This is a genomic window from Klebsiella sp. Shm-1 (assembly GCF_040804525.1).
GTDB lineage: Bacteria > Pseudomonadota > Gammaproteobacteria > Enterobacterales > Enterobacteriaceae > Klebsiella > Klebsiella pneumoniae.
The window spans coordinates 1,135,493-1,193,163 of the sequence record NZ_CP161823.1 but is presented as its reverse complement, the minus strand read 5'-3'; the positions used below and the strand labels follow the sequence as shown (position 1 = coordinate 1,193,163).

General features: G+C 55.4%; 51 protein-coding genes, 1 other RNA gene and 4 pseudogenes (2 of these 56 running past the window's edge). 35 read left to right on the top strand and 21 right to left on the bottom strand.

What is annotated here, in order from left to right; genetic code table 11:
- Positions 1–157 carry the start of a signal recognition particle protein gene (gene ffh / locus AB1E37_RS05900; RefSeq protein WP_002914152.1) on the bottom strand. It extends 1,208 nt beyond the left edge of the window, so only the first 157 of its 1,365 coding nucleotides appear in the window; its start codon is at positions 155–157; the stop codon falls past the left edge of the window.
- Between the two features lie 163 nt (positions 158–320).
- Between ffh and AB1E37_RS05895 the strand changes: the two genes are divergently transcribed.
- Both AB1E37_RS05895 and AB1E37_RS05890 read left to right on the top strand, forming a co-directional pair.
- Positions 321–1,112 (top strand): inner membrane protein YpjD, encoded by a 792-nt coding sequence (locus tag AB1E37_RS05895; protein WP_002914153.1) that lies wholly within the window; start codon positions 321–323, stop codon positions 1,110–1,112.
- A gap of 19 nt (positions 1,113–1,131) precedes the next feature.
- A complete protein-coding gene (locus tag AB1E37_RS05890; protein WP_004149392.1) occupies positions 1,132–2,418 on the top strand; it encodes an HlyC/CorC family transporter in 1,287 nt (428 codons plus the stop codon).
- 119 nt (positions 2,419–2,537) lie between these two features.
- On the opposite strand, the gene grpE is transcribed toward AB1E37_RS05890, so the two are convergent.
- Positions 2,538–3,128: a nucleotide exchange factor GrpE gene (grpE, locus tag AB1E37_RS05885; protein WP_004174800.1), complete on the bottom strand. Its 591-nt coding sequence runs from the start codon at positions 3,126–3,128 to the stop codon at positions 2,538–2,540.
- A 124-nt stretch (positions 3,129–3,252) separates the two neighbouring features.
- Here grpE and nadK point away from each other — a divergent pair, with 124 nt between their 5' ends.
- From nadK to bamE, 3 genes are all read left to right on the top strand, one after another.
- Positions 3,253–4,131, top strand: a complete 879-nt coding sequence (gene nadK / locus AB1E37_RS05880) for an NAD(+) kinase (RefSeq protein WP_002914158.1) — start codon at positions 3,253–3,255, stop codon at positions 4,129–4,131.
- A gap of 86 nt (positions 4,132–4,217) precedes the next feature.
- On the top strand, positions 4,218–5,879 hold the full coding sequence (gene recN, locus AB1E37_RS05875; protein WP_004174799.1) for a DNA repair protein RecN: 1,662 nt from the start codon (positions 4,218–4,220) through the stop codon (positions 5,877–5,879).
- A 147-nt stretch (positions 5,880–6,026) separates the two neighbouring features.
- The gene (bamE, locus tag AB1E37_RS05870) at positions 6,027–6,368 is read left to right on the top strand and encodes an outer membrane protein assembly factor BamE (protein ID WP_002914160.1); all 342 of its coding nucleotides are present in this window, start codon (positions 6,027–6,029) and stop codon (positions 6,366–6,368) included.
- Between the two features lie 66 nt (positions 6,369–6,434).
- Here the strand turns inward: bamE and AB1E37_RS05865 are convergent, their stop codons facing one another.
- Both AB1E37_RS05865 and AB1E37_RS05860 read right to left on the bottom strand, forming a co-directional pair.
- On the bottom strand, positions 6,435–6,725 hold the full coding sequence (locus AB1E37_RS05865) for an RnfH family protein (protein WP_004145682.1): 291 nt from the start codon (positions 6,723–6,725) through the stop codon (positions 6,435–6,437).
- Positions 6,715–7,152 carry a type II toxin-antitoxin system RatA family toxin gene (locus AB1E37_RS05860; RefSeq protein ID WP_004174798.1) on the bottom strand — a complete coding sequence of 146 codons (438 nt, stop codon included), beginning with the start codon at positions 7,150–7,152 and terminating at the stop codon, positions 6,715–6,717. The genes AB1E37_RS05865 and AB1E37_RS05860 overlap by 11 nt, the downstream gene beginning before the upstream one ends.
- Positions 7,153–7,301: 149 nt before the next feature.
- Here AB1E37_RS05860 and smpB point away from each other — a divergent pair, with 149 nt between their 5' ends.
- The 4 genes and pseudogenes from smpB to AB1E37_RS05840 all read left to right on the top strand — a co-directional run bounded on the left by smpB (position 7,302) and on the right by AB1E37_RS05840 (position 11,557).
- Positions 7,302–7,784 carry an SsrA-binding protein SmpB gene (gene smpB, locus AB1E37_RS05855; RefSeq protein WP_002914164.1) on the top strand — a complete coding sequence of 161 codons (483 nt, stop codon included), beginning with the start codon at positions 7,302–7,304 and terminating at the stop codon, positions 7,782–7,784.
- A 144-nt stretch (positions 7,785–7,928) separates the two neighbouring features.
- Positions 7,929–8,291, top strand: a transfer-messenger RNA (tmRNA) gene (gene ssrA / locus AB1E37_RS05850).
- Positions 8,292–8,486: 195 nt separating this feature from the next.
- Positions 8,487–9,589: pseudogene (locus AB1E37_RS05845) on the top strand (integrase domain-containing protein).
- A gap of 9 nt (positions 9,590–9,598) precedes the next feature.
- Positions 9,599–11,557 carry an NACHT domain-containing NTPase gene (locus AB1E37_RS05840; RefSeq protein WP_004899960.1) on the top strand — a complete coding sequence of 653 codons (1,959 nt, stop codon included), beginning with the start codon at positions 9,599–9,601 and terminating at the stop codon, positions 11,555–11,557.
- A 47-nt stretch (positions 11,558–11,604) separates the two neighbouring features.
- Here AB1E37_RS05840 and AB1E37_RS05835 read toward each other — a convergent pair whose 3' ends face one another.
- Positions 11,605–12,666 carry a hypothetical protein gene (locus AB1E37_RS05835; RefSeq protein WP_004899963.1) on the bottom strand — a complete coding sequence of 354 codons (1,062 nt, stop codon included), beginning with the start codon at positions 12,664–12,666 and terminating at the stop codon, positions 11,605–11,607.
- A gap of 323 nt (positions 12,667–12,989) precedes the next feature.
- Positions 12,990–13,391: pseudogene (locus tag AB1E37_RS05830) on the bottom strand (phage polarity suppression protein); the annotation flags it as partial.
- Between AB1E37_RS05830 and AB1E37_RS05825 the strand changes: the two are divergent.
- From AB1E37_RS05825 to AB1E37_RS05815, 3 genes and pseudogenes are all read left to right on the top strand, one after another.
- Positions 13,388–13,531: pseudogene (locus AB1E37_RS05825) on the top strand (DUF5375 family protein); the annotation flags it as partial. The pseudogenes AB1E37_RS05830 and AB1E37_RS05825 overlap by 4 nt on opposite strands.
- 14 nt (positions 13,532–13,545) lie before the next feature.
- Positions 13,546–15,750: pseudogene (locus tag AB1E37_RS05820) on the top strand (primase-helicase zinc-binding domain-containing protein).
- A gap of 491 nt (positions 15,751–16,241) precedes the next feature.
- Complete coding sequence (locus AB1E37_RS05815) at positions 16,242–16,898, top strand: type I restriction enzyme HsdR N-terminal domain-containing protein (RefSeq protein ID WP_032448022.1); 657 nt, start codon at positions 16,242–16,244, stop codon at positions 16,896–16,898.
- Between the two features lie 499 nt (positions 16,899–17,397).
- On the opposite strand, the gene AB1E37_RS05810 is transcribed toward AB1E37_RS05815, so the two are convergent.
- Entirely contained in the window at positions 17,398–18,198 is an 801-nt protein-coding gene (locus tag AB1E37_RS05810) for a hypothetical protein (protein ID WP_004180956.1), read from the bottom strand.
- A 124-nt stretch (positions 18,199–18,322) separates the two neighbouring features.
- Positions 18,323–19,207 (bottom strand): LysR family transcriptional regulator, encoded by an 885-nt coding sequence (locus tag AB1E37_RS05805; RefSeq protein WP_002914178.1) that lies wholly within the window; start codon positions 19,205–19,207, stop codon positions 18,323–18,325.
- Positions 19,208–19,418: 211 nt separating this feature from the next.
- Between AB1E37_RS05805 and AB1E37_RS05800 the strand changes: the two genes are divergently transcribed.
- Complete coding sequence (locus AB1E37_RS05800; RefSeq protein WP_004174789.1) at positions 19,419–19,991, top strand: flavin reductase family protein; 573 nt, start codon at positions 19,419–19,421, stop codon at positions 19,989–19,991.
- 10 nt (positions 19,992–20,001) lie between these two features.
- Here AB1E37_RS05800 and AB1E37_RS05795 read toward each other — a convergent pair whose 3' ends face one another.
- On the bottom strand, positions 20,002–20,364 hold the full coding sequence (locus tag AB1E37_RS05795) for a helix-turn-helix domain-containing protein (RefSeq protein WP_002914181.1): 363 nt from the start codon (positions 20,362–20,364) through the stop codon (positions 20,002–20,004).
- 334 nt (positions 20,365–20,698) lie between these two features.
- Here AB1E37_RS05795 and oqxA point away from each other — a divergent pair, with 334 nt between their 5' ends.
- Together oqxA and AB1E37_RS05785 are read left to right on the top strand one after the other, a co-directional pair.
- Positions 20,699–21,874, top strand: a complete 1,176-nt coding sequence (gene oqxA, locus AB1E37_RS05790) for a multidrug efflux RND transporter periplasmic adaptor subunit OqxA (protein ID WP_002914189.1) — start codon at positions 20,699–20,701, stop codon at positions 21,872–21,874.
- Between the two features lie 23 nt (positions 21,875–21,897).
- A complete protein-coding gene (locus tag AB1E37_RS05785) occupies positions 21,898–25,050 on the top strand; it encodes a multidrug efflux RND transporter permease subunit OqxB19 (protein WP_004149399.1) in 3,153 nt (1,050 codons plus the stop codon).
- A gap of 69 nt (positions 25,051–25,119) precedes the next feature.
- Here the strand turns inward: AB1E37_RS05785 and AB1E37_RS05780 are convergent, their stop codons facing one another.
- Together AB1E37_RS05780 and AB1E37_RS05775 are read right to left on the bottom strand one after the other, a co-directional pair.
- Positions 25,120–25,599 carry an Rrf2 family transcriptional regulator gene (locus AB1E37_RS05780; RefSeq protein WP_000888203.1) on the bottom strand — a complete coding sequence of 160 codons (480 nt, stop codon included), beginning with the start codon at positions 25,597–25,599 and terminating at the stop codon, positions 25,120–25,122.
- Positions 25,600–26,012: 413 nt separating this feature from the next.
- Entirely contained in the window at positions 26,013–26,924 is a 912-nt protein-coding gene (locus AB1E37_RS05775; RefSeq protein WP_002914199.1) for a LysR family transcriptional regulator, read from the bottom strand.
- 115 nt (positions 26,925–27,039) lie between these two features.
- Here AB1E37_RS05775 and speB point away from each other — a divergent pair, with 115 nt between their 5' ends.
- From speB to AB1E37_RS05730, 9 genes are all read left to right on the top strand, one after another.
- Positions 27,040–27,990 carry an agmatinase gene (gene speB / locus AB1E37_RS05770; protein WP_004145693.1) on the top strand — a complete coding sequence of 317 codons (951 nt, stop codon included), beginning with the start codon at positions 27,040–27,042 and terminating at the stop codon, positions 27,988–27,990.
- A 10-nt stretch (positions 27,991–28,000) separates the two neighbouring features.
- Complete coding sequence (locus AB1E37_RS05765) at positions 28,001–28,864, top strand: sugar phosphate isomerase/epimerase (RefSeq protein ID WP_004174773.1); 864 nt, start codon at positions 28,001–28,003, stop codon at positions 28,862–28,864.
- Positions 28,861–29,928, top strand: coding sequence for an isopenicillin N synthase family oxygenase (locus AB1E37_RS05760; protein WP_023317208.1), 1,068 nt, complete (start codon positions 28,861–28,863; stop codon positions 29,926–29,928). Before AB1E37_RS05765 ends, AB1E37_RS05760 begins: the two co-directional genes overlap by 4 nt.
- Positions 29,929–29,947: 19 nt before the next feature.
- Positions 29,948–30,751, top strand: coding sequence for an ABC transporter substrate-binding protein (locus AB1E37_RS05755; RefSeq protein WP_019704833.1), 804 nt, complete (start codon positions 29,948–29,950; stop codon positions 30,749–30,751).
- A gap of 30 nt (positions 30,752–30,781) precedes the next feature.
- Entirely contained in the window at positions 30,782–32,302 is a 1,521-nt protein-coding gene (locus tag AB1E37_RS05750) for an amino acid ABC transporter permease/ATP-binding protein (protein WP_004212910.1), read from the top strand.
- Positions 32,303–33,031, top strand: coding sequence for a class II aldolase/adducin family protein (locus AB1E37_RS05745; protein ID WP_004174769.1), 729 nt, complete (start codon positions 32,303–32,305; stop codon positions 33,029–33,031).
- A 5-nt stretch (positions 33,032–33,036) separates the two neighbouring features.
- Positions 33,037–33,969, top strand: a complete 933-nt coding sequence (locus AB1E37_RS05740; protein ID WP_015958846.1) for a glyoxylate/hydroxypyruvate reductase A — start codon at positions 33,037–33,039, stop codon at positions 33,967–33,969.
- Positions 33,970–34,029: 60 nt separating this feature from the next.
- On the top strand, positions 34,030–34,824 hold the full coding sequence (locus AB1E37_RS05735; protein WP_014907068.1) for an SDR family NAD(P)-dependent oxidoreductase: 795 nt from the start codon (positions 34,030–34,032) through the stop codon (positions 34,822–34,824).
- A gap of 155 nt (positions 34,825–34,979) precedes the next feature.
- Positions 34,980–35,600: a hypothetical protein gene (locus tag AB1E37_RS05730; protein ID WP_004152937.1), complete on the top strand. Its 621-nt coding sequence runs from the start codon at positions 34,980–34,982 to the stop codon at positions 35,598–35,600.
- A gap of 55 nt (positions 35,601–35,655) precedes the next feature.
- On the opposite strand, the gene AB1E37_RS05725 is transcribed toward AB1E37_RS05730, so the two are convergent.
- Positions 35,656–36,504 (bottom strand): transporter substrate-binding domain-containing protein, encoded by an 849-nt coding sequence (locus AB1E37_RS05725; protein WP_002914253.1) that lies wholly within the window; start codon positions 36,502–36,504, stop codon positions 35,656–35,658.
- Between the two features lie 353 nt (positions 36,505–36,857).
- Here AB1E37_RS05725 and AB1E37_RS05720 point away from each other — a divergent pair, with 353 nt between their 5' ends.
- From AB1E37_RS05720 to AB1E37_RS05700, 5 genes are all read left to right on the top strand, one after another.
- Positions 36,858–37,475, top strand: coding sequence for a LuxR C-terminal-related transcriptional regulator (locus AB1E37_RS05720; RefSeq protein ID WP_004218900.1), 618 nt, complete (start codon positions 36,858–36,860; stop codon positions 37,473–37,475).
- 103 nt (positions 37,476–37,578) lie between these two features.
- Entirely contained in the window at positions 37,579–38,127 is a 549-nt protein-coding gene (locus AB1E37_RS05715) for a fimbrial protein (protein WP_032448023.1), read from the top strand.
- A gap of 41 nt (positions 38,128–38,168) precedes the next feature.
- Positions 38,169–38,837, top strand: a complete 669-nt coding sequence (locus tag AB1E37_RS05710) for a molecular chaperone (protein ID WP_020802024.1) — start codon at positions 38,169–38,171, stop codon at positions 38,835–38,837.
- A 29-nt stretch (positions 38,838–38,866) separates the two neighbouring features.
- Complete coding sequence (locus tag AB1E37_RS05705) at positions 38,867–41,404, top strand: fimbria/pilus outer membrane usher protein (RefSeq protein ID WP_021440590.1); 2,538 nt, start codon at positions 38,867–38,869, stop codon at positions 41,402–41,404.
- Positions 41,405–41,406: 2 nt separating this feature from the next.
- Positions 41,407–42,435: a fimbrial protein gene (locus AB1E37_RS05700; protein ID WP_032445574.1), complete on the top strand. Its 1,029-nt coding sequence runs from the start codon at positions 41,407–41,409 to the stop codon at positions 42,433–42,435.
- A gap of 12 nt (positions 42,436–42,447) precedes the next feature.
- On the opposite strand, the gene AB1E37_RS05695 is transcribed toward AB1E37_RS05700, so the two are convergent.
- The 5 genes from AB1E37_RS05695 to AB1E37_RS05675 form a co-directional block, all read right to left on the bottom strand.
- The gene (locus AB1E37_RS05695; RefSeq protein WP_004180974.1) at positions 42,448–43,542 is read right to left on the bottom strand and encodes a fimbrial protein; all 1,095 of its coding nucleotides are present in this window, start codon (positions 43,540–43,542) and stop codon (positions 42,448–42,450) included.
- Between the two features lie 7 nt (positions 43,543–43,549).
- Positions 43,550–46,105, bottom strand: coding sequence for a fimbria/pilus outer membrane usher protein (locus tag AB1E37_RS05690; protein WP_050485682.1), 2,556 nt, complete (start codon positions 46,103–46,105; stop codon positions 43,550–43,552).
- Positions 46,106–46,141: 36 nt separating this feature from the next.
- Positions 46,142–46,804: a molecular chaperone gene (locus tag AB1E37_RS05685; protein ID WP_004185341.1), complete on the bottom strand. Its 663-nt coding sequence runs from the start codon at positions 46,802–46,804 to the stop codon at positions 46,142–46,144.
- 194 nt (positions 46,805–46,998) lie between these two features.
- Positions 46,999–47,580: a fimbrial protein gene (locus AB1E37_RS05680; protein WP_004145710.1), complete on the bottom strand. Its 582-nt coding sequence runs from the start codon at positions 47,578–47,580 to the stop codon at positions 46,999–47,001.
- 701 nt (positions 47,581–48,281) lie between these two features.
- On the bottom strand, positions 48,282–49,802 hold the full coding sequence (locus AB1E37_RS05675) for an aldehyde dehydrogenase family protein (protein ID WP_004174747.1): 1,521 nt from the start codon (positions 49,800–49,802) through the stop codon (positions 48,282–48,284).
- 264 nt (positions 49,803–50,066) lie between these two features.
- On the opposite strand from AB1E37_RS05675, the gene AB1E37_RS05670 reads away from it, so the two are divergent.
- The gene (locus tag AB1E37_RS05670) at positions 50,067–51,854 is read left to right on the top strand and encodes a sigma-54-dependent Fis family transcriptional regulator (RefSeq protein ID WP_032448027.1); all 1,788 of its coding nucleotides are present in this window, start codon (positions 50,067–50,069) and stop codon (positions 51,852–51,854) included.
- A gap of 82 nt (positions 51,855–51,936) precedes the next feature.
- On the opposite strand, the gene AB1E37_RS05665 is transcribed toward AB1E37_RS05670, so the two are convergent.
- Complete coding sequence (locus AB1E37_RS05665) at positions 51,937–52,845, bottom strand: LysR family transcriptional regulator (protein ID WP_015958855.1); 909 nt, start codon at positions 52,843–52,845, stop codon at positions 51,937–51,939.
- Between the two features lie 103 nt (positions 52,846–52,948).
- On the opposite strand from AB1E37_RS05665, the gene AB1E37_RS05660 reads away from it, so the two are divergent.
- The 3 genes from AB1E37_RS05660 to AB1E37_RS05650 all read left to right on the top strand — a co-directional run bounded on the left by AB1E37_RS05660 (position 52,949) and on the right by AB1E37_RS05650 (position 54,482).
- Positions 52,949–53,554, top strand: a complete 606-nt coding sequence (locus tag AB1E37_RS05660) for an FMN-dependent NADH-azoreductase (RefSeq protein WP_004212889.1) — start codon at positions 52,949–52,951, stop codon at positions 53,552–53,554.
- Positions 53,555–53,629: 75 nt separating this feature from the next.
- A complete protein-coding gene (locus AB1E37_RS05655) occupies positions 53,630–53,929 on the top strand; it encodes a helix-turn-helix transcriptional regulator (protein ID WP_002914277.1) in 300 nt (99 codons plus the stop codon).
- 7 nt (positions 53,930–53,936) lie between these two features.
- Positions 53,937–54,482 carry a rhodanese family protein gene (locus AB1E37_RS05650; protein WP_023313555.1) on the top strand — a complete coding sequence of 182 codons (546 nt, stop codon included), beginning with the start codon at positions 53,937–53,939 and terminating at the stop codon, positions 54,480–54,482.
- On the opposite strand, the gene lpxO is transcribed toward AB1E37_RS05650, so the two are convergent.
- A complete protein-coding gene (gene lpxO / locus AB1E37_RS05645; RefSeq protein WP_002914281.1) occupies positions 54,463–55,365 on the bottom strand; it encodes a lipid A hydroxylase LpxO in 903 nt (300 codons plus the stop codon). The genes AB1E37_RS05650 and lpxO overlap by 20 nt on opposite strands.
- A 205-nt stretch (positions 55,366–55,570) precedes the next feature.
- On the opposite strand from lpxO, the gene AB1E37_RS05640 reads away from it, so the two are divergent.
- A complete protein-coding gene (locus AB1E37_RS05640) occupies positions 55,571–55,750 on the top strand; it encodes a hypothetical protein (protein WP_002914284.1) in 180 nt (59 codons plus the stop codon).
- A 72-nt stretch (positions 55,751–55,822) separates the two neighbouring features.
- Here the strand turns inward: AB1E37_RS05640 and stpA are convergent, their stop codons facing one another.
- Positions 55,823–56,224 (bottom strand): DNA-binding protein StpA, encoded by a 402-nt coding sequence (gene stpA / locus AB1E37_RS05635; RefSeq protein ID WP_002914287.1) that lies wholly within the window; start codon positions 56,222–56,224, stop codon positions 55,823–55,825.
- 728 nt (positions 56,225–56,952) lie between these two features.
- Here stpA and alaE point away from each other — a divergent pair.
- Positions 56,953–57,402, top strand: a complete 450-nt coding sequence (alaE, locus tag AB1E37_RS05630; RefSeq protein ID WP_002914289.1) for an L-alanine exporter AlaE — start codon at positions 56,953–56,955, stop codon at positions 57,400–57,402.
- A gap of 85 nt (positions 57,403–57,487) precedes the next feature.
- Here alaE and AB1E37_RS05625 read toward each other — a convergent pair whose 3' ends face one another.
- On the bottom strand, positions 57,488–57,671 hold the 3' portion of the coding sequence (locus AB1E37_RS05625; RefSeq protein WP_002914291.1) for a DUF2002 family protein. 179 nt of this gene lie beyond the right edge of the window; the window shows 184 of its 363 coding nt (coding positions 180–363); its start codon lies off the right edge, out of view; it ends in the stop codon at positions 57,488–57,490.

The following is a 57,671-nucleotide window of genomic DNA, read 5'->3' as shown; positions in this document are numbered from 1 at the left end:
TGATGAAATCACGGACCACCGGAAGCGCAACGTCCGCTTCCAGCAGCGCCATGCGCACTTCGCGCAGGGTGTCTTTAATATTGTCTTCTGTAAGGCGTCCGCGGCCGCTAATGTTGCGCAGCGTACGCGACAAACGATCGGTTAAATTATCAAACATTGTCTCTCGCCTGAGGTGGAAACGGTCGGTCGCCGCAGCGACACACAAAACGAATGTGGCGGAGTATAACACGACATCAATCTGAATGTGCTGCAACGGTTGGAGCAGAGGCCTGCTAACGTTATACTGCTTCTCTTTCTTATTTAGCCAACAGCCGACACCTATGCCTGTTTTTGCTCTACTCGCCCTTGTCGCCTATTCCGTCAGCCTCGCGCTGATTATCCCCGGCTTGCTGCAAAAAAACAGCAGCTGGCGGCGAATGGCGATTTTATCTGCGACTATCGCCTTGATCTGCCATGCTTTTGCGCTGGAAGCACGGATATTCCCCGGCGGCGAGAGCGGGCAAAATCTCAGCTTACTGAACGTCGGGTCGCTGGTCAGCCTGATGATCTGTACGGTGATGACTATCGTGGCCTCGCGCAATCGCGGCTGGCTGCTGCTGCCTATCGTCTATGCCTTCGCGCTGATCAACCTGGCCTTCGCCACATTCGTGCCTAACGAATATATCACTCACCTGGAAACCACCCCGGGGATGCTGGTGCATATCGGCCTGTCGCTCTTCTCGTACGCCACGCTGATCATTGCCGCGCTGTATGCGCTGCAGCTGGCGTGGATCGACTACCAGCTCAAGAATAAAAAGCTGGCCTTCAGCAGCGAAATGCCGCCGCTGATGAGCATTGAGCGCAAAATGTTCCACATCACCCAGGTCGGCGTGGTGCTGCTGACCCTGACGCTGTGCAGCGGCCTGTTCTACATGCACAATCTGTTCAGCAGCGAAAATATCGATAAAGCGGTGCTGTCGATTATTGCGTGGTTCGTCTATATCGTCCTGCTGTGGGGGCACTATCATGAAGGGTGGCGCGGACGTCGTGTGGTCTGGTTCAGCGTCGCTGGCGCCGGTCTGCTGACGCTGGCCTATTTTGGTAGCCGCGTGCTGCAGCAGTTCGTGAGCTAAGTCTTTTAAGGAATCCTACGTGGAACATATCTCCACCACCACGCTGATCATAACGCTGATCGTCATGGTGATTATCTCTGCCTATTTCTCCGGTTCCGAAACCGGCATGATGACGCTGAACCGCTACCGGTTGCGCCACATGGCGAAACAAGGCAACCGCCCCGCCAAGCGCGTGGAGAAGCTGCTGCGCAAGCCGGACCGCCTGATTAGCCTTGTGCTGATCGGCAATAACCTTGTCAACATTCTCGCCTCGGCGCTGGGCACCATCGTCGGCATGCGCCTGTACGGCGACGCCGGCGTCGCGATCGCCACCGGCGTACTTACCTTTGTGGTGCTGGTATTTGCCGAAGTGCTGCCGAAGACCATCGCCGCCCTCTATCCGGAAAAGGTCGCCTACCCCAGCAGCTTCCTGTTGGCGCCCCTGCAGGTGCTGATGATGCCGCTGGTGTGGCTGCTGAATACCATCACCCGCATACTGATGCGCATGATGGGCATCCGCACCGATACCGTCATCAGCAGCGCCCTGAGCAAAGATGAACTGCGCACGATTGTGAATGAATCCCGTTCACAAATCTCACGACGCAATCAGGATATGCTGCTGTCGGTGCTGGACCTGGAGAAGGTCAGCGTTAACGACATCATGGTGCCGCGCAATGAGATTGTCGGCATCGATATCAATGATGACTGGAAATCTATCGTCCGCCAGCTGACCCACTCCCCGCATGGCCGCATCGTGCTCTACCGCGATTCGCTGGACGATGCCATCAGCATGCTGCGCGTTCGCGAAGCCTACCGTCTGATGACGGAGAAGAAAGAGTTCACAAAAGAGATCATGCTGCGGGCGGCAGATGAGATCTACTTTGTGCCGGAAGGCACGCCGCTCAGCACCCAGCTGGTGAAATTTCAGCGCAATAAAAAGAAAGTCGGTCTGGTGGTCGATGAATACGGCGATATTCAGGGGCTGGTCACCGTCGAAGATATTCTTGAAGAGATTGTCGGCGACTTCACCACCTCCATGTCACCCACCCTGGCGGAGGAAGTGACCCCGCTTAACGACGGCACGGTGATTATCGACGGCAGCGCCAACGTTCGCGAAATCAACAAAGCGTTTAACTGGCACCTGCCGGAAGATGAAGCGCGCACCGTCAACGGTATTATCCTCGAAGCGCTGGAAGAGATCCCGGTCCCGGGCACCCGCGTGCGCATTGAGCAGTACGATATAGATATCCTCGACGTGCAGGACAACATGATCAAACAGGTGAAAGTGATGCCGGTGAAATCATTACGCGAGAGCGTCGCGGAGTAGCGCGAGCGAAGGAATTAATATCACGGTGGGCTGCGGCCCGCCGTTTTTTTATCTCGCGCCGGGAGCGATGACACAAAAAACGGCCGCCCGCAGGCAGCCGTTGAGCAAGGCAGCAAGCGTTATTTCGCTTTCGCTACCGTCACCATCGCGGCGCGAATAGTACGGCCGTTCAGGGTATAACCTTTCTGCATCACGGCCAGCACGTTGCCCGCCGCCACATCTTCAGACTCGACCATCGCAATGGCCTGGTGGACGTTCGGATCCAGCGGAACGTTGGTGTCGGCGATCACTTCCACGCCGAACTTACGCACCACGTCCAGCATAGATTTCAGGGTCAGTTCGATCCCCTCCACCATCGGCGCCAGCTCCGGGTTAGCCTTGTCAGCCACTTCCAGCGCGCGGTCCAGGCTGTCGATTACCGGCAGCAGTTCATTGACGAATTTTTCCAGCGCGAATTTGTGCGCTTTCTCGATATCCTGCTCGGTACGACGACGCAGGTTATCTTCGTCAGCTTTGGCACGCAGCATCACTTCACGTTCACGTTTCTGCGCTTCAGCCAGCTGGGCTTCCAGATTCGCAATTTTTTCATCGCGCGGATCCACCTGCTCAGCCGAAACTTCAGGCTCTACCGCCTCAACGTCGTCGTGCTGCTCCGTGATAATTTCTTCCGGGGCTTGCCCTTCAGGCGTTTTCTGTTCTTTACTACTCATGAATTTCTCCGCGTTTTTTTCGCATTCATCTCGCTAACTTCGCTTATTATGGGGATCAGTTTCCGGGTTTCAAGGGAAGCGGACAGATTGTCACTATTTCATTTAACGCAAGGACATCCAGATCATGAAGAACCATTTCAAGTGTATCGGCATTGTGGGACATCCTCGTCACCCCACCGCCCTGACCACACATGAAATGCTCTGGCGCTGGCTGTGCAGCAAAGGGTATGAAGTGCTGGTTGAACAGCAGATCGCCCATGAACTTCAGCTCAGCAACGTGAAAACCGGCACGCTGGCGGAGATTGGCCAACAGGCCGATCTCGCGGTGGTGGTGGGCGGCGACGGCAATATGCTCGGCGCGGCGCGGACCCTGGCCCGTTACGACATTAACGTCATCGGCATTAACCGCGGCAACCTCGGCTTTCTCACCGACCTTGACCCGGACAACGCCCTGCAGCAGCTCGCCGACGTGCTGGAAGGCCACTACATCGCCGAGAAACGCTTTCTGCTGGAGGCCCAGGTGTGTCAGCAGGATTGCCAGAAACGTATCAGCACCGCCATCAACGAAGTGGTGCTGCACCCCGGCAAAGTGGCGCATATGATTGAGTTCGAAGTCTATATCGACGAAGTCTTTGCGTTCTCTCAGCGATCCGATGGCCTGATTATCTCCACTCCGACCGGCTCCACCGCCTACTCGCTGTCGGCTGGCGGCCCAATCCTTACGCCGTCGCTGGACGCCATCACCCTGGTGCCGATGTTCCCGCACACCCTTTCAGCGCGACCGCTGGTGATCAACGGCGACAGCACCATCCGCCTACGCTTCTCTCACCGCTGCAGCGATCTGGAGATCAGCTGCGACAGCCAGATTGCCCTGCCGATCCAGGATGGCGAAGATGTCCTCATTCGCCGCTGTGATTATCACCTCAATCTGATTCACCCTAAAGATTACAGCTATTTCAATACATTAAGCACCAAGCTCGGCTGGTCGAAAAAATTGTTCTGATTTTCACGGCTGCCTCTTTACTGGATAAAAAACCAGTCTATACTGTACGAAAACACAGTATTGGTTTTTCATACAGGAAGGCAGCTATGTTGGCGCAACTCACCATCAGTAATTTTGCTATCGTTCGTGAACTGGAAATTGATTTCCACAGCGGCATGACCGCCATCACCGGGGAAACCGGCGCCGGGAAATCCATTGCCATCGACGCGCTGGGGCTGTGCCTCGGCGGCAGAGCGGAAGCCGACATGGTGCGTCGCGGCGCCACCCGTGCCGACCTGTGCGCGCGCTTCGCGCTGAAAGATACCCCTGCCGCCCAGCGCTGGCTGGAAGAGAATCAGCTGGAGAGCGGGCGTGAGTGTTTACTTCGCCGGGTGATCAGCGCCGACGGCCGCTCGCGCGGCTTCATCAACGGCACCGCCGTCCCGCTCTCGCAGCTGCGCGAGCTGGGCCAGCTGCTGATCCAGATCCACGGCCAGCATGCCCACCAGCTGCTGACCAAACCCGAACACCAAAAAACGCTGCTCGACGGCTATACCGGTGAGTATGCGCTTACTCAGCGTATGGCCGAGCACTATCGCCAGTGGCACCAGAGCTGCCGCGAGTTGGCCCAGCATCAGCAGCAGAGCCAGGAGCGCGCCGCCCGCGCCGATCTGCTGCAGTATCAGCTTAAAGAGCTGAACGAATTTAACCCGCTGCCGGGAGAATTCGAGCAGATTGACGAAGAGTACAAGCGCCTGGCCAACAGCGGCCAGCTGCTCAGCACCTGCCAGCACGCCCTTACGGTACTGGCGGACGGCGAAGAGGCCAATCTGCAGAGCCAGCTTTATACCGCGAAGCAGCTGGTCAGCGAGCTGGTGGGCATGGACAGCAAGCTTTCCGGCGTCCTGGATATGCTGGAAGAGGCGGCCATTCAGCTCAGCGAGGCCAGCGACGAGTTGCGCCACTACCATGACCGTCTGGATCTCGATCCGAACCGTCTGTTTGAACTTGAGCAACGGATTTCCCGACAAATCGCGCTGGCGCGTAAACATCAGGTGATGCCGGAAGAGCTGCCGGCGGTTTATCAGGCGATGCTGGAAGAGCAGCGCCTGCTGGACGACAGCGCCGGCTCGCTGGAATCCCTCAGCCAGCAGGTGGTCGAACATCATCAGCTGGCGCTGGAGACCGCGCGCCAGCTGCATGCCCTGCGTCAGGCCAGCGCCGACGAGCTGACCCAGCTTATCACTGAGAGTATGCACTCACTTTCGATGCCGCACGGGGTCTTCGCGATTGAGGTCGCGTTCGATGAACGCCATCTCACCGCCGACGGCGCCGACCATATTGAGTTCCGCGTCACCACTAACCCAGGTCAGCCGCTGCAGCCAATCGCCAAAGTGGCCTCCGGGGGCGAACTGTCGCGCATTGCGCTGGCGATTCAGGTGATCACCGCGCGTAAAATGGAAACCCCGGCGCTCATCTTCGACGAAGTGGACGTCGGCATCAGCGGCCCCACCGCCGCCGTGGTCGGCAAGCTGCTGCGCCAGCTGGGCGAGTCCACGCAGGTGATGTGCGTGACCCACCTGCCGCAGGTCGCAGGCTGCGGCCACCATCATTTCTTTGTCTGCAAAGAGACCGATGGCGAGATGACCGAAACCCATATGCAGCCGCTGGATAAACGTGCTCGCTTGCAGGAGCTGGCCCGTCTGCTGGGCGGCAGCGAAGTCACGCGCAACACCCTGGCGAACGCGAAAGAGTTGCTTGCGGCGTAAACTTTTTGATTTTCACAGGGTCATAGTGAACAGCAAATTGCCTGCTGACCTGCAGCCGGAGGTTTCCAACGGCGCGAAGGTCTATTATTATCGGCATATTACAGATGAGCCACGTACTGCTCGGGCCCAAAAAGGAATCAAATCACTATGCGCTGTAAAACGCTGACTGCTGCCGCAGCGGTTCTTCTTATGTTGACCGCAGGCTGTTCCACTCTGGAACGAGTGGTTTACCGTCCTGACATCAACCAGGGTAACTATCTGGCACCAAACGATGTAGCAAAAATTCGTGTCGGTATGACGCAACAGCAGGTAGCTTATGCTCTGGGGACGCCAATGATGACGGATCCGTTCGGCACCAATACCTGGTTCTATGTCTTCCGTCAGGAGCCGGGCCACCAGAAAGTGACTCAGCAGACCCTAACCCTGACCTTCAACAGCGGCGGTGTGTTGACTAACATTGATAACAAGCCTGCGCTGACCAGTCAGTAAGGCCCGGAAAAGCAAAAAGCGCTCGATGAGCGCTTTTTTTATGGCTGATAGCCGGTCTGCTGCAGGTTACTTTGCGGCGCTTTTCTCTGCCCGCTGGCGACGCAGCTCTTTCGGGTCTGCGATCAGCGGACGATAGATTTCCACCCGGTCGCCGTCGTGAACTTCGTCATGCAGCTTTACCGGACGACTGTAGATACCCAGCTTGTTTTTCGCCAGATCGATGTCATCACGCAGCGCCAGCAGACCGCTGGCGATAATCGCCTGCTCGACCGTCGCCCCCTCGTCCAGGGTGACCCGCTGCAGATACTGCTTTTCAGGCAGCGCGTAGGCGACTTCAACACGAATATTAGCCGGCACTGTAAACCTCTTTGGCGCGCGAAGTGAACGCCTGCACCATGTTAGCGGCCAGCTCTTTGAAGATCCGGCCAAAAGCCATCTCAATCAGTTTATTGGTAAACTCGAAATCGAGATGGAATTCGATTTTGCAGGCCTCGGGGCTCAGCGGAATAAACTTCCAGCCGCCAATCAGCTTCTTGAACGGGCCATCCACCAGGCTCATCAAAATGCTCTGGTTGCTGGTCAGTGTATTGCGTGTGGTGAAGGTCTTACTGATGCCGGCTTTGGACACATCAACCGCCGCCGTCATTTGCGTCGGCCCCAATTCCAGCACGCGGCTACCGGTGCAGCCTGGCAGAAAATCAGGATAGGACTTCACATCGTTTACCAGTTGATACATCTGTTCCGCGCTGAAAGGCACCAGCGCAGTACGGCTAATCTGAGGCATAGCAGGTTCCACATTTAAACACAGTGCAAATAATATCATTTATCTGCTGCTAAAAAAAACGCTGTGCCGCAACTCGTGCTAAGATGCGCAGTACACCTCGCAGGATGCGATCGAGGTAACTGTGTATAAGACGATGACTTCAGGACATTATGACTAAGAAAAAAGCCCACAAACCTGGATCAGCCACCATTGCGCTGAATAAACGCGCCCGTCACGAATACTTTATCGAAGATGAATACGAGGCTGGTCTCGCCCTGCAGGGCTGGGAAGTCAAATCCCTGCGTGCAGGCAAAGCCAACATCGGCGATAGCTATGTCATCCTGAAGGATGGCGAAGCCTTCCTGTTCGGCGCCAACTTTACGCCCATGGCCGTGGCTTCCACCCACTATGTCTGCGACCCGACGCGCACCCGTAAGCTGCTGCTCAACCAGCGTGAGCTGGACACGCTGTACGGCCGCATTAACCGCGAAGGTTACACCGTCGTCGCCCTGTCGCTGTACTGGAAGAACGCCTGGTGCAAAGTGAAAATCGGCGTCGCCAAAGGTAAGAAACAGCACGACAAGCGTACCGACCTGAAAGATCGTGAATGGGCGCTGGACAAGGCGCGTATTATGAAGCACGCCGGACGTTAATTTCCCCTCCCCGAGGGCCAGCTCTCGCTGGCCCTTACGCTATATCCTTGTTGATGCTGATTTTTCGTCCACCCTGCTGAAATAATCCTGCGTGATGGGGCTGGTAACGACATTCACAAATCTGTTATACTTGACCTACACATTGGGGCTGATTCTGGATTCGACGGGATTTGCGAAACCCAAGGTGCATGCCGAGGGGCGGTTGGCCTCGTAAAAAGCCGCAAAAAATAGTCGCAAACGACGAAAACTACGCTTTAGCAGCTTAATAACCTGCTCTGAGCCCTCTCTCCCTAGCTTCCGCTCTTAAGACGGGGATCAAAGAGAGGTCAAACCCAAAAGAGATCGCGTGGATGCCCTGCCTGGGGTTGAAGCGTTAAATCTAATCAGGCTAGTTTGTTAGTGGCGTGTCTGTCCGCAGCTGGCAAGCGAATGTAAAGACTGACTAAGCATGTAGTGCCGAGGATGTAGGAATTTCGGACGCGGGTTCAACTCCCGCCAGCTCCACCAAAATTCTCCATCGGTGATTACCAGAGTCATCCGATGAAGTCCTGAAAGCCCGCACGGCGCAAGCCCTGCGGGCTTTTTTGTGTCTGTTGTTGTCCGAGAACATCCATCAAAATCCGGTGATTATTGGTATACGTTTAGGTATACGGTAGGATGTATACCCAAAAGCGTATACCAATTCATGAAGAAGCGGCCACAGTGGCACGGACAACACGCCCCCTGACCAACACCGAAGTTCTGCGCGCGAAAGCGTTAGAGAAGGATCTAACGCTGCATGATGGCGATGGGCGTTTCCTGCCCTTTCTCTTGCTGATGCCCGAGGGTTAAGAGCAGATTACCTAACCCTATTAGCCAACGGAATCGACCCGCAAATTCAAGCTGAAGTTGCAGAGGAACAGCAGCGAATCGCTCTGGACAGTATTTTTTCGACGGTCGCCGCTAACTGGTTCCAGCTCAAAAGCAAAAGCGTTACCCATGATTACGCTAAAGATATATGGCGTTCACTGGAAAAAGACGTATTCCCCACCATCGGGGAGATCCCTGTCCAGCAAATCAAAGCCCGAACACTGGTTGAAGCCCTTGAACCGATCAAAGCTCGTGGGGCGCTGGAGACGGTGCGCCGGTTGGTGCAACGTGTTAACGAGATAATGATTTATGCCGTAAATACTGGTCTTATTGATGCCAATCCAGCATCAGGCATTGGAATGGCCTTTGAGAAGCCAAAAAAACAAAATATGCCTACGTTGCGCCCAGAAGAATTGCCTATGCTGATGCGTTCTCTCGTCATGTCAAATTTGCCTGTTCCGACTCGCTGCCTCATTGAGTGGCAACTCCTGACTCTAGTTCGTCCTTCTGAGGCTTCCGGTGCTAGGTGGGCTGAGCTCGATCTCGATGCAAAGCTCTGGACTATTCCAGCCGAACGGATGAAGGCTAAGCGTGAGCACATTGTACCGTTATCCCCCCAGGCAATAGAGATTCTGGAAGTCATGAAGCCAATCAGTGCTCACCGAGAATACGTTTTTCCGAGTAGAAATGATCCCAAAATGCCAATGAATAGCCAGACTGCGAATGCAGCTTTGAAACGTATTGGTTATAGTGGAAAATTAGTTGCTCATGGTTTACGTTCTATTGCAAGTACAGCAATGAATGAAGCTGGGTTAAATGCAGATGTGATAGAAGCTGCTCTAGCACATACTTACAAGAATGAAGTTCGTAAAGCTTATAACCGCTCAATCTATTTAGATGCGAGAATAGAATTAATGAATTGGTGGGGGCAAGCTGTCCACCAACAATACAAATAAGGATTGAATATGCAACCTGTAACTTTAGATGGAATGATCGCAGCATCACTTCCTTGGGCTAAAGAAGTCATCAAGAATAAAATAATCCCAATAATTTCATCACGAGTTAAAGATTATTTAGATGATGTTAGAGCCGCGAGATTTCTAAATGACAGCATGGAAAAATTCCTTTCTCGTGTCGGAGGACAATGTTCTTTAGTAAACACATTAGCTTTCCAAAACACCCCCATCGAACTAAAAAAAATATATGAACCAATTTCTGTATACCATGACAACGAGCAATCAAACTATGAGTGTTTAATTAATAACAAGATTGACATCTTAAATTCTTATAACCATATATTAATAACTGACTCCGCAGGTATGGGGAAGTCAACTTTAATGAAGCGAATTGCATTATATTGCATAGAAGAAACGAATCAAATACCAATTTATCTGGAGCTTCGTCGCATACAAGATTATAGCATTGCTGAACAAGTAAAGAATCAACTAGGTTTAGGTAAAAACATTTCCAATGCATGCCTTAAAGAAATTCCCTTTATTTACTTATTCGATGGCATTGATGAAATACCTCAAGGGATTAAATCCTCCGTAGTCAACTCTTTGCGTGAGTTTGCAGATGATTTTTCAGAAAGCAAAATAATTATAACTTCCAGACATGATAGCTTCCTCTCTGAGTTGTATGGATTCTCAAGGTTCAAAATAAAACCGTTAGATTCTTATCAAGCGTATGATTTACTTAGACGTTACGATAACACCGGAAATATTTCGTCAAAGTTAATCAAAGGTCTTCGTTTAGAAGAAGGAAGAAACTTCGATGATTTTCTTTCAACTCCATTATATGTTTCTTTATTATTTTGCGCATATAAATTCAAACCAATAATTCCACGTAAGAAAGAATTGTTTTACAGCCAGGTATTTGATGCTTTATTTGAATCTCATGACCTAACAAAAGAGCTTGGTTACGTCAGGGAAAAACATTCTAAGCTTGATTCAACTGACTTCCATCAGATTCTGCGAAGATTAGGATTTTGGTGTTTAAAGGAAGGTGGAAGGATTGAGTTCACTAAAGATGATCTTCAAATAATCATTAAAGAAATTGCATCTAAAATACCAGGGTTGACTATATCTGCATCATTATTCATAAAAGATCTTATCGAAACCGTACCTTTATTTGTCAAGGAAGGAGCAATAATTCGCTGGTCACATAAGTCACTTATGGAATATTTCGCAGCCATGTTTATATGTAGGGACACTAAAGAAAGACAGCGAGGAATATTAAGAACGCTTTATAAAAACGATGAGTCTATAAGACATAAAAACCTTTTTGAATTATGTGCGGATATTGATTACTCGACCTTCCGTTCGAGTGTTATAAAGAACCTTTTAGAAGATTATGTCCACTTATATGAAAAAATCAGCCAACGATCGATAACAAGCACCCCAAAAGAAGTCATTTCTAAAGTTGAACTTCTCTTTCCAGGTCGCTCACTAATTTATATCTTCTCTAAGGGAGAAGAAAACAAAACCCTTTCCAAACTAATAAATGGAGACTTCAGGGAGTTTAAAGAGCTTAATACAAAAGATGGCTACTTAAACACTACATTTGCAGATATAGGTAATGCATGGGTAGTAATTGCACGTAATGAAACAATAATCTCTCATGTATTAAGCATACTAAAAGTAAAAAATCCAGAATATTTCCATAGTAATCATAGATTAACAAGTGATGATACGAATCTTACATTAGAGGTTCGTCGTGCTATAAGACATGATGATGAAGTAAAGATTGACGTAAATTTTGAAAACATCCTAAACTGCGATGGAAAAACAAATCTTAACTTAATTTCAGGAATTTTGACTTTTGATAAAACACCCCAATTAAAATATAGAAAAGCTCTTGCCGAACTTGACAAAATAAACTTTGATGACAGCAATGGAATAAATCAACTTTTGGAAGGATTCTAATTCATTTAAAAAATTATTGAGGCCAAGTACATATGGCCTCAATACCCTCACTCATATTTAAGCTCACCAAAAAGACCAACCATCAAATCGTCTTCAAGTACAAGGAATGGTAATTCAACATATTCACTTGGATGTCGTGGCTTAGCCTTTCCGTCATGAGGAGCATTTTTCGTATGCCCTTGGACTTTTTCACCATTCACTTTTATATATGGGAAAACAACGATTCTCCCATGATTTTTCGATATAATAGTTCCTTCGTGCCAGATACTTTCACCGCTTTTAAGTGAATCACTACTATTAGTCGCTTTAACAATCCATCCAACATCGCCAGTTTCTTCATACCAAAATACATACCCACCCGCCATTAATACCTTATGACCCTTTGCATGAGCATCTGCAAGCATCCTTTTTACACTGGAAAGCTGTAATAGTTCATTTGCACGTGGTAATAACCGTATTCTAATTTCTGACTTTACTCTGCCCCAGTGATCTCGACCTGAAAATCCAAACGCTCTTGATATCTTCTCTCTAAATGCAACTTTAGTGGTCAGTTCATTGTAATAGAGATACCTACCCCAATCTCCGTTTGCATGTTTTCCAATAACCATTCTATTTTCTTTCAAATGAGCAATTTCAATCAGCGGGTTAATATTAATCTCTTGTAGCAGTTCATCTTTGATAGATATACTAGCGCGTTGATAAGCATTTAATTTTAAAATCACTTCATCTTCTTTGGGCCTTGACAGTGACGAAGTAATATTTAAAGCTTCAGAAAGCATTAAATATTCTTCATTTTGAAGCCTTTGCCTAGAAATTATTGCTTTTTCTGCCTTTAAAAAATACGAATCTTTGACCTCTTGACTAATTTCAAGCTCACTAACTTTTTCCTTTATGAAATTATTTATTACCTCGGCAGCATTCAATGCTTCTTCATAAGTATTAAACACCAATCCATAATCAAACTGTTCAAGTATCTCTTTCCTTCTTTTCCATTTAAAGGGCTCCTTATATTCGCTGATGTACTCATGCAGAATCCAATCACTATTTATATATCTCGGATATGGATGAACGGCTATGACCAAACCGTGGGGGTATTCTTTATTACGCATGTTCTAATCCCTCAACGTTATGCTTTGATTTCGAACCAGCTTAATTTATATGTATACCAAGCGTCATAAGCCTACATCATTTGTGATTGTAAGATCATCAATTTCTAATAATGCTTTTAATGTTAGCGCGCAATGCTCTCCCCGCCACGCCTGCCCGCTTAAGGGGGTACTTTTAATGCAGGGCAAAGGTGGGCTCAGTTCGCACCGCAACTGGCGCTGGTCGGGAGTACAGGGGCGGGAAAACACATGCAAAACCATGCACCTTTTGGATACATGGCTTAATTCGGGAAAAATGACGGGATTTACAGGTAATTTTTTACGGCCTACTGCGCGGCCAGCTCGGCGCGTCGGCGGGTGTAAATCGTGTTCTGTGCAGGGGTAAATCTTTCACGATTATCATCCCTCGAAGGCGCATCAGGCCTGTATCCGATGGCCGTTAAAATGTCGTTATCCGGTGCTGAATAACCAATGTCATTTCCTGCGGCCAGCCAGACGGAAAGGGCTTCACGTAGATATGCCATTGAACGGTTAAGTGCGCGGTTTTTTATCATCGCGGGCTGGTTCTTAACCCCCATCAGTTCTGGTGCCAGTGCGGCGGCCAACTCTGCGCCGTTCTGCTGCATAAAATCATGAAGCCGGTTACGAATGCTGATGCACTGTACTTCCTCATGTGAACGGATATAGCGACCGGCGGCCTGATTAATCTCCCATTTTTTTATATCAAGGCCGTCAGATTGCCTGTGCGTTACTAGAAGATTTAATGGAAGCCGGACCACTGAAAGCCGCACCGTCGCTGTCCTTTCTCGGGCTCGCAGTGATGGATGAACTCTGCGCCCGCCATATCACCGCACCAGTACTGCACTGAGGGAGAAAACAACGATGAAAATGAACATAACGGAAACCGTAAAACAGGCTCGCGGCCACTGGCCGCACATACTCCCGGCGCTGGGCGTGAAGGTCATTAAAAACCGGCATCAGGCTTGTCCGGTATGCGGCGGCTCTGACAGTTTTAGCTTTGACGATAAAGAGGGGCGCGGGAGGTGGTTCTGCAATCAGTGTGGCGCAGGTGACGGGCTTAAGCTGGTAGAGAAAGTGTTTGGCGTGACCCCGTCAGAAGCTGCCGGGAAGGTGAACGCCGTAACCGGCAACCTGCCGCCGGTTGCCCCGGAGATTATTGCGGCCGTAGAGGCCGAAACCGAGGCCGACCGCAAAGCGGCGGCGTGATGTTCCGCGCCGGTGATGTGGTTGTCCCGCTGTATGACGATACCGGCGCACTGGTTAATCTTTAGCTTATCAATGCTGACAGTCTAAACGCACCCTGAAAGCAGGTCAGGTTAAAGGGGCATGTCACACCATCGAAGGGCAAAAGCAGACCGGAAAACGTCTGTGGATTGCGGAGGGCTATGCGACCGCGCTCACCGTGCATCACCTGACCGGCGAAACCGTCATAGTGGCGCTGTCCTCAGTGAGCCTCCTTTCTCTTGCGAGCCTTGCCCGACAAAAGCACCCGGCATGTCAGATTGTGCTTGCAGCCGACCGCGACCTTAACGGAAACGGCCGGAGTAAAGCCGCTGCGGCCGCAGACGCCTGTGAGGGCGTTGTTGCTCTGCCTGTTCGGCGACTGGAATGATGCGTTTATGCAGCACGGCGAAGAGGCCACGCGGAAAGCGATTTATGACGCCATACGGCCTCCGCCTGACAGTCCTTTCACTACCATGAGTGAGGCGGAATTTACCGCCATGAGCACCAGCGAAAAGGCAATGCGGGTGCATGAACATTACGACGAAGCGCTGGCCGTGGACGCGAACGGCCAGCTCCTGTCCCGCTATGAGGCCGGGATATGGAAAATTATTCCGCCATCGGATTTTGCCCGCGACATGGCCGGGTTGTTCCGGCGACTGCGTGCCCCGTTCTCGTCAGGGAAAATTGCCTCAGTGGTGGAGACCCTGAAACTGATTATTTCCCAGCAGGCCGCCCGCGCGCCGTATGATTGGTTTTCGCAATGGCGTACTCGATACCCTCACCGGCGTATTCAGCCCACACAGCAAATCACACTGGCTGCGTACGCTGTGCGACGTGGACTTTACCCCTCCGGTGGAGGGCGAAACGCTGGAAACCCACGCGCCAAACTTCTGGCGCTGGCTCGACCGTGGGACCAGCGGCAACGCTGACAAGCGTGATGTAATACTCGCCGCGCTGTTTATGGTACTGGCGAACCGCTACGACTGGCAGCTCTTTCTTGATGTGACCGGAACCGGCGGGAGCGGAAAAAGTATTCTGGCTGAAATTGCGACCCTGCTCGCCGGGGAAGACAACGCCACGTCTGCGACCATCGAGACGCTGGAGTCACCACGCGAACGCGCGGCGCTGATTGGCTTCCCACTGATACGCCTGCCTGACCAGGATAAATGGAGCGGGGACGGCGCGGGGCTCAAAGCCATCACCGGCGGTGATGCTGTGTCGGTTGACCCGAAATACCGCGACGCCTATTCGGCCTATATCCCGGCGGTAATTCTGGCCGTGAACAATAACCCGATGCGCTTCACCAACCGCAGCGGAGGCGTATCCCGTCGCCGGGTGATAATCCACTTCCCGGAGCAAATCGCCCCGGAGGAACGCGATCCGCAGCTCAGGGACAAAATCGCACGCGAGCTGGCCGTGATTGTGCGCCAGCTGATGCAGCGCTTCCGTGACCCGATGACCGCCCGCACGCTGCTCCAGTCACAGCAGAACTCAGACGAGGCACTGAGCATCAAGCGCGATGCCGATCCGACGTTTGATTTTTGCGGCTACCTTGAGGAGCTGCCCGAACCTGACGGGATGTATATGGGGAATGCGAATATTGTCCCGCGACAGCCGCGCCTGTATCTGTACCACGCCTATCTGGTCTATATGGAGGCGCACGGCTACAAGAATACGCTCAGTCTCACCATGTTCGGCAAAGGACTGTCATCGATGCTGAAAGAGTACGGCCTGAATTACGGCAAGCGGCGAACGAATCAGAGGATGCAGACTAATCTCGCACTCAGAGATGAAAGCAACGCAGACTGGCTGCCCCGGTGCAACGAAAGAACAGCAATATAACCTACTCGGACCGGCATCAGCCGGTCTTTTTTTACCTTTAACTCCCGAGATTGAACAGTAAAGTGTTCACTGTTCACGGACTCTTCACCTTGTATCTAACTGAATTAAATGAAAAATAATATCGAGTGAACAGTTTTCCATAAAAAAATTTTTTCCTACCTCTGGGGTTCATCGCGCCAAGATGCAATACGGGAAGTTAATCATTAATGAGCTGTGAGTAGTGCCTCGGCTGAGAACGCTTAACGCACTGATTCAAATAATGGTAAGTGTAATCAATTCGAGTTCACAGAAAAATGTGATTAGTTGTTATTGAAATAATCACTTAAATACAAAAACATTTTTGCAGTTATCTCATCAAAAGTCTAAAAACATTGTCTTGCAAAAAAAATCTCTTTACTTATTGAAATGGCTGTATTTTTTAGTTAAGTTATTGACTCTTTGGAATCAATTTTATATAAAAACCTTGCTTAGCAAAGCATAAAGGGACTGTGATGGACATTAAATACCATTCAGAGGCGGAAAAAAAGTTCTCTGAGCACTTATTATCTTTAGGATACACCAAAGATTCAATATTATACGAACCAGCATTTTTTGCCAATGATGGCAGTAGGACATACAGACCAGACTTTGCAATTATAGATCCAGAAAAGAAAGAATATCTTGCCATTATTGAAATAAAGGCAGACAGGCTTATAAATAACGAAGAAGTTCTTAATCAATTAAAAAAATACAGACATGCAATTGGCAATAAAAAAATCCCACTATTCTTGGTGGCTGTATCATCCATTCCAAATAATCCATTGCCATTTGCACTTTACTCATTGAGTGAGGCAGGTGATTTAGTTAAATCTGACTTCAATCTTTTCCCAACTTTCCGAGCCCTTACTGCGGAAGAATCGGCGGTTAGGAAAAATGATATCCGGCAGAAAAAAAATGAAACTATGGATACTTTTCAACGAGTTTCCTGGTTTCTTGCTGCAGTCTTATTTCTAATTGTGATTGCTGATATTAAATTTCATTTTTTGACGACTGAGAGAATGGCCTTATTAGGAGCTAGTGTTGCACTCATAGTCATTCCATTTGCACAAAAGTTTAAAGGACTAGGCATTGAATGGGAGAAAGCTAAGAACGCTAATCGTGACGAATAGTAAAGTAAATTTGCAGTTTCTCCTTAACAACATCTCTCCTGTGCTATCGACTCGAAAAAAACCTTGTTGGGATGAGATTCCTCATACCAGCAAAGCTGTAGTTATGTTCCTACAAAGCTAAATTGGTATACGCTTAGGTATACGGTAAAAATAAATTTCATTAAAACCTGATTAAATACAGTAAATTAATGGCTAACATCAGACTCCGCCAGCTCCACCAAAATTCTCCATCGGTGATTACCAGAGTCATCCGATGAAGTCCTGAAAGCCCGCACGGCGCAAGCCCTGCGGGCTTTTTTGTGCCCTCAATTTGTCCCGCGCAGTCCAAAGAAAACTCATTAAATCCGAACCTTTTAGGCCTATTGATAGGCACAACGAAAAGCTCTGGTATTTTCACGTTACCGATACCCCGCTAGCCCCCCCTCTCAGAATTAGACCTCCCACGACACTCGCACAACCCTTTCACCCTCCGGCCGCGTCCGCGGCCGGAGGGATAGATTTACCCCTTGTGAGAATACGCGTCCAGCATGGCAAGGACCGCCCGACGCGCCGCATCGTCTGCGATATTGTCAGGCAGCGCATCAGCCCGCAGATTGACATAAGCGTCAGCAGCCCTTCGAATGGCAATCCCGACGGAGTGACGATCGTGTGTTGCCAGAGTGGAAGTCAGCAGGCCATCGGGATCAATGCCGAGGGCTTCTATTCGACGAACGCCGCGTTGCGGTAGATTGGCGCGACGAAACAGCATCGGTCCCAGCACTTGTTCCCGGAAGAAAGACAGCATCCCCAGCGCTTCGAAGAGTTCCCCCCTGCCCAGTTTAACCACGGCATAATGCAGCCAGATCCAGGCCCGGGACTCAAACCACTCCGGCGTCATGTTCGGCCAGTGCGCGCTAAATTTTGCCAGCTGTCGCTTGAGAGCATCGTTATCACGGGTAAATAGCACGGCAGGCTCCTCAACGCGCTGAGTGAGCATGTCCAGGGTGATAAATTTCAGATCGACATGCAGAAGTTCCGGGCCAAACAGGCAGATCAGCAGGCGAGGCTCACCGACGTGTTCCCCGGTGAAAGCATGTAGCAGATGGCCGAGCGTTCCGGCGAACGCCATACGCTGAGCCATGATTTCGTCATAATAGAGAGGGTCGATCACCACCACGAAATCCAGATCGGAGTATTGATCAAACCCGCCATGGATAAACGAGCCGCCGGCGAGAAGGGAGTGGATCCGCGAATCAGACTGTAATTTAAGCTTCAGTTGCTCTGCAAAACTTCTGTGTAAATCGGGTAGCGTATTAAGCATACTTTTTCCTGTTCACAAAAAAGACAAAGCATTACAGAATATCGAGCGATTCATCAGCAGACCAGATATTTCTGCTGGAACCCTACCCTCCATCGCGAAGCGCTAAATGCAAGCAATACTCCCCTCAAACCACCTCGCTCATCCACTCAGCAAACGCCCGCACGGCGGGAGAGAGAAAGCGCTGGTGCGGATAGAGCAATGTGACGGGTACCGGGGGCGGCTGCCAGTCCGTCAGCACTTCCACCAGTCTCCCCTCCTGCAGGTGGTCAGCAACGATATTCTCCGCCAGCTGCGCCAGCCCAAATCCTGCCAGGCACATTTTTATATAGAGCCCCGTTTCATTCACCGCGGCGTTGCCGCTGACGGGTACAGAAAAGGTCTCGCCATGGCGAACGAAGCGGAACTCATCGGCCCGCCTCGCCTGACCGGAGAAATAATGCACAGCCCGGTGCTGAGAGAGCGCCTCCGGTGACGGCGGCACACCATATTCCCTGAGATAGTCCGGTGACGCGCAGGTGACCCAGCGAAAGCGGCCCAGAGGGCGGGCCACCAGGCTGGAGTTGTTCAGCTCTCCCGTTCGTATCACGCAGTCGACGCCTTCCTGAATGAGATCGACCTGGCGATCGCTGACGCCGATCATCAGGTAGATATCGGGATAGCGCCGGTAAAAGTCCGGCAGATGCGGCATGACGATGAAATGCGCGATGCCCGCGGGCATATCAACCCGCAGGCGCCCCTGAGGCCGCGCGACAGACTCGCTCAGGGTGGATTCACTATGTTCGATGAGGGCGAGAATTTCCCGGCACTGCGCCAGATACTGCATCCCTTCCGGGGTAAGGCTCACCCGCCTTGTGGTCCGGTTCAGCAGCCGCACCTTCAGGTATTTCTCAAGGTTTTTAATGGTACTGGTGACAGTGGAGGCCGGCAGGGAAAGGGTTTCCGCGGCACGCACGAAGCTTCCTGCCTCCGCGACGCGCATAAACATCTGCATAGCCTGAATACGATCCACCTTCTTTCTCTCCTGTAGCGAGCAGCTTACCGACAGACGGCATGATTATTCGTGGATTATGAATAATGAAAACAATTTACGCACCTTTTTACACTTAATCGCCTGGCGTATCGTTGCACGGTGGATTACGAAAGAGGGCCCGAAAATGAACATGCCCTCAATAAATATCCAGATAATCATTACGTTAAATAGCATGCACAAAGGAAAAACCATGTCCGTTCAGCCTGTCGAAATAAGTAAGGCCTATCGTTTATTGCAGGTCGGGTCCACCACCATGATTTCCGCAAAATATGATGGCGTCGAAAATGTCATGTCAGCCGCCTGGGTTGGGCTGGCAGGCGAGCGAAAAGTGGTGGCCTATATTGGCACCCAGGCTTTCACTCGTCAGCTGGTGGAAAAGAGCGGCTATTTCGTGGTGCAGATCCCCGTAGTCAGCCAGATGGCAACCGTCCTCTACGCTGGCGGGCGCAGCTATGCCGACGCGCCGGATAAAAATGACACCATCCCCTTCTTTTATCAGCCGGAATTTGATCTTCCTCTTGTGGCAGGCTGTGCGGGCTGGCTGGTGTGCAAAGTGATGCCCTACCCGGACATTCAGCAGCAACACAATCTGTTTATGGGCGATATCGTCGCCGCCTGGAGCGATGACCGGGTATTCCGCAACGGACACTGGATCTTTGATGATGCGCCGGACGAGCTACGGACCGTTCACTATGTCGCAGGCGGGCAGTTCTATGCCATCGGCAAAGGCAGCAAATTCGATCATGGGCCGGGTCAGGACTGACCCTCCCCGGTCATGCGGATCGCTGACGAGATGTCTGCGCAACAGAGCGGCTGATACTCCGGCGCCAGACGCCGGGCGCCTGGCCGTACTGGCGCTTGAAGCTGCGGTTGAAGGACTGCTGGGAGTCAAAGCCGAGGGCAATCGCCACGTTCAGGATCGGCTCGTTGCTGTGGGCCAAGCGTTCGATCGACTTTTGCAGCTTTTTCGCCCGAATATATTCTCCGAGGGGCTGCCCGGTATGTTCTTTGAAGATCCGCTGCAGGTGCCACTTCGAATAGCCGGCTCGTCGGGCAACGGTGTCAATATCCAGACGGCTATCAAGATGGTTGTCGATCCAGTCGATCAGATCCTGAATGATGGCGCCAGTGTTCATCATGTTACCCCCTCGCGGCCGGTTAAAAGCATCTTTGTCAGTTGCATTTAAAGGTGGCCTGTTTTTACACAAAATGCAAGTTTTATTGTTACATTTAAATCCACGCCGGGATCGCGGTTTTTTAATCTCCCCCTGGACCGCACATAAAGTGCAACAATTATTCTTGCACTTAGTTAAGCGCCTTCCTACAATCGCCGCGATAGTGTATTCGAAATTGTTACAGTTTTGTGGCGATGATCGACACAAATGGCCTTAAGCCAGCCCGGACAAAGGAAGTGGCGCGGCTTCTCACGCTGCGTCTTGCCCGGCGGCTACATTTACCGGAATAAAAATAATGAGCCTGCAAAAAACCTGGGGAAACATTCACCTGACCGCGCTCGGCGCGATGATGCTCTCCTTTCTGCTCGTCGGCTGCGACGACAGCGTCGCGCAGAATGCTGCGCCTCCCGCCCCGACGGTCAGCGCCGCTAAGGTGCTGGTGAAGTCGATCAGTCAGTGGGATAGTTTTAACGGTCGCATTGAAGCGGTGGAGAGCGTTCAGCTTCGCCCTCGCGTCTCGGGATACATTGATAAAGTGAATTACACCGACGGCCAGGAGGTGAAAAAGGGCCAGGTGCTGTTCACGATAGATGACAGAACCTATCGCGCCGCGCTGGAGCAGGCGCAGGCGGCGTTGGCAAGAGCCAAAACGCAGGCCAGCCTCGCGCAAAGCGAGGCGAACCGCACCGATAAATTAGTCCATACCAACCTCGTCTCCCGTGAAGAGTGGGAGCAGCGCCGGTCAGCCGCGGTTCAGGCGCAGGCCGACATTCGCGCCGCGCAGGCGGCGGTGGATGCCGCGCAGCTTAACCTCGACTTCACCAAAGTGACCGCCCCTATTGACGGCCGCGCCAGCCGGGCGCTGATCACCAGCGGTAACCTGGTCACCGCGGGCGACACCGCCAGCGTGCTCACCACCCTGGTCTCGCAGAAGACGGTGTACGTCTACTTTGACGTCGACGAGTCAACCTACCTCCACTATCAAAACCTCGCCCGCCGCGGGCAAGGCGCGTCCAGCGATAATCAGGCGCTCCCGGTGGAGATTGGCCTGGTTGGCGAGGAGGGTTACCCCCACCAGGGCAAAGTGGATTTTCTCGATAATCAGTTAACGCCGAGTACCGGCACCATCCGCATGCGTGCGCTGCTGGATAACTCGCAGCGTCTGTTCACACCGGGGCTGTTTGCCCGCGTGCGTCTGCCGGGCAGCGCAGAGTTCAAAGCCACGCTGATCGACGACAAAGCGGTACTGACCGATCAGGATCGTAAATACGTCTATATCGTTGATAAAGATGGTAAAGCACAGCGCCGCGACATTACCCCAGGGCGGCTGGCAGACGGTTTACGCATCGTTCAGAAGGGGTTGAATCCTGGGGATAGCGTCATCGTCGACGGCTTACAAAAAGTGTTTATGCCGGGTATGCCGGTTAACGCCAAAACCGTTGCCATGACCTCCAGCGCCACCCTTAACTGATCCCTAATCAGAGAATCCAAGACATGGACTTTTCCCGCTTTTTTATCGACAGGCCGATTTTCGCCGCGGTGCTGTCGATTTTAATTTTTATCACCGGGTTAATCGCTATCCCACTGCTGCCGGTGAGCGAATATCCGGATGTCGTCCCGCCGAGCGTCCAGGTGCGCGCGGAGTATCCCGGCGCCAACCCGAAAGTGATTGCCGAGACCGTGGCGACGCCGCTGGAGGAAGCGATCAACGGCGTTGAAAACATGATGTACATGAAATCGGTCGCCGGCTCCGACGGCGTGCTGGTCACCACCGTCACCTTCCGCCCGGGTACCGACCCGGATCAGGCGCAGGTTCAGGTGCAGAACCGCGTCGCGCAGGCCGAAGCGCGTCTGCCGGAGGATGTACGCCGTCTGGGGATCACCACCCAGAAGCAGTCTCCGACGCTGACCCTGGTGGTGCATCTGTTTTCGCCAAACGGGAAGTACGACTCGCTGTATATGCGCAACTACGCCACGCTGAAAGTGAAGGATGAGCTGGCGCGCCTGCCCGGCGTCGGCCAGATCCAGATTTTTGGCTCCGGTGAATATGCGATGCGCGTCTGGCTGGATCCCAATAAGGTCGCGGCCCGCGGTCTGACGGCTTCGGATGTGGTGACGGCGATGCAGGAGCAAAACGTCCAGGTGTCTGCCGGACAGCTTGGCGCCGAGCCGCTGCCGCAGGAGAGCGATTTCCTGATCTCCATTAACGCCCAGGGCCGTCTGCATACCGAAGAAGAGTTTGGCAATATCATTCTGAAAACGGCGCAGGACGGCTCGCTGGTCCGCCTGCGCGACGTGGCGCGCATCGAGATGGGTTCCGGTAGCTATGCGCTGCGCTCCCAGCTCAACAATAAGGATGCGGTCGGGATCGGTATCTTCCAGTCCCCCGGCGCTAACGCCATCGATCTGTCGAACGCGGTACGCGCCAAAATGGCCGAGCTGGCCACCCGCTTCCCGGAAGATATGCAATGGGCGGCGCCGTACGACCCGACGGTTTTCGTCCGCGACTCCATCCGCGCGGTCGTGCAGACGCTGCTGGAGGCGGTAGTGCTGGTGGTGCTGGTAGTGATCCTGTTCCTGCAGACCTGGCGCGCGTCGATTATCCCGCTGATCGCGGTGCCGGTATCGGTGGTGGGTACCTTCAGCATTCTCTATCTGCTGGGCTTCTCGTTGAATACCCTGAGCCTGTTCGGGCTGGTACTGGCTATCGGTATCGTGGTGGACGACGCCATCGTGGTGGTGGAGAACGTCGAGCGTAATATCGAAGAGGGGCTTGCGCCGCTTGCCGCGGCGCATCAGGCGATGCGTGAGGTCTCCGGGCCGATTATCGCCATTGCGCTGGTGCTGTGCGCGGTGTTCGTGCCGATGGCGTTTCTCTCCGGGGTCACCGGACAGTTCTACAAACAGTTCGCGGTGACCATCGCCATCTCGACGGTGATCTCGGCCATCAACTCGCTGACGCTCTCCCCGGCGCTGGCGGCCCTGCTGTTAAAGCCTCACGGCGCGAAGAAAGACCTCCCTACCCGGCTGATCGATCGCCTGTTTGGCTGGATTTTCCGTCCGTTTAACCGCTTTTTCCTGCGCAGCTCGAACGGCTATCAGGGGCTGGTGAGCAAAACCCTCGGACGCCGTGGCGCGGTGTTTGCGGTGTATCTGCTGCTGCTCTGCGCCGCTGGGGTAATGTTTAAAGTCGTCCCCGGCGGGTTTATTCCCACCCAGGATAAGCTGTATCTCATTGGCGGCGTGAAGATGCCGGAAGGGTCGTCGCTGGCGCGCACCGACGCGGTGATCCGCAAAATGAGCGAGATCGGGATGAATACCGAAGGGGTCGACTATGCGGTCGCTTTCCCGGGGCTTAACGCGCTGCAGTTCACCAACACGCCGAATACCGGGACGGTCTTTTTTGGCCTGAAACCGTTCGACCAGCGCAAACACACGGCGGCGGAAATTAACGCGGAGATTAACGCCAAAATCGCGCAAATCCAGCAGGGCTTTGGCTTCTCCATCCTGCCGCCGCCGATTTTAGGACTGGGTCAGGGTTCCGGCTACTCCCTGTACATCCAGGATCGCGGAGGGCTGGGCTATGGCGCGCTGCAAAGCGCGGTGAATGCGATGTCCGGGGCGATTATGCAGACGCCGGGGATGCACTTCCCGATCTCGACTTACCAGGCTAACGTGCCGCAGCTGGACGTGCAGGTCGATCGCGATAAGGCGAAAGCGCAGGGGGTATCGCTAACCGAGCTATTCGGTACGCTGCAGACCTATCTCGGCTCGTCTTATGTCAATGACTTTAACCAGTTCGGGCGTACCTGGCGCGTGATGGCCCAGGCCGATGGGCCATACCGCGAGAGCGTGGAAGATATCGCCAATCTGCGCACCCGCAATAATCAGGGCGAAATGGTACCGATCGGCAGTATGGTGAATATCAGTACCACCTACGGGCCGGATCCGGTGATCCGCTACAACGGTTATCCGGCGGCGGACCTGATTGGCGATGCCGATCCGCGGGTCCTCTCTTCTTCACAGGCGATGACGCATCTGGAGGAGCTGTCGAAGCAGATCCTGCCGAATGGGATGAATATTGAGTGGACGGATCTCAGCTTCCAGCAGGCCACCCAGGGCAACACGGCGCTGATCGTCTTCCCGGTGGCGGTGCTGCTGGCGTTCCTCGTGCTGGCCGCGCTGTATGAAAGCTGGACATTGCCGCTGGCGGTGATCCTTATCGTACCGATGACGATGCTCTCCGCGCTGTTTGGCGTCTGGCTGACCGGGGGCGATAACAACGTCTTCGTGCAGGTGGGTCTGGTGGTCCTGATGGGCCTGGCCTGTAAAAATGCCATTCTGATCGTCGAGTTTGCCCGCGAGCTGGAGATCCAGGGGAAAGGCATCATGGAAGCCGCCCTGGAGGCATGCCGCCTGCGTCTGCGCCCGATCGTGATGACCTCCATCGCCTTTATCGCCGGGACCATTCCGCTGATCCTCGGCCACGGCGCGGGGGCGGAAGTCCGCGGCGTCACCGGGATCACGGTGTTCTCCGGGATGCTGGGCGTGACGCTCTTCGGTCTGTTCCTGACGCCGGTGTTTTACGTGACGCTACGGAAACTGGTGACCCGCAGGAAGCCGGTCCAGGAGGATCTGCCCGCCTAGCCTGCAGCAGATAACAAAAAAACCGCCTTCACAATTTGAAGGCGGTTTTTTTTCGTCACCAGAAAATGATTAATGCGCTTTTTTAAAGCGGGCGATCATTTCCGGCACCGGGTCGCAGCCGCTGGTATCGGCGTTTTTGACCGCCTCCAGCGCGCTGGCCACGGTATGGCGAGCGAGGACGTTTAACGAAGCCTGCTCTGCTTCATCGGCAACCGATTTGAAGTACCAGCAGGCGTTGGCGCTGACCACGCAGCGGGCCGGGACGTCAGGACGCGACGCCCACAGTTTTTTATCTTCGATAACCGAAAGATAGATATCACGCAGGGTGATCTTGTCCGCCGGACGGCCAAGATGAATTGAGCCGTTGCGGCCAAGCGTGGAGACGATAATGCCGTCACGAGTTAGCGGAACCATTAGTTTACGGATAAAGCTCGGGTTCGCTTCCAGGCCGTAGGCCAGAATCGCACTCGTCGAACGTTCACCCATCTGCTCCGCCATTGCTACGCTGAGAACCATCTGCAAAGCTGTCGGGAAGCGGTAATCTAACATGGCAGTGTCCTGGGTTGCGGTGAATCTTGTTCTTTTTGGCACCGCAGAGGTGAATAATCAATGAACAACAATATAACAAATACGGGAATTTTTTTGAAGCAATCTGCGGTTAGCCTGCGAAGTAAATTTTCTGATTTCACGGGCAAAGGCGGGGCAAACACAGATTCCCTTTCGTACCGTTTTATTTAACGCAAACGCCATCCTTTGTTCCGCTAGCCGCGCCCTGTCGCCCGGCGACCTGTCCACACCAGCGGCGCCTAACCCTGTGGATAACCTGGAGGCAGTTGCCTGGCAGCCGCAGCCCGGGCGGGCTACCGGCAGCCGTTCGTTTTTTGAACAGGGGACATGCCCCCGCCGGGCAGCGCGCTAAGCGCGAAAATCACCACCCCGGCGGAGGGAAGCCCCTACCCCGCTTAATAATTCCACTTCGGCCGCGCCACCGTATTTTTCTTCAGCAGGTCGCGGAACGCTTTCAGATAGGGCTCATTGCTGCGCCCGCGCTTACAGATGGCCGAGAACGGCGACTGAAAGCCAAACTCGTTGGGCAGCAGCACCCGCAGGCGGTTCTCTTTGATCCACGGCCAGGCGTAATGCTCCGGCAGATAGCCAATATATTTCCCCGAGAGGATCAGCAGCAGCTGGGCGTCGACGGTCTCGACGGTGGCGCTCCCTTTGCTGAAGCCCCGACGGCGGAGATCGCTGGTGTTCCAGTAGCTGCGGGTCACCAGCGGGCACTGGCTGATCTGCTCTTTATCGAGCTGGCGGCTGAAGAACATCGGGTGCAGATCGCTGCAGTAGAGCCAGTGCTGTTCACGGTACAGCGGCTCGCTGATGATGTTATGCACCTGCGAGTTGTAGCTGCCGATGGCCAGGTCGATATGGTTGTTCAGCACGCCGTTCAGTTGCTCCGCCGGGGTGCGGATAATCAGTTTGATATGCACATGGGGAAATTTGTCGCTGAAGCTGCGCAGAACCACCGGCAGCGAGAGCGCCGTTTCGGTCTCGATGGAGTCGAGCGTCGAGATGCACAGGGTGCCGCTGTGCTCCCCTTTGAGCAGCGCCGACTGCCGCTCCAGCTCATTGAGTTCACTCAGCACGCGGATCGCCTGCTGTAAAAACTGCTGGCCTTTCTCGGTCAGAGAAAAGCCGCCGCGCCCGCGCTGGCAGAGGGTGAAGCCGAGCTGTCCCTCCAGCTGCGACATCGCATTGCTGATGGCGGAGACCGAAATACCCAGCTCCTGCTGGGCCCGGCTGTAGCTCTCCAGGCGGGCCACCGCCTCGAAAACCTGCAGCTGGCGAATATTGAGGCTGGCGTCGTGATGCATCGTATTTAGTTCACCAATAAATGAACTGAGTATTTACGCCAGACGATGTAAAGTCCAGCGCGGGTTGCGCACTATCTCTCCTGTTACGTTTCATCCGTCAGATTCAGGAGCAGACATGGATAACCTCTTTCACCAACCGCAGGGTGGCAATGAGATGCCACGCTTCGCCGGACGCGCCACAATGATGCGCCTGCCGTTTATCGAAGATTTACAGGGACTTGACGCGGCATTTGTCGGCATTCCGCTGGATATCGGCACCTCGCAGCGCTCGGGCACGCGCTACGGACCACGCTATATTCGCGCCGAATCGGTGATGATCCGTCCGTACAATATGGCGACCGGCGCCGCGCCGTTCGACTCGCTGTCGGTGGCTGATATCGGCGATGTGCCGATCAATACCTACAGCCTGCTCAAATCGGTGCAAATTATCGAAGATTACTACACCGGTTTGAATAGTTATCCGCTGATCCCGCTGACCCTCGGCGGGGACCACACCATTACCCTGCCGATCCTGCGGGCGCTGACCAAAAAACATGGTCCGGTGGGCCTCATCCACGTCGACGCCCATACCGACACCAATGATGAGATGTTCGGAGAGAAAATCGCCCACGGCACCACCTTCCGCCGCGCCGTTGAGGAGGGACTGCTCGACCTCAAACGGGTGGTGCAGATTGGCCAGCGCGCCCAGGGCTATGCCGCCGGCGACTTCCAGTGGGGCGTTGACCAGGGCTTTCGCCTGGTGCAGGCGGAGCAGTGCTGGCATACCTCGCTGGCGCCGCTGATGGCCGAAGTCCGCCAGCAGATGGGCGACGGGCCGGTGTATCTCAGCTTTGATATCGATAGCCTCGATCCCATCTGGGCTCCAGGAACCGGGACGCCGGAAGTTGGCGGTCTGACCTCCATTCAGGCGCTGGAGATCGTCCGCGGCTGCCGCGGCCTGAACCTGATTGGCGCCGATCTGGTCGAGGTCTCGCCCCCCTACGACGTGAGCGGTAATACCTCCCAGCTGGCGGCCAACCTGCTGTACGAGATGCTCTGCGTCCTGCCCGGCGTGAAGTACGCCTGAGGAAGCCGCCATGGAGCTGAAATGCTTTCGCACCCTCTGGGGAGTGACGACCCCCTGGCCGCAAACGCTGGATGAACTGCAGCGCGTCGGCTGCTGCGGTATCGAAGCCCGCGTGCCGTTAACGGTGGCCGAGCGGCGGCAGCTCGCCGACCGCCTGCAGGCGTCGGGGCTGGAGTATATCGCCATTCTTTTCAGTGGCGGCGGGGTGCTCCCCGCCCAGCATGAAACGCCCGAGCAGCATCTGGCGCGCCTGCAGACCCGCTTCGCCGAGGCCAGCGGCCTCAACCCGCGCTTTGTCAATCTGCTGGCGGGCAACGATCGCTGGCCGCTGGCGCAGCAGGTCGATTTTCTCGGCAAGGCGCACGAGCTGGCCGCCGGGTTTGGTTTGACCTGCAGCTTTGAAACCCATCGCGCCACCTCGCTGTACAGCCCGTGGCTCACCCTGGAGATCATTCAGCAGCTCCCCCAGCTGCGCTTTACCGCCGACATCAGCCACTGGGTGGTGGTCAGCGAGCGCCTGCTGGATGACCCCAGCGATGACTTCAGCGCCTTTATCGACCGCGTGCATCACGTGCAGGCTCGGGTGGGCTACGACCAGGGGCCGCAGGTGCCGCACCCGGCGGCGCCTGAGTATCAACCGGCGCTGGCTTTTGCCGAGCGCTTCTGGCAACAAATCTGGCGTTCGCAGCGCCAGCGCGGCTACCCGCAGACCACGCTGACCCCGGAGTTTGGCGCCGACGGCTATCTGCACCATCTGCCGTTCACCAACGTTCCGGTGGCCGATCTCTGGTCGCTCAACGCCTGGATGGCTACGCGCCAGCAGGCCCACTTTCAGCAGTTTTTATCGCTCACTGAACAGGAACCGCAGCCATGACCGCCGTGAAGCACGCTTTTACTGAACTCCCGACCATCGATATCCGCGATCTGGCCGGCGATGACCTCGCCAGGCGTCAGGCGGTGGCCGACGCCATCGGCCGCGCGGCGCGCGAGGTGGGCTTTTTCTACATCACCGGCCACGGCATCGACCCGGCGCTGATCGCCGGCGTCCGCGAGGCGGCGAAGCAGATCTTCGCCCTGCCGATGGAGGAGAAGATGAACTATTACATCGGCCACTCCAAAAGCCATAAGGGCTACGTTCCGGAAGGAGAAGAGATCTACGGCTCCGGCAAGCCGGACCATAAAGAGGCTTTCGATATCGGCTTCCAGGCAGCGGATGACCATCCGCTGGTGCTCGCCGGTACGCCGCTGATCGGTGCCAACGAGTGGCCCGATCTGCCGGATTTCCGCGCGCGGGTGCTGGCCTACTACGACGCGGTTTTCGCCCTCGGCCACCGTCTGTTCGACGCTTTCGCCCTCGCGCTCGGCCTGCCGGAAGGTTATTTCAAACCGATGGTGACCTGCCCGCCGGCTAAGCTGCGGCTGATCCATTACCCGTTCGACGCCAGCGTCGAAGATGTTCCCGGAATTGGTGCACACACCGACTATGAGTGCTTCACCCTGCTGCTCGCCGACCAGCCCGGCCTTGAAGTTCTCAATGAAGAAAGCGTGTGGATCGATGCACCTCCCGTCAAAAACGCCGCCGGAGAAGAGGCGTTCGTGATCAATATCGGCGACATGCTGGAAGTGCTCAGCGCTGGCACATTTGTTGCTACAGCCCACCGGGTGCGCAAAGTGCCGCAGGAGCGGTACTCCTTCCCGCTGTTTTTCGCCTGCGATTACCACACGCTGATCCGCCCGCTGTCGACCTTTCTCGCCGCCGGCGAAGCCGGTGAATATCAGGAGCTCAGCATCGGGGAGCATATGTGGAGCCAGGCGCTGCAAACCTATCGCTACCTGCGCGAGAAGGTCAATCGCGGTGAACTTCAGCTACCGGAGCGCGCGCGCGGCACCAATACGTTTGGCCATTTGAAAAAACAGGCTCAGCAAAAAAACCCCTAACCACCCGTGAGGATCCATGATGACTAGCACCCTGAAAAAAATCTCGCGCCGTGTCGCGCTTACCCTCGCCGTCAGCGCCTGTTTCTCCCCTGTCACCCAGGCGGCGGAACTGCTGACCGAGGGCGTCTTTAAGGTGGGGATGGAGGTCACCTACCCGCCGTTTGAGTCTTATGACAGCAATAACAACATCGTCGGTCTCGACCCGGAGTTTGCCGCGCTGATCGCCCAACATCTGCAGGCCAAACCGCAGCTGATCGACACCAAGTTCACCAGCCTGATCCTCGGCATCGGCAAGAAATATGACGCGGTGATCTCCGGGATGTACGTGACGCCGGAGCGCCAGAAGCAGGCCGACGCCATCCCTTACGCCCTCTCCGGCGCGTCGATCATCGCCCTGAAGGGCGGCGCGGTGCAGCCGAAAACCGAAGATGAGCTGTGCGGCGTGAAGGTCGGTCTGCAGGCGGGCACCACCTGGGTGACCAGCCTGAAAAAACACTCCGATGAGTGGTGCCTGAAAAACGGCAAACCGGCCATCACCATTCAGGAGTTCCCGACGGCGCCGGAAGCCTCCCAGGCGCTGCTGTCGAAGAACATCGGCGCCCAGCTTGAGATTGCCCCGGCGGCGCAGATCATTGTCGACAAGAGCCGCGGCCGCCTGGCGATAAGCTCTACGCGCCTGGTCTACCCGCTGCCGCTGGGGATCTACGTCGCCAAAGGCAACACCGAGCTGGCGGAGGCGATCAAGGCCACCCTGGCCACGCTGAAGGCCAACGGCCAATATGCCGCGTTGATCAAAAAATACAACTTAGAAAGCATCGATTAAGACAATAAGCACTGCGCAACAGGAGTCAGTATGGCGTTCGATTGGGGATACTTTTTTTCATTGTTTAGCATTGGGGCATTCTGGCAGGCGTGCGTGACCGTCATCGTAATCAGCACCTTGTCCTGGGGGATCGGCCTGGTGGTCGGTTTTCTGTTAGCCTGCGCGAAGCTCTCGGCGCCGCGCTGGGTCAAGATCCCCGTCGAACTCTATATCTGGTTTTTTCGCAGCGTGCCGCTGATGGTGCTGCTGGTGTTTGTCTACAACCTGCCGCAGCTGTTTCCGGTGACCCAGCCGCTGCTCGGGGTGCCGTTTATCGCCGGGCTGGTGTCGATGACCGTCACCGAGGCGGCCTATATGGCGGAGATCCACCGCGGCGGGCTGCTGTCGGTGGCCAAGGGGCAGAGCGAGGCAGGCCATGCGCTGAGCTTCAGCTTTATCGGCATCCAGCGGCTGATCGTGATCCCTCAGGCGTTTCGCATCTCGCTGCCGACGCTGATCAATGAATACATCACCATCATTAAGCTGAGCTCGATTCTGTCGGTGGTCTCCTTACCCGAGCTGCTGCTCACCGGCCAACGCTTGTATGCGCAGAATTTCCTTGTGATGGAGACCCTGCTGGCGGTAGCGGTGTACTACGTGATGGTGGTTACCGTCTTCACCTGGCTGTTCCGGGCGCTGGAAAATCGTCTCGATATTCAGCGTAAGCGTCCGCAAACCCTCAGCGAGGCGGAATGCCAGGCGCTGCGCCAGAGCCTGCCGGCGCTGACGGAAGAGATCAAAACGCCGGCCGTCAACGGCGCGCCGCCAGCGCTCGATCTGCGGGGCATTCGCAAATCCTGGGGGCAGCATGAGGTGCTGAAAGGCATCGATCTGCAGGTGGAGAACGGGGAGGTGATCAGCATCATCGGCCCGTCCGGCTCCGGCAAAACCACCCTGATCCGCACCATCAACGCCCTCGAAAGCCTTGATGGCGGGGAGATCATTCTCTACGGCGAGGACTATCTTAAGGGCGGAGCCATCGTCGACAAACGCCAGATGCGCGCCGGGGTACGGCGCATCGGCATGGTCTTCCAGAGCTTCAACCTGTTCCCCCACCGCACGGTGCTCGACAACGTGATGCTGGCCCCGCGCTATCACCAGCTGCTGGACCAGCCGGTCGCCCGCGAGCAGGCCCTGGCGCTGCTCGACCGCGTCGGCCTGCTGGCCCATGCCCACAAGTATCCCGGACAGCTCTCCGGCGGCCAGCAGCAGCGCGTGGCGATCGCCCGGGCGCTGGCGCTGAAGCCGGACATCATGCTGTTTGACGAACCGACCTCGGCGCTGGATCCCGAGCTGGTAGGCGAAGTGCTGAAGGTCATTCAGTCGCTGGCCCGCGAAGGCATGACCATGCTGATTGTCACTCACGAGATGGACTTCGCCCTGTCGATTTCCGACCGCGTGGTGCTGATGGAGAACGGCGTGGTGCAGGCCGATATCGCCCCGCAGGTGATCCGCAGCCCGCTGGAGGCGCCTTCTCTGCAACGAATCCGTGAATTTATGGGAGTACGCTAAATGGCAACTGAGCAACACCTGCGCCAGCAGCTGGCCGCCGCCTACCGGCTGGCGGCGCTGTTCGGCTGGGAGGATACCCTCTACACTCACTTCTCCGTGCGCCTGCCCGGCGACGGCGAGCCGCGTTTTTTAATTAATCCCTTCGGCATGATGTTTGACGAAGTCACCGCCAGCAACCTGATCGTAGTGGATATGCAGGGCAAGGTCGTAGCGGGCGACGCGCCGGCTAACTCGGCGGGCTTTACCATCCATAGCGCGGTGCATATGGCCCGGGAAGACGCCCACTGCGTGATCCACACCCATACGCTGCCGGGAATGGCGGTGGCCGCCTGCGAGGACGGCCTGCTGCAGCTCAACCAGATCAGCACCGAATTTTACCAGCGCGTCGGCTACCATCCCTATGAAGGGGTGGCCTTTGACCTCGACGAACGGGCGCGCATCCAGCGCTCGCTGGGGAATAATATCGCTATGATCCTGCAGAGCCACGGCCTGCTGTCGGTGGGCCGCACCGTGGCTGACGCGTTTTACATCATGTACTACCTGAACCGCGCCTGCGAGATCCAGATGGCCACCGCCCAGCTGGCGGCCCTCAGCCCGATCCACACCATCGCTCCGCACCTCAGCCAGCACGCCTGCGAGCAGCTGATGGGCGTGGAGCATGAACGTCAACAGGTCTGGCAGGCGTGGCTGCGCCGTCTTGACCGTCTCGATACCTCTTACAAAGACTAACGCCTATGTCTGATATCACTATCGTGGTGGATTGTAACGACGCGGATTTCGCCCGCGATATTTGCGCCGCCCTGCAGCAGTTTCCCGACGTCACGGCGCTTCTGCCCCATCACCAGGCGGCGCGCGACGCCCAGTACGCCAGCTGCTGGTTCCCGGACCCGCAGCTGTTGACCCGTTCGCCGGGGCTGAAGCTGATCCAGGCCGCGTCCGCCGGGGTCGATCATCTGCCGCCCGCGCTGTTCGCCAGCGAGATCCCGCTGTGCCGGGTGATCGATGAAGATTTTCGCCACGGCATGTTCGAATATGCCCTGTGGAGCGTCCTGTGGTTTCAGCGCCATTTCGACCGGGCGCTGGCCCACCAGCGGACCCAAACCTGGAAGCTCTATCCCCAGCGCGCCGCCGCCGACTTCCATATCGGCATTATGGGGCTCGGCGAAATTGGCGGCTATATCGCCGACCAGCTGGCCCGCCTCGGCTATCGGGTCTCCGGCTGGTCGCGCAGTGAAAAGCAGCTGGCTGGCGTCACCTGCTATCGCGGCGAGGAGGCGCTCGACAGCTTCCTCGGGTCGCTTGACGGGCTGATTAACCTCCTGCCGCTCACCGCGCAGACCCGAGGTATCCTCGCCGCGCCGCTGTTCAACCGGCTACCCGCCGGGGCGGTGTTGATCAATTGCGGCCGCGGGGAGCATATGGTCAATGAGGATGTGCTGGCGGCGCTGGAGAGCGGCCAGCTCGCTGGGGCAGTGCTCGACGTCTTCCCGCAGGAGCCATTGCCGGCGGACGATCCGCTGTGGCGCCATCCGCAGGTGGTCATCACCCCGCATATGGCCTCTGCGGCCTCTGCCGAGGTGATCGCCCGCCAGCTGCTGGAGAACATTCAGCGCCAGCGCCGCGGGCTGCCGCTGAAAAACCTGGTCAATAAGCACGCCGGTTACTGATCCCCGGCTATATCGCCGCTGCTACGCTTAATAGGAGATCCACAACCAGAAGGCAGGAACATGAAGATTGATTTAGCCGGAAAAGTCGCGCTGGTCACCGCCTCCACGGCGGGTATTGGCTTCGCCATCGCCAAAGGCCTGGCGGAGAGCGGCGCAGAGGTCATCCTTAACGGGCGCAGCGAGCAGAGCGTGAACGCCGCGATCGCCCGGCTGCAAAATGAGGTGCCGGGCGCGAAGGCGCGCCCCGCCATCGCCGACCTCAGCGACGCCGACGGCGCAGCGCAGCTGCTGCGGGCCGTGACCGGCGTCGATATTCTGGTCAATAACGCCGGGATCTATGGCCCGCAGGATTTCTACGCCACCGACGACGCGACCTGGGACAACTACTGGCAGACCAACGTCATGTCCGGCGTGCGCCTGTCGCGAGGGCTGCTCCCGGCGATGGTCAACAAAGGCTGGGGGCGGGTGGTGTTTATCTCCTCGGAATCGGCGCGCAATATCCCGGCGGACATGATCCACTATGGCGTCACCAAGACCGCGCAGCTCTCGCTGGCCCGCGGCCTGGCGAAATATGTCGCAGGCAGCGGAGTGACCGTTAACAGCGTTCTGCCAGGGCCAACGATTTCCGACGGCTTTGCCGAAATGCTGAAAGACGACGTGGCGAAAACCGGTCAGTCGCTGGAGGAACTGGCGAAAGCGTTTGTCATGACCCATCGTCCGAGCTCGGTGATCCAGCGGGCGGCCTCGGTGGCAGAGGTCGCCAATATGGTGGTCTACGTCTGCTCGCCGCAGGCGTCAGCCACCTCCGGCGCCGCGCTGCGCGTCGATGGCGGCGTGGTGGATGATATTCTCTGAATCCCCTTTATGCAGGGGAGCCCCCTCCCCTGCCGCCTTCCAGGGCGCTAAAAAGCGCAAAATGTTAAAAAACAGCCGCAAAGTCGCACAAAGTGAACAGGAACATGTATTCCCAAAACTTATGATATTTGTTTTAAATATAAGTTGTGGTGTAAATGTCTCTGTTACGAAGCTTGCTATTCTTTCTCGGCGCGGCGGTCGCGGCCGCCCTCGCGGTACTCTGCCTGTGGGTGGATATTCGGGTGTTTGGCAACGACATCCCGGAAGTGTCGCTCACCGAAGTGGTCCAGGAGAGCGTGCTGGCCGTTATCGTGCTGGTTCATCTGCTGCTGGCGCGGAAATATGCCCACTTGCGCTATAGCAATATCCTCATCGGCGGCTTCTTTCTCGCCATGCTGATCCGCGAACTGGATGGCCTGTTTGATTTACTCTCCCACGGCAGCTGGGTGTGGTTTGCCCTGCTGGCCACCGCGGGGTCGCTGCTGTTGCCGTTGCGCCATCTGCGTCAGACCCTGTCGCAGCTGGCGGAGTATACCCGCACCCCGTATTACGGGATGATGATTAGCGGCCTGCTGGCGATTCTGGTCTTCTCGCGGCTGTTTGGCATGCACGGCCTGTGGTACGCCGTGCTGGAAGAGAACTACGCCCGGGTGGTAAAAAATACGGTGGAGGAAGGCAGCGAGTCGTTTGGCTATATGCTGTGTCTGACCGCCACCCTCGGCTACGCCTGCTACTTTCGCGGTCTGGCGCGACAGGCGCTGTCGCCGCAGCGCTAACCGTGGACGATAGCCACCGCCGGACATATCTGCCGGTGGTGGCGCGCCGCCGCGGTTAACCGCGAATTTTCCACTTCCGTTTGAGAACCTCTTTGTCCTGGCTATCCAGCCACTGGTTCACTTTCTCCAGCAGCGCCGGGTTATCTTTACTCATCATATACACCTTGTTGCTGGCGGTACCGGCGAACGGCGTTTCGTTAGCAACGCAGAACACGCCGGGCTCTTTGCTCTGGTAATAGTCGCCTTCAATCAGATCGGTCACCATCATATCGGCCGTTTTCTGCCGCAGCGCCTGCAGGTTATCGACATTGTTCTGCACGCGAATAATTTGCGCCTGCTTGATGTGTTCATCGACAAAACTCTGGTTTGTGCCGCCAGGGTTGACGATCACTTTCACGTCCGGACGGTCAATTTTTTCCAGCGAACCGAGCCGCGGGGCGGCCTGGCAGTTGGCTAAGGCGATTTTTCCGTTCGCCACCACCGGATGGCTGAGGGCGAAGGCTTGCGCCCGCGCCGGGGTCTCGGTAACCCCACCCATCGCAATATCAAACTTGTCCGCCTGCAGATCGGCGGCGAGCGCGGGCCAGCTGGTGTAGACGAAGCTCACCTTGAGGCCGAGCGTGCGCCCGAGATCGCGGGCCATGTCCACGTCATAGCCCTGCAGTTCGCCGGCGGCATTGCGAAACGCCAGCGGCGCGTAATCGCCCGGCACGCCCACCTTCAGTTCACCGCTGTGCTCGATGGATTGCATATCGCGCGCCTGGGCGCCGCAGGTCATTATCGCCAGCGTCAGCGCCAGCCCCACCGTCAGTCTCATTTCGCCATCCTTAAAGTTATCGTTTTTCATGCCAGAGTGACCGGCCGCATCAGTCACAGTATCCGCAGTGCGAGCCAGGGCATTCATCCTATTTTTAAACACGGGGACATACAACCCGACGTGGGGCAAAACGTTAATTAATCCTCTTTCTCGCTGTGAGCTTGCTGGTTGTTTTGACTTTCAGTAAAATGCCCCGCAGCGCATTCATATTTTATTCCTGGCCATACGTTTAATATATTATTTATTATCGTTTTTTTTACCTTCCTCTTATGCGTTAATAGTTGAATATTAAATTATAACCTCCTGATTAATAAGTAAAAACACTTCATGCAACATCTTTCATTAGGATTTTTCTAATGATCCTGCTTATCATCTTATTTACTCCCCTCCTCTCCAGCAGTAATACTTGGTTACAGAAGCAGTGTATAAGGAAATACATTATGATTATTATCATTTCCGCCAATAAATTTTTTATTAACGGCATCCGGTCTCTGGTTAACATGACCATGAGTGCTCAACGTCGGTATAGTCAAACATTGTTTCTGGATAATATTTCTGACGTGAATGATAAAAGTCTAACCATAGCCAGAACCATTATCGTGGACTATAGCCACCCGGACATTCAACAATTAGCCGCACTGCTCTATCGTAAAAAAAAGATCATTCATGGCGATATCGTTTTTGTCGTTAAAAGTGAGATTCTTGCCGATCCAGTCGAAAACATTATCATAAACTCTATTTCGACGATCGTGCTTGATTATATAGATGTTACCCAACGGCTGCAGAAATACTTACAGAATGCGTCTGATCATCGCTGTATTAAAGTGTTCAGAAAATCAATTAGCTCGCTGGACAGTTGTGTCAATATTAAACTTACGAAACAGGAGGACTCTCTTCTCCCCTATATCATCTCAGGTTTAAATAATAAGAAAATTGCTCAGGCCACCGACCTTAGTAATATGATGATCAGTCACTATCGGAGAAACATCTACCAGAAACTCAATGTCCGCAATATTGCAGGCCTGTATCATTTCCTGCACTCCCTGGAGGGGGGATAAGTTCGCTTTATGGCTATCACAACAACAGAGCTAACGGCTTATGCAGCGTCAATGAGTACGCCTGGCTATTAGCTTCCCAGGGTCACAACAGAAGGAATTGGCTATGAAAATGAAATCACTTTGCCTGGCAATGGCACTCGTCGGCTTGACCTCACACTATGCCTCCGCGGCGGACGGTACGCTGTATTTTTCAGGTACAATTGTCAACTCAAGTTGCAAACTGGCAAGCGGCAATAATGACGGTCTCATTGAAGTTAAGATGGGCGCTGTTCCGCTGTCTAAATTAAAAAATGATACCAATGGCACCGGGCCAGAAGTTGGGGTCAATATTAGCGTCAAAGATTGTGACGAGGGCACGTACTATATTGTGCTCGACGGTGCATCAGCCACCGAGGCGCCTATCACTAACGTACTGGCTCTCGATGCAGGTAATCTTACAGCTAAAAAAGTCGGCATTAAGCTAACCGACCGCAATAATACCCCGGTCACGCTCGATAAACCTTTCGATCCCAACGTCGACCCGAGTATTACGGTCAATGCCGATGGCACCGGTACCTTCAACCTGAAAGCCTACTACTATACCTGGGATAAAGACAACGCCGAAGCTGGCGACGGCAATGCGACCGCCAGGTTTACCATTATGCAGGAATAACACCTGGCCAGGGACGGCACGACGCGGATAAGGGGTAAGATATGAAAACGCTGCTGGCAGTGATCATAGGCGCTTTGGCTTTTCAGACCCAGGCGGCCATTACCATCGATGCCTCACGGGTTATTTATTCGGGCAAAGATAAATCGGCCAGTCTGAAAATTAACAACCGAAGCGGCAAAAACTATATCGTCCAGACCTGGCTTGATACAGGTCCGGAGACCCCCAGCAGCGGCTTACCCATTGTGGCAACGCCGCCCCTGGTCAAATTACGCCCCGAGCAATCGGCACAACTGCGCTTTATTTACTCAGGAACCGGTCTTCCTGCCGACAGGGAAAGTCTGTTTTGGGTGAATATTCAGGAGGTCCCTCCTGCGCCTGAGGAAAATAATATCCTGCAGTTCGCGATTCGCACCCGATTAAAACTATTTTATCGCCCGCAAGGGATTGCCACATCGCTGCCCAAAGCCGTTGAAAATCTGCAGTGGCAGCAAAGCGCTAACACGTTATCTTTTACTAACAACAGTCCACTGCATATTACGGTTATTAATGCCGAGGCGATCGACAACAAAGGCAAAATCTATCCTCTGAAAAACTTTATGTTGCTGCCGTACAGTCATCACGCTGTCAATATCGCCAGCATGCAGCGCTTGCATAAAATGAAATATATTAATGATTACGGCGCCGTTGTTGATATTCCAATAAAAAAATAAACGTCGCACCTCTTTAGGGAGATAGAGTGATGGACGATAGTAAATTACGCTATTTTGCCAGCGCATGGTTAATCTCCATCACGTTACCGGCAGACAGCGCGGAACGCTATAATGCCCAGTTTGTGAACGGCATCGACCCGCTGGCTTTTAATCAGTTTGTCGCCAGCGATGGCGACGTCATGCCGGGCACCTATGACGTTAATATTTACATTAACGATCTGCTGGTGGATAGCCGCCCCGTTCGCTTCTCAGAGGATAGCGCACACGGCGGGTTGGCCCCCTGCCTGAGCGCGGCGGAATATATCCGCTATGGCGTCAAGATTGACGATGACCACCAGCCCTGTTTCGCGCTGTCGCAGACGATCCGCCAGGCAGAGCAACAGCTGGATATCGCTAATCATCGGCTGATCATACATATCCCTCAGCAATATATTGAGCACTATCCTCGCGACTATGTTTCCCCCATGCGCTTTGATGAAGGTATTAACGCTGCTTTCGTCAACTACAGCTATTCTACCGATGCCAATAATGGCGACGGGGGCAGCCACCAGTACCAATATCTTTCGCTAAACAGCGGGATCAATATTGCATCGTGGCGATTGCGCAATAATGCCTACTGGAATAAGTTCAGCGGCCAGGCGGATAAGTGGCAAAGCATCGCCAGTTGGGCGGAAACGAACATCATTCCCTGGCGCAGCCGGCTTGTCGTCGGCCAGACCAGTACCGACAACAGCGTCTTCGATAGCGTCCAGTTTCGCGGCGTACAGCTTGGCACCGATGTCGAAATGCGCCCCAGCAGCCAGACCGGCTTCGCGCCGGTCATTCGCGGTGTGGCCAACAGCAATGCCCGGGTGGAAGTTCGGCAGAACAACTATCTGATTTACAGCGAGAACGTCCCAGCCGGTCCCTTTGAGCTAAATGATATCAGCGCCGTTAACCGCAGCGGTGATTTCTACGTGACCGTCATTGAAGCCGACGGTAGCCAGACGACCTTTACTGTCGCCTACACCACCCTGCCACAGCTGGTGCGGGCAGGCCAATGGAATTATCAGCTGTCGGCGGGTAAGTATCATGACGGTGCTGACGGCTATGCCCCCGCCCTGATGCAAAGCTCGCTCTCTTATGGCCTGAATAATACCTTCACACTATACGGTGGCGCCCTTGCAGCGGAGAACTATCGCGCCGGCGCCTTTGGCGTCGGTAGCAATCTGGGGGAGATTGGCGCCCTCTCAGCCGACTATACGCTGGCGGGAACGACGCTGGCGAATGGCCAGCGCAAGCAGGGAGGGAGCGTGCGTTTTCTGTATGCTAAATCCTTTTTATCAAGCAAGACCGACTTTCAAATCGCGGGCTACCGTTACTCAACGGCAGGTTATTATAGCCTCAGCGATGCGGTTAACGAGCGTCGACGCTGGCACAATGGCCTGTACGAAAATGATTACTGGCCCTCTGACGAAGACGAAAGCTGGCAGGCAAGCGCTCCCCAACACTATTACACGTCCTGGTTTTATAATAAAAAGCATCGCTTTGATATTTCTGCCCGGCAAACTCTCGGTAAGAACAGCGCTTTCTTCCTTAACTTCAGCCAGCAAAATTACTGGAATAGCTCAGGAAGCGATATCTCGCTGCAGGCGGGCTTTAACAGCACTATCCATAACGTGAACTATGGTCTGTACTATCAGAATACGCGCAGCCACTTCACCCATGACGACAATAGCATCACACTGCGCGTTTCCATCCCTTTTACTCTGCAAGAAAACCGCCGGATCAATACCGCATTTACCCTCGCCCACAGTAAATCGTCTGGCACGTCCGGGCAGGCTGGGGTAAACGGCACGCTGCTCGATGATGGTCGCCTGAGCTGGGCCGTCACCAGCGCCTATGATGACACCAGCCATAGCACCAACAGCGCCAGCCTGGGTTATCTCGGCCAGTACGGTAATCTGTATACCGGCTACGCCTACAGCAAAAGCCATCGTCAGGCGAGTCTGAATCTGAGCGGCGGCGTGGTGGCGCACCGCGGCGGCGTTACCCTCTCTCAACCGCTGGGCTCAACCTTTGCGCTAGTGGAGGCCAAAGACGCTCAGGGGGTAGGGATAGAGAATCAGACCGGCGTGCGCATCGATCCCTTCGGCTACGCTGTCGTACCACAAAGCGTTCCCTATCGGGTCAATTCTGTCGCGCTCAACCCTCAGGACTTCGATGCCTTTCTTGATGTCCCTAACGCAGTGGCGGATACCGTGCCTACCCGCGGGGCAATTACCCGGGTGCGCTTTGATACGTTCCGGGGATATAGCGTGCTGATCCATACCACCCTCGCCGACGGCAGCTATCCACCATTGGGCGCACAGCTCTATCGCGCCAGTGGGATCAGCAATGGTCTGGTCGGCCCGGGAGGAGAAGTTTACGTCAGCGGAGTCGATTCAGGCGAAAAGCTGCAGATGAAATGGGGCGAAACGCACCAGCAAAGCTGCGAAATCACCCTGCCCGAACTGCGCCAGGAGCCTCAGCAGGCGACGGCCTGGCGTGAATTATCCTTAATCTGCACAGTAACCCCCTCGAGGTAATTATGCGCCGACTTAGCGATACGTTATTTCTGACATGGCTTTCCGTTCTGTTCATGCTGAGCGCCTTCCCGGCGCAGGCGCTGACCTGCAAGACCACCTCGTCCACGATCAGCGAAGTCGTGAATATCGAGAGCATCATTAAAGTCTCCAGCAGCGAGCTTATTGCCAATAAAAAGATATGGGTCTCCAGCCCTATTACCGCCACCTTCAGTTGCGAAGATACCGATAATTTTCCGAACGGTGAAAGCGCCTATTTCTGGCTGGATCCGGAAAATAAAGCCAGCAGCTTGCCCGACTTTATCCAGGTAGGCATTACTTACAACGGCATCGACTATCTGCTACAAAATAAAAAATCGGTGGAGATTGGCCCGGCGACGCTGTGTGATAAAAGCGGGAATACCTGTAAGTCCCCGGCCATTGGGCAGACATTCAGCCTGGTTTACCAGGTCTATATCATCTCGACGGGCCGCAGAGTGACCGGGGAAGGTAAAATAGACGATAACCTAAAATTGTCGCTTTTTCAGGTAGATGGCCAAGGCGGTCTACGCAACGGCACCGCTGGCGCCAACTATAATCTTTTCATTACCGGCCTGAACCGTATCAGAACAATGGCCTGCGTCCCCACGGTATCTATTTCGCCAAGCGAAATTAACTTTGGCGATATTCCTGCCGGTAACGCCCGACCGGGCTACTATGAAAAAACACGCCCCTTTACCGTCACCTATGGTCTGGTCAAGCAGGGTAACGGCAGTGATTGCGGGACCGAACCTATGCTTGCTACGTTTAGCACCACCAATACGATACAGGAGAGCGCCATTATTTTGCCGCAGTCGGACAGCGGCTTCGGCATTGCCATCTCGCCAAACGCCAGCATGCATCCCCTTATTGAGATGAATGCTCCGATTCACTTTACGCTGGCAACGGGCGCGACCCTTGCGAGTACCTATACGGCGGGGCTGCTCTGGTTGTCGAGAACGCCGAAGCTGGGTTCTTTTTCCGCGACCGCCAAAATCACCGTGACCTTTGAATAACGGCGCCCCAGGCTAGTTATACTCCAGGGCGAAAGTCACCATGCTGTTGGCCGTACCGGCTCCCACCGTGGCGTCAGTCTGCACATACTGGGCGTTGAAATTGATCGCCTCGGCGGTACCGGCGCTGGCGCCGGTCACCCTTTTCAGGATCGGCAAGTTGCTGGCCTCATTGATCTTAACGCTGGTGCCGTCGGGCACTGCCGCACCGGGGTTATTGCCGTAGGTCAGCTTCACGCCGACGCCGCTGGCGCTGTTGCTGGCCTGGCTCAGGGCCAGGGTATCGCTCTCCACGCTGACGCCGAAAAAGCCGATGCGCACGTCGGTCGGCGTCGGACAGAAGACCGGAATCGAAAAGCGCTTCGCCTGGCCGCCGGTAGTCCCTTTGCCATGAAACTCCCCCCGGTTAACCGTACCCAGACTGACCTGGATCGTCGATGTCGCTACCTGGCAGCTGCCGCTGCTGCCAATGTCCACATTCAGGGCGGCGATATCGATGCTGACCGGCGCGCTGGCGACAAAGCTGGCGCTTGCGCTGGTCTGCTGTTCAATGGTCATCTCCCCCACCTGCGGCAGCGGCGGCGAGTTGGTATGCGTCCCGTCCGCCAGTTGCACCGTTCCGGTTTTATAGAAGGTTACCGCAATCCTCACCGTGGTTTGCTGCTGCGTCATCAGCGCCGGGAGCGTCGCACTGTCGCATACCACCACCGACTCGCCGCCGGCGGAGTGGCTGCCATCGATGGCACGCATCGGGCCGCCGGCGCACTGGAAGCTGAGGGCGTAACCAATGCCGTCGATAGCGCTGGGGTAGACATGCTGTCCGTTAATCACCATCGGCGAGCCGCCGGTTTTCAGCTGCTTATAGACGATGCGTTTGGCGCTCGCCGTCGGCAGCTGCAGGTCGCAGGAAAAAGGGATCCCGCTGCCGTTATCCGCCATCGCGCTGGTCATCTGGGTATTGACCGGCAGCGTGGGTAAATACTTGATATTAGGAATATTGACCGTGGTCTGGCCGATATTTGCGCGGCAGGTTTCAGCCCGCACGCCGGGAAGATAGGCGCTCAGCCCCAGCAGAAAGAGGAAAGGAAGTAGACGAAAAACAGATTTCATAGCCGCCTCAGCGTGTCTGGCACAGTCCGGAGACGGTTTTCACCGTATTCAGACTCTGCTGTGGGTTATCCGGAAGATGAAAATGCAGCGTGCAGCTCTGCGACTGGTTGTTGACGTTCCAACTCACCGCCAGGGTTCCCTCCTGCGGCACACCGCTGAGATACACCTGGCCGCCGTCGGCCACCATGCCGCCCGGCGGATTGCCGCTCTCCTCCTCCTCGACCAGCCGCGCACTGGCGCCAAACGGTAGCGGCCCCTGGGCATTGCGCAGGGTAAACAGCACCCGGTTGCCAATGTGGGTCTGGTAGTTGGCCATCACCACCGCGCCGCCGCCGGGGATCACGGTCTGCCCCTGCTGGTCGACGTCGGTGTCGTCGGCCATCGACTCCGTATCGAGGGTAATGACATTTTTCCGGTAGGCGGTCAGAGAGGGCACCACGGCATAGCCGCGCCAGTCGGTGTGCACATTGTTGCCGTTTTGCACCGCCACGCCGGCGGCCCCCGGCGCCCGGACGATGGCGAAGCTCTCACCCACCGTCTGGCCGAAGGTGACGCCGTGCGGATGCGCGACCACCGAGCCGGCGCCTCCCCAGGTCAACTGGTTGCTGGCGGCGTCATGGCGATAGCCGATCTGGGCGTTGCCGAAGCCGCCGTGGTAGTCCAGGGAGGCGCTGCTGTTGCTGCCTCGTCCCTGGTTGCCATAACCTTGCTGAACCGAGTAGAACAGATTTGGCCGCGTCGGCACCGCGCCATACAGCGACATCTGCTGCGAGGTATAGCCATTGCTGTCCGAGGTGGTGTTGTAGCTCACCGCGCTGTCGGACAGCGGACCACCCAGCGGAATATTGATATTGAATGACCAGGAGCGGTCATTTTTTTGCTGGCCGCTGGTGCGGGTGTAGTAATAGCCCACGCCCCAGGAGATCCCTTTCCAGGCGCTGTAGAACCCAAGGTGCACCGTCTCATCCCGACTCTGCCGATGCCAGTACTCCTGCGACCAGGCGGAAACCGCCAGACTGCCCAGGCCACCAAGGCTTTGCGACACCGACAGCTCTTCCCGGCGACGCCGGTTGTCTACTTGCCCCTGGGCGCTTTCAAGGGCGCTGGCTTCGGCAAAATCGTAATAGCCGCTTGACGAGTAGCGATAGCTGGCGAGGCTGAACGCAGTGCCCGAGCTGACAAAATTTTTCTGATACTGAGCGCGCAGCGAATGGCCCGTATAGCGCTTGCCCGACGGCGTACGGGTGACGGCCTGGGTGACATCCCCTCCCAGCGATCCGAACTCGCCAAAACCGCGGCCCAGGCCCAGCGCCCACGCCTGATAGTCCCGGGCCAGCTGCGTACCACCGTAGAGGGTGAATCCCGCCGTCAAACCGTAGAACAAAGTGCCCTGCAGAAATTCCGGCGAGCGCACCGACTCCCCCCCGGAGTGGTAGCGGCCGGCGCTGAGACTGAATTTGCCGCGCCCTTCGCGCAGCATATATGGCACCGCGGAATAGGGCTGGGTAAAGGTACGCACCGCGCCATTGCTCTCGGTCACCTTCACCTCCAGATCGCCGCTCTGCGAGGTGGGGTAGAGATCGCTGATGGCGAACGCCCCCGGCGACACAAAGGTCTCGTAGATCACATACCCGTGCTGAGAGACGGTCACTTTGGCATTGCTGTGCGCCACGCCACGAATGGTGGGGGCAAAGCCGCGCTGGCTGTCCGGGAGCATTTCATCGTCAGACATCAGCTGGACGCCGCGAAACTGTATGCTGTCAAACACATCGCCGGTGGTATAGGTATCGCCGATCCGCAGCAAGCTCTTCAGCGAGCGGACATCGCGCTGCAGCCAGGTGCTCTGGGTATCCCAGTGCCGGCGCTGCTGGTCATACTGCATTGAGGAGATGTTGCGCAGTCGCCAGGCGCCCAGGTTGAGGCCGCTGCGTAAATTGAGATAGTTTGAGCGGCTGCTCTCCCCTTCGTCGGCGTTCTTTATTTGCGCGCCGGAAAAATAGTAATCGACAAACGCGGCCGGCACGCCATCGTCCCAGCGCGACGGATCGACATAGCCGCGGCTTTGCACGTTCATCGCCGCCTGGGGAATACTCAGCGTCAGGCGCTGGTTAGCGAAGCTGAACCGACTGCTGGCGTCGGGAATAAACTTCTCGATCCGGGTGAAGGTTTCGCCTTCATGCAGCGCTTGAAAGGCGGGAAACGCGCTGACGTTGACGCCATACTCCGCCAGCTGACCGGGCGTCAGCACCGGGCGCAGCTGCCCGCCATCGTCAACAAACGTGATATCAGCCTGACCCAGCTCCTGGTCATTAACCACCACGGTGACAGGATAAGTCCCCGGCTGCTGGCCGCCGGGTTTGGCGAAGTAGTGCAGATCGGAGGTTTGCTGCTGCGGGTCAGCAAACTCCAGCGCCGCCGGGTCAAAATAGTCGTCGGCCAGCGCCCGGCTCAACGGACTGAGACAAAACATCATCGTCGGCACCGTCGCCAGCGCCACCGCCCGCCCGGCGGTAACGGGCAACAAGGCATACTCCCGCACCCTGGCTGTTGTTATTCTTTTCATGCTGGCGCCGTCCGGTAAGCTCATCAAAAAGGGGAATTACTGCTGGGCGAAATCGCTGACGCCGCCGTAGTCGTTAATCGCCCGCCATTTGACGGTGCCGTGCCCGCTCACCGGCCACGTTTTCTCGCCGAAGGGAGCCACCATGCCGGGATCGTCGATGCTTTGCCCGCCCACCTCGACGGCGTAAAAAGAGACGAAGTAGGGAGTGGGATTTATCACCGTCAGCCGACCGCCGGACTGGCTAAACTTCAGCTGCTGCCAGGCCTTTGCCGGGTCGCCCGCCAGGTCGTTGGGGCGATAGAAGATTTTGAATTTCGATTTAATATTCACCTGCAGCTTATTCACCTCGCCCTGAGGCGTCGGGGCGATACTTTTGACGTTCAGCCAGAAGACCGATTCACGGTCGCGGGGCAGCGAGGCGCCAATAAAGTTAATCCGCAGAACGTTATTTTGCTCCGGATCGAGACGGAACAAGGGCGGCGTTACAATGAAGGGCACCCTGGCCTTATCGTTTTCCGCGTAATTTTCCACCCACGACTGCACCAGATAGGGCGTATGGGTATCGGCATTGGTGACTGAAATAGCGGCTTCACGCTTCCCTTCCTGATAAATCACACGGGTTCCACCCATGACAATACCGGCCTGCGCTGCCGTGGTGCACAGCAGAAAAGCCGCAACGGCAATTATTTTCTTCATCATGACTTACCATCAGGTAAAAGTTGAACAGACAACAAAATAAAGCAGTGAATAACAGAGCCAGTACTCGACGGGATAATTAGCAAAAACAACTATACCGTCACGAATATATTTCGTGACTTCATGACAATTAACACATTAGCTATCTGTAATTAATCAAGACGCAGTGGGCTGACTCTGAATAACGCGCAATTAGATCAATTATAAATCATATTGAAATTAGCTGTACCGTCGGCTTTACCTGCCGTCACGGTCGCCGCGGTGGAGATATAGTCGGCGTAAAACTCGAGGTCGGCAGAGCCGGTGCCGCCGCTGGTACCCGGAGTGACCGTCTGTTTGGCTGACGTTTTACCGAGGCTGACAGCCGTCGACCGATCGTGCTCATACAGCTTAATCGCTACGCCGCTGGCGCCGCCGTTGATGGCCAGCAGGGAGTTATCAGACTGATCGCGCGCGCCGTCAAACAGCACGGCGACCGTAGTCACGCTGGCCGGGCAATCTTTCACTTTGATATGGAAGGGGGTTTTGGTGGTTTCAAAACCAGTGCCGGTAAAATAGTTGCTGGCCCATTTGCCCAGATCAACCTTCTGGCCATTAGAACTACTATCGACGTTGCAAGAGCTGTCGGTGATTGACCCATTGAAGATGACCTGCCCGCCGGCGCCTTCCGAACTGGTGCCCGAGTCAGGATTGATAGTGTTGGCCGCGGTAGCCTGCAAGGCTACGCCAGAAAGCAGCGCTCCTATGAGGATGGTTATAAAGCGAGGTTGTTTTTTCATTATTTATCTCATCGTTAACGAACATATTTTCCATCATCGACAATAGCCCTAAAGCTATCGCGAAACGGCTCGTCAGCTCCTCCCTGTAAATGTACGTTGCGTTCCTTCCGCAGGATATTAGGCACATCCCCCTCTACTCTGCCTTATTTCGCCAATAGATGGCCATGAATAACAAACAGAAGAAAAAAGAGTTATTTTGATGTGCGAAATAAATATATTACCCGAAGTATCAAAAGGCAACCCGGGGAGATGTTAACTATAAGTTAATAGCTATGTTCGCCATATATTTAATTTTTGAAATGGCTTTTCAATGTTAATTTACATATCTATACAAAAGAAATTCAAATACCTTTAAACAACAACAGATCAATTCAATTAACAAATTTAAAGACAATTGTTCAAAAATTCGTCTTGTTTTATTGTGCGCTCGTCAGAGCGTACACAAAAATTAGGAATTTTCCTGGTATTAATATTCATAATTTCTACACAAACGACGCCAGGGTGCGCCACCTCCACCCGCTAATCCCTTATTATGGAAGTGTTTTTATTTTCAAGTGAAAGCCAATACATAAGTGACATAAATACATGGGCGCTGCCGCCGGCAAAATAACCACCCTCTTCGAATGGTTATTTTGAAGTTAAAAAAAATCCGCAACCCGAATGGATTGCGGACTGAGGATCGGTCAGAAATGAGATGGACTTCAGAACAGGCCCAGCGGCGCGGTGCCGTAGCTCACCAGCAGGTTTTTGGTTTGCTGATAGGCATCCAGCGCCATCTTGTGCGTTTCCCGACCGACGCCGGACTGTTTATAGCCGCCGAACGCCGCATGCGCCGGGTAGACATGATAGCAGTTGGTCCACACGCGACCGGCTTTAATGCCGCGACCCATGCGATAGGCGAGGTTGGTATCCCGCGTCCACACCCCGGCACCGAGACCAAACTGGGTCTCATTGGCGATAGCCAGCGCTTCCGCTTCGTCCTTAAAGGTGGTCACCCCGATCACCGGCCCAAAGATCTCCTCCTGGAAGGAGCGCATATCGTTGCGACCTTTAATCAGCGTAGGCTGAATATAAAAGCCATTATCCAGCGCCGGCGCGATAGCCGCCCGCTCGCCGCCGGTCAGAATTTGCCCACCCTCTTCCCGGGCAATCTGAATATAGGAGAGGATCTTGTCGAACTGCTGGCGGGAAGCCTGAGCGCCGATCATGGTGTCGGTATCTAACGGATCGCCGCGGCGGATCTGCGCCACCTTCTCCATTACCCGTGCCATAAAGGGCTCATAGATGGATTCATGGATCAGCGCCCGCGACGGGCAGGTACAGACCTCACCCTGGTTGAAGAAGCCGAGCACCAGCCCCTCCACCGCCTTCTCAATAAATTCCTCTTCTCCGTCCATCACGTCGGCGAAGTAGATGTTGGGCGATTTCCCCCCCAGCTCGACGGTGCAGGGGATAATATTTTCCGCCGCGCAGGCGAGAATATGCCGCCCGACCGGCGTGGAGCCGGTAAACGCCAGCTTGGCGATACGCTTGCTGGTGGCCAGCGCCTCGCCCGCCTCTTTGCCGAAACCCTGCACCACGTTAAGCACCCCGGCCGGGAACAGATCGCCGATCAGCTCCAGCAGCAGGGTAATGCTTAGCGGCGTCTGTTCCGCCGGTTTGAGCACCACGCAGTTCCCCGCCGCCAGGGCCGGGGCCAGCTTCCACGCGGCCATCAGCAGCGGGAAGTTCCACGGGATAATCTGCCCGACCACCCCCAGCGGTTCATGGAAATGATAGGCCACCGTGGTTTCGTCAATCTCGGCGGTGCTTCCCTCCTGAGCGCGCAGGCAGCCGGCGAAGTAGCGAAAATGATCCACCGCCAGCGGCAGGTCAGCATTCAGGGTTTCGCGGATCGGTTTCCCATTGTCCCAGCTCTCCGCCACCGCCAGATATTCCAGATGCTGTTCAATACGATCGGCGACCTGTAGCAGCAGCCTGGAGCGCTGTTGCACTGAGGTTTTACCCCACGCCGGCGCCGCGCGATGGGCGGCGTCGAGGGCGAAGTCAATGTCTCTGGCATCCGAGCGGGGAAACTGCGCAATGTTGCTGCCGTCGACCGGCGAAGTATTCATAAAGAATTCACCGCTCAGCGGCTCGACAAATCTACCGTCAATAAAGTTGCCGTAAGCCGATTTAAATGAAACCACGGCGCCGGGCTGGCCAGGATGTGCATAACGCATCGCAAATCTCCTTCTGTAGGGTTGAGACGCAGCGGCATATTGATTTTTTAAATTTGCCGCCGAACGCTTCTCACTGTGCAGGGGTTATGCCAGTTTTTTATTTTCTTTAAATATTTTTATTTATTAATACGTTGCCTTCACTAACCGAGCAGATGGTCAGCCATCTGTCGCACGGGTTTCCACTTATGTGTTGCAAATCGCAACACCAAATAAACCAAATGGCTACAATATTGCAACACAGCAACATCGACCCAGAGGTGCCCTGTGGCAGGCAATCCCTTTCTTCTCGCACCAGAGGTTAATGCGAATCCCCTGCTGAGCGATTCGTGGTCTCGCTGCCAGCGCTACGGGCTGGATCCCGCCACCGAGGATTTTCCCCGCCTCGGCGCCGGCGAGCTGGCGGACCGGCTCGCCAGCCACCGCGGCCTGCAGCAGCTGGCGCAGCCGGTGGTGGAAGCCCTGTCGCGCCAGGTCGCAGACCTGCAGTCGGTGGTGATCCTTTCCGACCCCGACGGCCTGGTGCTGCATACTCTCGGCGATACCCAGGCGCTGCAAAAGGCCCAGCGCGTGGCGCTGGCTCCCGGCAATCTGTGGAGTGAAAGCGGGCGCGGGACCAACGCCATCGGCACCGCGCTGGCGATTGACGATGGCTGCGAGATCGATGGCCGTCAGCACTTTCTTACCCGCAACCAGAATCTGTACTGCGCGGCGATGCCGCTCCAGCGACCGGACGGAAGCATCGCCGGGGTGCTGGATATCTCCGGCCCGGCGAATTTTCCCCACCAGCACACCTTTGGCTGGGTAAAAGCGGCGGCAAAGCAAATTGAATATCTGTGGGTGAAACAGAGTCTGCATCCTGAGCAGTGGCTGATGAGCCTGCACCGGCAGGTGGACAAACTCGACAGCGTCGAGGAGCTGCTGCTGGTCTTTTCCGACAACGTCCTCACCGCCGGCAACCGGCTGGCGATGCGCGAGTTCGGCCTGAGCGCGGCGCAGTTTGGCCAGCTCACCTTTGCCTCGCTTTTTCCGACGCTGACGCAAACGGCGGTCAGCGTCCCGCTGCCGCTGACCACGCCGCAGGGCCGCTACCATTATCGCCTGCGGGCGCCCACCCGCCGCCGGATGGCGGTAAGCGCCCCGCCGGCCATGCATCTCCCCTTTACCAGTCCGCGCGAAGGTGAAAAGCTGCTGCGGCTGCTCAACGCCGGCATCGCCCTGTGCATTGAAGGAGAAACCGGCAGCGGCAAAGAGTATGTCAGCCGCACGTTGCACCGGCACAGCCGCTGGCGCAGCGGTAAATTTGTCGCCATTAACTGCGCCGCCATTCCGGAATCGCTGATCGAATCCGAGCTCTTCGGCTACCAGCCGGGGGCGTTTACCGGCGCCAGCAAAAATGGCTATATCGGTAAAATCCGCGAGGCTGACGGCGGGGTGCTGTTTCTTGATGAGATCGGCGATATGCCGCTGGCGCTGCAGACCCGCCTCCTGCGCGTCCTGCAGGAGAAAGAGGTCGCTCCGCTGGGCGCCAGTCGCAGCGTGCCGGTGAATTTCGCCTTGATCTGCGCCACCCACCGCAACCTGACCCAGCGGGTCAGCGCCGGAGAATTCCGTGAAGATCTGCTGTGGCGCCTGCGGGAATACGCCCTGGCGCTGCCTCCGCTGCGCGAGTGGCCGGCGCTGGAAACCTTTATCGCCACCCTGTGGCACGACCTGGGCGGTGCTTCACGCCGGGTGACGCTTTCAAACGCGCTGCTGGTTCACCTCAGCCAGCTGCCGTGGCCGGGAAACGTACGCCAGCTGCAGAGCGTCCTGAAGGTAATGCTGGCTCTCGCCGATGAGGGCGACACGCTGACGCCCGACGCGCTGCCGGAGGCGTATCGCGCCACGCCTGCGCCGTTGCCGCGCGGGGGATTGCAGGCCCATGATGAGCAGTTGATTGTCGATACCCTGGCCAGGGTCAACGGCAACGTCAGCCGGGCGGCGCAGATACTGGGTATCGCCCGCAGCACGTTGTACCGCCGTGCCGCCCGTGCCGGACGGCCTCGTCGCTGAGGCTATGGCGTAAAGCGCGCCGGTAGCTTGCACGCTGTCGGAAAACCTCCGCCGCCATAGATGGCGGTTATATCTCTCTGCGCTAACCAGGTGTTGCGGTAAGAGGTAGCCCTTCCCGCAGGGCATCGATCGCCGCCCGCGTTTTTTGCGGCAGCCACGGCCCCTCCGGCCATACCGCGTGGATGGCGAAACGCACCTGAGCGCTGGGCGCCAACACCTGCTGCAATGTCCCATCGGCAAGCGCCTGCGCCACCAGCCAGTCCGGCAGCCAGGCGATGCCCATCCCCTGCTGCACTGCCGCCGCGATGGCGGCAAAATCATCCTGTATCAGCCACGTCTGCGGACTGAAGCGCACTTCGCCCTGCTGCGGGTCATACAGTTGCCATTTTTGCAGCTGGCCGTTGTGCAGATAGCCGAGGGTACGGTGCTCGTTCAACCCGGCAATAGTCTGCGGCGCTGGCTGCTGGCGCAGGTACTCCGCCGCCGCGCACAGCACCATGCCGTGCTCTCCCAGCGCCCGGGCCCGCAGCGACCCGGTATCGGCCAGGCTCCCGATACGCACCGCAAGATCAAACCCCTCCTCCAGCAGATTGACCTGCCGGTCGCTGTAGTGGAGCTCGAGCTTCAGTAACGGATAGCGCTGGCTGAGGCGGAACAGCAGCGGTGCCACGCAGCGCTGGCCAAACAGCACCGGCAGCGACACCCGCAGCCGCCCCTGCACCTCATCTTTGCCGCGCTGCAGCGTCTCTTCGGCCTCGCGGATGCGCTCCAGCGCTTCCCGGCACTGGCGATAGAATTGCTCCCCCTCTTCCGTCAGCAGTTGCCGTCGGGTGGTACGCTGGAATAACGCCACGCCGAGACGCGCTTCCAGCCGGGCAATGGTTTTTCCCACCGCCGAACGCGTCACATGGAGGATCGCCGCCGCGCTGGCAAAGTTGCCGCTCTCGACCACGGTGACAAATACCGGGATCGCATTCAGATCGTCGCGCACAGATTGGTTCCTTACGGGATACAATAGGGAAAAATAATGTCACTCCTGAGACAAAAAAGACAGTGTTAGTCTTTGCTTCTATCTTTCATTTGAGGCACTCATCATGGCTAACGTTCTGGTTTTAAAATCCAGCATTAATGGCGAAACATCCCTGACCAATCAGTTGATTAACGAATTTCTCGCGGCGCGCCAGGCGGCGGGACACGGCGATCGGCTCACCGAACACGATCTCAGCGCCATGGCGCTGCCAACGCTGGATCGCCCCCTGTTCGCCGCCCTGCGCGGGGCAGTGGATCCGCAGCCTGCTATCCGCGAGGCGGTCGCCCTCTCCGACCAGCTTATCGCCGAGTTAAAGGCCAGCGACCTGCTGGTGATCGGCGCGCCGATGTATAACCTCAACGTCCCGACCGATCTAAAAAAATGGTTCGACCTCGTGGCGCGGGCGCGGGAAACCTTTCGCTACACCGAGAGCTGGCCGCAGGGGCTGGTGGAGGGCGTCCGGGCGGTGGTCGTCAGCAGCCGCGGCGGTATTCACCAGGGAGAAACTACCGACGCCGTCACGCCCTATCTGCGCGCGGTACTGGGGCTGATGGGGATCCAGGAGGTGGAATTTATCTATGCCGAAGGGCTGGACAATCGCCCGCATGGTCGCGACGCCGGGATCGCCAGCGCCCGGGCGCAGATTGCCCGGCTCGCCGTTCCGGCCTGAGTCGTGGAGAAATTGTGCTGGCGCTGGCGGCCTTTTTATTTTAGAGTTATCTAAATTTAGACAAAGCTAAAATAAATGACCACACCTGAAGACCTGCAGGCCCGCGCCGGAGAAGCCGCCGCGCTGATGAAAGCGATGAGCAATCCTCACCGATTGCTGATCCTGTGCATGCTGTGCGATGCGCCCAGGGCCAGCGCCGGCGAACTCGCCCGGGCTACAGGGCTGAGCCCCTCCGCCACCTCGCAACACCTCGCGCGGATGCGTGACGAGGGGCTGATCGACAGCGAGCGCGACGCCCAGCGTATCCACTATTTCATCACCCACCCTGCGGTACAGCAGGTGATCAATACGCTGAAAACGCTCTATTGCCCGTGAGGATCCTATGACCATCGCCACCGTAACTCCCGCCGAGGCCCAGGCGCAGATTGCCCAGGGCGCCAGACTGATTGATATCCGCGATGCGGATGAATATGCGCGCGAACATATCCCCGATGCCGAGCTGGTGCCGCTCGCCACTCTGTCCAGCGGTGCGCCCCTCAATGCCCGAGCCGGAGAGACGGTCATCTTTCACTGCCAGGCGGGTTCCCGGACGCAGAATAATGCGATTCGTCTGGCCGCGGCCGCCGCGCCGGCGCAGCCTTGTCTGCTGGCAGGAGGAATTCAGGCGTGGAAAGCCGCGGGGTTGCCGGTAGTGGAAGATTCATCGCAGCCGCTGCCGCTGATGCGCCAGGTGCAAATTGCCGCTGGCACCCTGATTTTACTGGGGGTGCTGCTGGGCTATACCGTTAACGGCGGCTTTTTCCTGCTCAGCGGCGCGGTCGGCGCCGGGCTCACCTTCGCCGGCGTAACCGGCTTTTGCGGCATGGCGCGTCTGCTGGCGACCATGCCGTGGAACCGGCGCCAGGGGGTTAAAACGCGCTCCAGATAAGCCAGGCAATGCCGCCGAAGAGCAGCCATTTGACGATGTAATAGACCGTCTTATTCCATTTTTTCAACCGCTTACCAACAATACGGATCTGGTAAATATAGCGAAACGCCCGGTTAATCCCGCCGGTGCGATCGCCGATATCGTTGGGCGCCGAAGCGGCGCTCATCAGATGGCGTCCCAGCCAGTGGTTAACTTTCTGCGCCCAGCGGTAGCGCATCGGCCGTTCAATATCGCAGAACAGAATCAAGCGATTCTCACCACTGGTATTTTCCGCATAGTGGATATAGGTCTCGTCAAACAGCACGCCTTCTCCATCGCGCCAACTGTAACGCTGGCCATCCACCTCGATAAAGCAGCGGTCATCGTTCGGCGTTGCCAGGCCCAGATGAAAGCGTAGCGAGCCGGCGTAGGGGTCACGATGGCGCGGCAGACGGCTACCGTCCGGCAGAGTGGCAAACATGGCCGCTTTCACCGACGGGATATCGCGCAGCAGCGCGGTAGTTTGCGGACAGAGCTGGCTGGCGGAAGGATGGGCATCCTCATACCATTTCAGATAAAAGCGTTTCCAGCCGGTTTTGAAAAATGAGTTAAACCCGGCATCGTTATATTTATCGGCCGCTTTAATCTGCTCCAGCTGCTGAAGGTGGAGACCTTCGTCGCGAATAACCTGCCAGTTTTGCTGCAATATCGCCAGCTCGGGAAACATCTCCGGCCGCAGATAAGGCGTATTCGGCACGCGGGAAAATAAATACATAAATCCATTCAGCGGCGCGGTAAATGTGGAATGGTCGGAGAGCTGCCGCCAGAAACGATAGCGCACCCGTCCGCGGTAATGGACATACAGTACAGCAATAACAATGATCAACAGAATGATATACTTCATGGTGTCTTTCCTGACCTGATTGGTGGTAACCCTACCCTCGCCGTCCCCCTTTCTCAGCAGCGGTATGGCGCCAGCAAAACATTAACAATGTTAATACATATAACTCCAAATTGTTTTAACAAAAAACAGCACGCCCGGTGTTCAGTGAGCGGGCGTTGAGCTATGGTTTAGGTTTATCCATGGTGTTAACAGTGAGGAGTGAATTATGTTTGCTGTCGGCGATCTGGTACAACCCCGAGCGGGCGGACCAAAACTGAAAGTGGTGGAAGTGCAAGGGGAGCAACTGGTGGTGGTTCAGGCCGCACAGGAGCAGGGAGAGCGCTATTCGCTGAAGTCGGACGAGGTCACGCCGTATCAGGAAGAGGGAGACTTCGGCGTCTGCTAAAGCCCCTCGCTTAAAGTCGTAAGGCCAGGCCGGTGGGTCTCTCACCACCGGGCTGGCGCTGGCCCGAAGGCGTTAAATTAAAAAGCTATCCAACGATTTACCCTGGGCGACAGCCTCAGCAATCGGCTTCGGCATTCTTCCCTGTCCGGTCCAGGTTTTCTCTGCGCCAGTATGATCGGTATAACGATATTTCGCCGGGCGCGGTTGACGCTTTTTGCCTCCCGCCTTTGGCGGCTGAATATCGGCCACCAGCTCGTCAGGAGAAATACCGTCGGCGCGCATCAGCTCAAGCCAGGTATTCACTTTCTCCTGATATTCAGCCTGCTGCTGAGCTGCCTGCTGCTGTTGCGTACGTTTTTCTTCAGTGACGATCCTGAGCTTTTCCAGCATCTCTTCAAGCACGTCAATGGAGAATTCACGGGACAGGGCACGCAGTGAACGGATATTATTCAGTTTGTGTAACATTGAAGACATAAAATTAAAAAATTCCAAATAGCAAATTAAAAGATACAACGCGGCAAGTGTAATAGAAACGTTTATTTATTTCCAGCCTTCGGTTGTCCAGATAAATATATAAGGTGGATATTAGCGGTTATCCCCTGAAGCTATATTGGCAAATATCTGAGCCTTTTTCATAAGCACAGGCAAAAAAGAGAGTGAATAAATAAAAAAGGCAGAATGACGGGAAAAACCATCGTTCTCGCCAGGAATATTAGCTTTATGGTCAGCGGGTTACCTGCTGTTCATACGTGGCCGCTCTGATACATACCTTTGGCCGCAGTGAATAGTTAATCAGACAATGGGAATAAAACAACAATTCGCAATTCAGAATTTTTCACCATAAAAACGCGACTTACGGCATAAAAAATCCTAAAAGAGAGCGGAATCACACACTCGCGTAATGTTGCGCCATGGTTGGCTATCAGGCGCCGTTCCCTCGGCCAGTCTCGATTTCGCAACCAAGAGTAACTCATTGATAAATATGGATATTTGTAAAAACAGGAATAAAAGTAGCGTAACGAACAAAAAACAAACCATCGCAGAGTATTTTATCGACAAAAAGGCGATAAATAAAAATTTATAGCTAGTTGCCACTTTTAATGCAGAGATATACTCTACGCACATCAAAACAGGCAGCCCAAAAACGCTATACCAACGCGCATTTTTCGGCGTTAATGACTTCATTTTCGAGGAGCACTCCGATGTTCTCTGCGCACTCCCGCTTGCGGCATGCGGTTGCAGACACCTTTGCGATGGTAGTTTACTGCACCGTCGTCAACATGATGATCGAAATTTTTCTCTCTGGTATGACGTTTGAGCAGTCGTTATCGTCGCGTCTGGTGGCGATCCCGGTCAACATTATTATTGCCGTACCCTATGGGATTTATCGCGATTTCGCCATGCGTCAGGCCCGGCGCATCAGCCCGGCCAGGTGGATGAAAAATATGGCCGACGTGCTGGCCTACGTCACCTTTCAGTCGCCGGTGTATGTCGCTATTCTGTGGAGCGTGGGTGCTGACTGGCACCAGATTGTCGCCGCGGTGAGCTCGAACCTGGCGGTATCAATGATGATGGGCGCCGCCTACGGCTACTTCCTCGACTATTGCCGCCGCCTGTTCCGCGTGGCGCCCTATCAGCAGGCGAAGGCCTGACCAACGCGTTAGCAGCGACTGGCTCTGCCAGTCGCCTCTTCCCGCCAGCCCGCCTCGCCTGGATCCTTAAATGCCTATCGGCGTATTAATTCGTCGACATTGCCGGCTGGGCTTCGCCAAATAGCCCATTCAGAAAACGCTCAAGCGCCATGCGTGAGCTAAATCCATGCGGAATACCATAATGTTGTTGCGCATCCCCGGCTAAATACAGCGGAAACTGTTCATAATGATCACAGGTTTTGATATCTGAAGCCGGTTCGGCCAGCATA

Coding starts and splice junctions, on each gene's coding strand:
- AB1E37_RS05895 (WP_002914153.1), top strand. CDS start 321: ATGCCTGTTTTTGCTCTACTCGCCCTTGTCGCCTATTCCGTCAGCCTC.
- grpE (WP_004174800.1), bottom strand. CDS start 3,128: ATGAGTAGTAAAGAACAGAAAACGCCTGAAGGGCAAGCCCCGGAAGAA.
- nadK (WP_002914158.1), top strand. CDS start 3,253: ATGAAGAACCATTTCAAGTGTATCGGCATTGTGGGACATCCTCGTCAC.
- recN (WP_004174799.1), top strand. CDS start 4,218: ATGTTGGCGCAACTCACCATCAGTAATTTTGCTATCGTTCGTGAACTG.
- bamE (WP_002914160.1), top strand. CDS start 6,027: ATGCGCTGTAAAACGCTGACTGCTGCCGCAGCGGTTCTTCTTATGTTG.
- AB1E37_RS05860 (WP_004174798.1), bottom strand. CDS start 7,152: ATGCCTCAGATTAGCCGTACTGCGCTGGTGCCTTTCAGCGCGGAACAG.
- smpB (WP_002914164.1), top strand. CDS start 7,302: ATGACTAAGAAAAAAGCCCACAAACCTGGATCAGCCACCATTGCGCTG.
- AB1E37_RS05840 (WP_004899960.1), top strand. CDS start 9,599: ATGCAACCTGTAACTTTAGATGGAATGATCGCAGCATCACTTCCTTGG.
- AB1E37_RS05835 (WP_004899963.1), bottom strand. CDS start 12,666: ATGCGTAATAAAGAATACCCCCACGGTTTGGTCATAGCCGTTCATCCA.
- AB1E37_RS05815 (WP_032448022.1), top strand. CDS start 16,242: ATGGACATTAAATACCATTCAGAGGCGGAAAAAAAGTTCTCTGAGCAC.
- AB1E37_RS05810 (WP_004180956.1), bottom strand. CDS start 18,198: ATGCTTAATACGCTACCCGATTTACACAGAAGTTTTGCAGAGCAACTG.
- AB1E37_RS05800 (WP_004174789.1), top strand. CDS start 19,419: ATGTCCGTTCAGCCTGTCGAAATAAGTAAGGCCTATCGTTTATTGCAG.
- AB1E37_RS05795 (WP_002914181.1), bottom strand. CDS start 20,364: ATGAACACTGGCGCCATCATTCAGGATCTGATCGACTGGATCGACAAC.
- oqxA (WP_002914189.1), top strand. CDS start 20,699: ATGAGCCTGCAAAAAACCTGGGGAAACATTCACCTGACCGCGCTCGGC.
- AB1E37_RS05785 (WP_004149399.1), top strand. CDS start 21,898: ATGGACTTTTCCCGCTTTTTTATCGACAGGCCGATTTTCGCCGCGGTG.
- AB1E37_RS05780 (WP_000888203.1), bottom strand. CDS start 25,599: ATGTTAGATTACCGCTTCCCGACAGCTTTGCAGATGGTTCTCAGCGTA.
- AB1E37_RS05775 (WP_002914199.1), bottom strand. CDS start 26,924: ATGCATCACGACGCCAGCCTCAATATTCGCCAGCTGCAGGTTTTCGAG.
- speB (WP_004145693.1), top strand. CDS start 27,040: ATGGATAACCTCTTTCACCAACCGCAGGGTGGCAATGAGATGCCACGC.
- AB1E37_RS05765 (WP_004174773.1), top strand. CDS start 28,001: ATGGAGCTGAAATGCTTTCGCACCCTCTGGGGAGTGACGACCCCCTGG.
- AB1E37_RS05760 (WP_023317208.1), top strand. CDS start 28,861: ATGACCGCCGTGAAGCACGCTTTTACTGAACTCCCGACCATCGATATC.
- AB1E37_RS05755 (WP_019704833.1), top strand. CDS start 29,948: ATGACTAGCACCCTGAAAAAAATCTCGCGCCGTGTCGCGCTTACCCTC.
- AB1E37_RS05750 (WP_004212910.1), top strand. CDS start 30,782: ATGGCGTTCGATTGGGGATACTTTTTTTCATTGTTTAGCATTGGGGCA.
- AB1E37_RS05745 (WP_004174769.1), top strand. CDS start 32,303: ATGGCAACTGAGCAACACCTGCGCCAGCAGCTGGCCGCCGCCTACCGG.
- AB1E37_RS05740 (WP_015958846.1), top strand. CDS start 33,037: ATGTCTGATATCACTATCGTGGTGGATTGTAACGACGCGGATTTCGCC.
- AB1E37_RS05735 (WP_014907068.1), top strand. CDS start 34,030: ATGAAGATTGATTTAGCCGGAAAAGTCGCGCTGGTCACCGCCTCCACG.
- AB1E37_RS05730 (WP_004152937.1), top strand. CDS start 34,980: ATGTCTCTGTTACGAAGCTTGCTATTCTTTCTCGGCGCGGCGGTCGCG.
- AB1E37_RS05725 (WP_002914253.1), bottom strand. CDS start 36,504: ATGAATGCCCTGGCTCGCACTGCGGATACTGTGACTGATGCGGCCGGT.
- AB1E37_RS05720 (WP_004218900.1), top strand. CDS start 36,858: ATGATTATTATCATTTCCGCCAATAAATTTTTTATTAACGGCATCCGG.
- AB1E37_RS05715 (WP_032448023.1), top strand. CDS start 37,579: ATGAAAATGAAATCACTTTGCCTGGCAATGGCACTCGTCGGCTTGACC.
- AB1E37_RS05710 (WP_020802024.1), top strand. CDS start 38,169: ATGAAAACGCTGCTGGCAGTGATCATAGGCGCTTTGGCTTTTCAGACC.
- AB1E37_RS05705 (WP_021440590.1), top strand. CDS start 38,867: ATGGACGATAGTAAATTACGCTATTTTGCCAGCGCATGGTTAATCTCC.
- AB1E37_RS05700 (WP_032445574.1), top strand. CDS start 41,407: ATGCGCCGACTTAGCGATACGTTATTTCTGACATGGCTTTCCGTTCTG.
- AB1E37_RS05695 (WP_004180974.1), bottom strand. CDS start 43,542: ATGAAATCTGTTTTTCGTCTACTTCCTTTCCTCTTTCTGCTGGGGCTG.
- AB1E37_RS05690 (WP_050485682.1), bottom strand. CDS start 46,105: ATGAAAAGAATAACAACAGCCAGGGTGCGGGAGTATGCCTTGTTGCCC.
- AB1E37_RS05685 (WP_004185341.1), bottom strand. CDS start 46,804: ATGATGAAGAAAATAATTGCCGTTGCGGCTTTTCTGCTGTGCACCACG.
- AB1E37_RS05680 (WP_004145710.1), bottom strand. CDS start 47,580: ATGAAAAAACAACCTCGCTTTATAACCATCCTCATAGGAGCGCTGCTT.
- AB1E37_RS05675 (WP_004174747.1), bottom strand. CDS start 49,802: ATGCGTTATGCACATCCTGGCCAGCCCGGCGCCGTGGTTTCATTTAAA.
- AB1E37_RS05660 (WP_004212889.1), top strand. CDS start 52,949: ATGGCTAACGTTCTGGTTTTAAAATCCAGCATTAATGGCGAAACATCC.
- AB1E37_RS05655 (WP_002914277.1), top strand. CDS start 53,630: ATGACCACACCTGAAGACCTGCAGGCCCGCGCCGGAGAAGCCGCCGCG.
- AB1E37_RS05650 (WP_023313555.1), top strand. CDS start 53,937: ATGACCATCGCCACCGTAACTCCCGCCGAGGCCCAGGCGCAGATTGCC.
- lpxO (WP_002914281.1), bottom strand. CDS start 55,365: ATGAAGTATATCATTCTGTTGATCATTGTTATTGCTGTACTGTATGTC.
- AB1E37_RS05640 (WP_002914284.1), top strand. CDS start 55,571: ATGTTTGCTGTCGGCGATCTGGTACAACCCCGAGCGGGCGGACCAAAA.
- stpA (WP_002914287.1), bottom strand. CDS start 56,224: ATGTCTTCAATGTTACACAAACTGAATAATATCCGTTCACTGCGTGCC.
- alaE (WP_002914289.1), top strand. CDS start 56,953: ATGTTCTCTGCGCACTCCCGCTTGCGGCATGCGGTTGCAGACACCTTT.